Genomic DNA, 56,898 nt, shown 5'->3' on the forward strand with positions numbered 1-56,898 from the left:
CCCCGCCCCGGCCCCCGCCCCGGCACCGGCCCCGGCACCGACGGACGGCCGCACCTTCGTCGACGAGTTCAACGACGGGTCGCTCGACCTGACCAAGTGGGTCCGGGAGGACTTCGGCTACGGCTACGGGTCGCTCGAGAAGTTCGAGGGCGACGCCGACCTGACCACCCAGTCCGGCGGCCAGCTCCGCGTGTCGGCCATCAAGGACCAGGTCGGCCCTCGGCCGTGGCGTGCGGGCTACCTCTCGACCCGCGGCAAGTTCACCATGCGGACCGGCACCGTCGAGGTGCGCGCCAAGCTGCCCACCGAGCAGGGTGCCTGGCCCGCCATCTGGCTGCACAACCGGATCGGCGCCTCGGGTGAGCCCGGTTCGGCCCTGGCCGAGATCGACATCATGGAGCTGTTCCCCGGTGGCGGCGTGCAGGGTGCGGGCGCGTACTTCACGGTCCACGACTGGAAGAACGGCAACAAGGGCACCGAGCTCAAGCCCCACGTCGGCACCATGGACGGTGGCTGGCACACCTGGAAGGTCACCTGGGACGCCAAGCAGATGCAGCTGTGGATCGACGGTGTCTCGCAGGGGATCATCACCCCCGAGTCCTTCGCGGCAGCCTCCAAGGGCGGCGACTACCGGGTCTTCGTCGACACCCCGCAGTACCTGATCTTCGACATGGCCGTCGGGACCTCGTGGGGTGGCCTGGAGCCGCTGCTCCAGACCAAGCGGATGGACATGGACATCGACTGGATCCGCGTGACCAAGACGAGCTGAACGCCCCGCGTCACAGGACCGTCCGTCGACCTGAGGGTCGGCGGACGGTCCTGTCGTGGGTCCGTCCTCGAGGTCGGAGCCCCGCCGCGGCGGGGCGTCGGTCATACTGGGGCCTCCTGTCGTGGACACAGAGGGTCGGTATGGCTGCCAAGCGCGCATTCGTCACGGGGATCACGGGCCAGGACGGGTCCTATCTCGCGGAGCTCCTGCTCAACAAGGGATACGAGGTGCACGGGCTCATCCGTCGAGCCTCCACCTTCAACACCTCCCGCATCGACCACATCTACCAGGACCCTCACGAGTCCGACAGCCGACTCGTCCTGCACTACGGCGACCTGTCCGACGGTGCCCGTCTCACCACGCTCGTGGCCCAGATCGACCCCGACGAGGTCTACAACCTCGCGGCCCAGTCCCACGTCCGGGTCAGCTTCGACGAGCCCGAGCACACCGGAGACACCACCGGGATCGGCGCGATGCGGCTGCTCGAGGCCGTGCGCGTGGCCGGCGTGCGCTGCCGCTACTACCAGGCCTCGACCTCCGAGATGTTCGGCGCCTCCCCGCCCCCCCAGAACGAGGACACCCCGTTCTACCCCCGCTCCCCCTACGGTGCGGCCAAGGTCTACGCCTACTGGGCGACGAAGAACTACCGGGAGGCCTACGGCCTCCATGCCGTCAACGGCATCCTGTTCAACCACGAGTCGCCGCGCCGTGGCGAGACGTTCGTGACCCGCAAGATCACCCGCGCCGTCGCCCGCATCCAGGCAGGTCTGCAGGAGCACGTCTACCTGGGCAACCTGGACTCGATCCGCGACTGGGGCTACGCCCCGGAGTACGTCGAGGGCATGTGGCGGATGCTGCAGACCGACGAGCCCGACGACTTCGTGCTCGCCACCGGGGGCAACTTCACGGTCAAGGACTTCGTCATCGCCTCCTTCGAGCGGGCCGGGCTCGACTGGGAGAAGCACGTGCGCTTCGACGAGCGCTACCTGCGTCCCACCGAGGTCGACGCCCTCATCGGAGACGCGACCAAGGCCCACGACAAGCTCGGGTGGAAGACGCAGGTGGACACCGAGGAGCTGGCCAGGATCATGGTCGACGCCGACATCGCGTCCCTGGCCCACGAGGGCGGCCACTGGATCGACCGGCCCGACCTCGATGGTTGGCGCGACCCGGCCGGCGCCGCGTGAGCTCCGCCGACGCGGGCTCCTGGTCGGCCTCACCGCTCGACCGGGACGCCCCCACCTACGTCGCAGGGCACCGCGGCCTCGTCGGCTCGGCGGTCTGGCGGCGCCTGGAGGGGGAGGGGTTCCAGCAGCTGCTCGGCCGCACGTCGGCTGAGCTGGACCTGACCGACCGCACCGCCACCTTCGACTTCTTCGCGGAGACCCGGCCGCGCTACGTCGTGCTGGCAGCAGCCAAGGTCGGCGGCATCTGGGCCAACAACACCTACCCGGCCGACTTCTTGTCGGTGAACCTGCAGATCCAGGTCAACGTCATGGATGCCGCGCTCGAGGCGGGGGTGGAACGGCTGCTCTTCCTCGGGTCGTCGTGCATCTACCCCAAGTTCGCCGACCAGCCCATCCACGAGGACTCGCTGCTCACCGGGCACCTCGAGGAGACCAACGACGCCTATGCGATCGCCAAGATCGCCGGCATCATGCAGGTCCAGGCGACGCGTCGGCAGCACGGCAAGCCGTGGATCTCGGCGATGCCGACCAACCTGTACGGACCGGGAGACAACTTCTCCAGCGACACCTCGCACGTGCTCCCGGCGCTGATCCGGCGCTACGACGCCGCCGCAGCGGCCGGCGACGAGTCGGTCGTCAACTGGGGGAGCGGGACGCCCCGCCGCGAGTTCCTCCACGTCGACGACATGGCGGCCGCCTGTCTGCACCTGATGGAGCACTACGACGGGCCCCAGCAGGTCAACGTCGGCACCGGCTCGGACCTCCAGATCAAGGAAGTGGCGCAGATCGTCGCCGACGTCGTCGGGTTCGAGGGTCGGACCGACTGGGACACCAGCAAGCCCGACGGCACGCCGCGCAAGCTGCTCGACGTCTCGCGGCTCGCCGCGGCCGGTTGGACCGCGGGCATCGGCCTCCGGGAGGGGCTGGAGCAGACCGTCGCGTGGTACCGCGAGCACGCTCGCGACGCCTGAGTCGATCACCGCCGACCCGACGAGCAGGCTCCGGAGCCGCGGTCAGTAGGCGCCGTCGGAACCCAGGACGGCGCGGAAGGTCCGGGCGAGGATGCTGAGGTCCTGCATCATCGACCAGTTGTCCACGTAGTAGAGGTCGAGCCGGATGGCCTCCTCCACCGTGAGGTCGGACCGGCCCGAGACCTGCCACAGACCCGTCATCCCGGGACGCACCCGCAGCCGGCGGGCGGTGGTGTCGTCGTACTGGGCCACCTCGTGCGCGACCTGCGGCCGCGGGCCGATCAGGCTCATGTCGCCCTTGAAGACGTTGAACAGCTGGGGCAGCTCGTCGACGGAGTAGCGGCGCATCCACGTGCCGGGCCGAGTGATGCGCGGGTCGTCCTTCAGCTTGGCGAAGAGCCCGTGGTCAGCGTTCTGCTCGCGCAGCAGAGCCCCGAGCTTGGCCTCGGCGTCGACCACCATCGTGCGGAACTTGAAGCATCCGAACGGCTCGCCGCCCACACCGATCCGCTCCTGGCGGAACAGGATGGGGCCGCCGTCGAAGCGGCGCACCTTGATGGCGGCGAAGAGCAGGACGGGGCTGAACGCGAGGATCAGCAGGCTCGACCCGATGATGTCGGAGGTGCGCTTCATCCGGGCCAGCGCGGCGGCGGACCGGGGCTTGCCGACGTGGATGAGCGGCAGGCCGCCGACCGGGCGGACCTTGATGCGTTCACCGGAGATGTCGGTGATGCTCGGGGCCAGCACGACGTGGACGCCGGCACCCTCCAGCTCGGCGGCGGTGTGACGCAGCGCAGAGGCAGACTCGACGGAGCCGCCGGCGAAGAAGACGACGTCGGACTGCGAGGCGGTCGCCAGCTCGACCACGTCCCGGGCGTCGCCCAGCACGTGGAGGCCGCGCCGCGTGCGAGCGGCACCGCTCGCGCCGGGGACCACCGCTCCCACGGTCTTGTAGCCGAGACGTCGCTCTCGGGTCAGCACGCCGTTGATCTCGTCGACGTGCGACGGGGTGCCGACGATGAGCACCCGCTGCTGCAGCCGACCACTCACGCGGGCGCGGGTCACGACGATGCGCAGGGTCGCCCGGCCGAGCAGCAGGAAGAGCGCGCCGAGGAGCAGCGTCAGGAACGACCACCCGCGGGAGAGCTCGAAGCGCAGCAGGTAGCAGCCGACGCCGACGACGGTCGCAGCCACGACCGAGGACGTCAGGACACGCTTGAACTCCTCCATGCCGACGCCGAAGACGGACCGTGAGTAGGCGCCGGACAGCGCCAGGATCAGGATCCAGCCCACCGCGACGACGGGGCCTGCGGCCAGCAGGTGCGGGACGTAGTCGGTGGAGTCCGCCGGCATGGCAGGGAGGAGCAGTCGCACCGCCGCGGCCGACACCTCGGCCGCGGAGATGGCCACCAGGTCGACCACGCAGGCGAGGACGGGCAGGAACCGCAGGTAGCGCGACGCGGAGTGGCGAGGCAGCGAGGCGCGGGGATCGTCGAGGCTCGGGCCCCGGCGCTGGCCGGGGATGTGCAGCTGGTGGGTGTCGTGGTTCTCGGAGGTGGAGGTGCTCATGTCCACGGAGTGGTCCTCACGTAGCGGGACGAGAAGTGGAGGGGGGCGCGGAAGCGGCTCGGGGTCATCGCAGGTGCAGCTGCGCGCCCAGGAGCACGGCCCTCACGGTGCGCCAGAGGATGTTGAGGTCCGTCAGGACCGACCAGTGCTCGGCGTAGTGGACGTCGAGGAGGACGGTCTCGGACCATGCCAGGTCGGAGCGGCGGAAGTCGCGCCAGACGCCGGTGAGCCCGGGTCTGACCCGGAGCCGCGGGAGGTTGCCCGACGCGTCCGCGTCGTGAGCCATGGGGCCACGGGGGCCGACCAGGCTCATGTCGCCGCGGAGCACGCTGAGCAGGAGGGGCAGCTCGTCGAGGGAGTAGCGGCGCAGCCACGCACCGGACCGGACCAGGCGGTTGTCGAGCGAGTCGGGGAAGACGCGGTCCGTCGGCTCGACGGCGTCGTGCTGCTCGGTGCGCACGATCCACGCGGTGAAGGCGCGGCCGCCGCGGCCGTAGCGGGTCTGGCGCACCAGCACGGGGACGCCGTCCTGGCGGCGTACCTGCCACACGGCCCAGGCCAGCAGCGGCGCGGTCAGGACGAGCAGCAGCAGGCTGCCGAAAATGTCGAACCCGCGCTTGGCGAACCTGACGGCGACCTGCGACCGCGGCTGCTCGAGGTGGATGAGCGGCAGGCCCCCGACCGGCCGGACGCTGATCCGGTCGCTGACGACGTCGGTCACCGAGGGGGCGATGACGACCTGGACGTCCTCGTGCTCCAGGGCCCAGGCGAGCTGGCGGACGTGCTCGGCAGACTCGAACGCGCCGCCGGCGAGGAAGATGACGTCGGCCTCGACGTCCATCGCGACCTCGGCCACGTCCTGGGGTGCGCCGAGCAGCGGGATGCCCGAGTGGGTGGCGTAGCGACCGCCGGCTTGCGGGGTGAGGGCCCCGACCACCTGGTATCCGAGCCAGGTCTCACGGCCCAGCACGCTCGCGATCTCGTCGACGTGCCCCTCGGAGCCGGCGATGACGACGCGGTGCAGCAGGGTGCCGGCACGCCGGGCGCGGTGCACGGCCGTGCGCAGCAGCAGCCGGGTGAGCACGAGGGCCGGGATGCCGACCAGGAAGGTCAGCACGAAGAACCCGCGTGCGAGGTCGAAGCGCAGGGCGTAGCAGCCGATGCCCACCAGGGCGGCGGTGGCGAGGGAGGCGTTGACGGTGCGCTTGAACTCGTCGAGGCCGGCGCCGAGGACGTCGGAGCGGTAGCCCCCGAACGCCAGGATCAGAGCGATCCAACCGAGCAGGATGACCGGACCGGCGACCGTGAGCCGGTCGCCCATGGCCACGTCCTGCAGCCCGAAGGGCATGTTGGCCTGTCCGAGGATGCCGACGAGCACGCTCAGGGTCACGACGACCAGGTCGAGACCCAACGCGACGACGGGCAGGTAGCTCAGGGCGTGCCGGCCCCGGGTGGTGGCGAGCGGTGCTCGGGCCAGTTGGACGGTCATCTTTACAAATCCCCCGATTTGTTGTGTTGCTCAGTGAAGAGGCAACGAGTGACTACCCTAGGAGTGACGTCCAGAACGCACCACACGGTGTAACGCCTGACACTCGAGCGGTCTAGTCCTTCGCGCCGGAGCGTCGAACCGACGTGGCGGCGCCCCGACCGGGGGAACAGGGGCCGTCGCGGGATCGTTGGCCCCTGGGCGCGATCCCTAGCGCCACCCCTTCCCCGAAATGAGCCGGTCCCCTCGTGAACGAGCACCCGACGATCGCCGCGGTCATCGCCAACTACAACTACGGGCGTTACCTGGGGCGAGCCATCGAGAGCGTCCTGGAGCAGGACGACGCGTTCAGCCAGGTGGTGGTCGTCGACGACGGCTCCACCGATGACTCGCTGGAGGTCGCGCGGGCGTTCGAGGGCCGGGTCGAGGTCATCGCGAACCACAACAGCGGTCAGCTGGCGGCGTGCCTGGCCGGTGTCGCCGCGGTCGACTCCGACTACGTCTACCTGATGGACGCCGACGACGCCGCCCACCCCGAGCTGGTGAGCGCCGTGCGTGAGGAGCTCCCCGGGCGACCGGTGATGGTGCAGTTCCAGCTCCGGGCCGTGGACGGTGCGGGCCTCCCGACGGGGTCGGTCTTCCCCACCTACCCCGAGGGGTACGACACGGCGAGCATGCGCCACGACACCGAGGTCATGGGGACCCACCAGTTCGCCCCGACCTCGGGCAACGTGTTCCGGCGCGACCTGCTCGCGGGGCTCGACACCGCCGGGCTGGACCTGCGGGACGCACCCGACGGGCCGGTCGCCTTCGCGATGCCCTACCTGGGGTCCATCGCGGTCATCGACCGGCCGCTCGCGTCGTACCGCGTGCACGGGTCGAACCGCAGCCAGTGGTTCGCCCCGACGCCCGACCTGCTCCGTCACGAGCTGGACTGGTTCCGCGACCGGTGGCGCCAGACGTGCCTGCTGCTCGGACGCGCCGAGCCCCCCTTCGCGGGGACCTCGCCGGTCTACGAGCTGGAGCTGGAGCTGCTGGTCGCCGCGCTCGAGGGTCGGTGGTGGGTCGGCGGCAGGGCGTGGCGCTACGCGCGCGGTCTGCGGCGGAGCCGTACGCCGCGCGCGAGCGTGCTCGCCCTGCAGGTGTGGGCGATGGCGCTGGTCGTCCCCTCGACCCGCCTGCGTCGACGGCTGGTCATGCAGCGCCGCGCCCCCGCGGAGCGTCCCCGCCTGGTCCGGGCCCTGGTCTCGCTGGTGCGCCGGTCGCGTCGCTGACGGCAGCTCGGTGCCGGACCCGGGTCAGGACCAGGTGGTGCCGGGGCCGCCGTCGTCGGGCGTCGAGCGCACCCGCCACGCGGTCGAGTCGTTGTCGAACGCCGTCAGGCCGTGCCGGGTGCGGACGAACCCCCAGGCCAGCGGGCCGAGCAGCAGCATCCCGGCGCCGACGATGCCGACCCACTCCGGCGGGGTGCCCAGCATCTTCAGGCCGGTGAGCGAGAGCACGATGACGATGCCGCGGCGGATGACCGACTGCGTCACCCAGGCGGCCATCCGCGCCCCGAGGAAGGTGCCGGGGGTGCCGCCGAGGACGAGCGGGACCAGCACGGCCCAGGTGACGCCCTCGGTGACCACGTGGCCGATGGCGGCGGCCAGCACCAGCGGGACCGCCTGCACCAGGTCGGTGCCGACCAGGCGCACGGCCGAGAGCGTGGGGTAGATCAGCAGCAGTGCCACCATGATCAGCGAGCCCGAGCCCACCGAGGTGATGCCGACCAGCAGGCCTCCGACCGCGCCCACGAGCAGGGTGGGCACGGCACGCACCCGCGGTTGGTCCTCGCTGAGCGTGTTGCCGCCGGTGACGTGGCGGAGCTGGAGATACATCCGCAGGGCGTACGTCGCCGCCGTGAACAGCAACGCACAGCCGATCGCGGTCGTCAGGAACGCCTGCTGGTCCTCCGCCGCGCCGATGCCCTTGACGATGAACCCGCCGGCGAACGCGAACGGCACCGACCCGACCATGAGCAGGCCCGCCAGCCGCAGGTCGGGGGAGCCGCGGCGCCAGTGCACCGAGGCGCCGACCGACTTGTTGATGCTCGCGGCGACGAGGTCGTTGGCCACCGCGGCCGTGGGGTTGACGCCCAGGAAGATCAGGGCCGGCGTCATCAGCGCGCCACCGCCCATGCCGGTCAGCCCGACCACGATGCCGACGCCGAAGCTGACGAGCAGGATCGAGAGCGCGGAGTAGGTGAGGAGGTCGGCCATCAGCGGGTCTCGACGGGCTCGACCGACGGGGCCGGCTCGACCGACGGGGCCGGCCCGACCGACGAGGGCAGCTCGAAGGGGAGCGCGGCGACGACCTCGGCGAGGCAGTCCTCGATGGTGCGGCCGGTGGTGTCGACGACGACGTCGGCGTCCTGCGGCTCCTCGTAGGGGCTGGAGATGCCGGTGAAGTCGGGGATCTCGCCGCGACGGGCCCGGGCGTAGAGGCCCTTGCGGTCGCGCCGCTCGCACTCCTCCAGCGGTGTCGCGACGTGGACGAGCACGAGCTCGCCGCCGGCGTCCTCGACCATGGCACGCACCTGCTGGCGGGTGGCGTCGAACGGCGCGATGGGGGAGGCCAGCGCGACGCCCCGGTGGCGGGCGATCTCGGCGGCCACCCAGCCGATCCGGGCGATGTTGGTCTCGCGGTCCTCGCGGGAGAAGCCGAGGCCCTTGCTCAGGTGGCGGCGTACGACGTCGCCGTCGAGGCTCGTGACGGTGCGCCGACCGTCCTCGAGCAGCAGGTCGTGCAGCGCCCGGGCGATCGTCGACTTGCCGCTGCCCGAGAGGCCGGTGAAGAGCACCACGACACCGACGTGCTCGTCGTCGGGCTGGTCCTGCTCGACCACGGCCGCGACCTCGGCGGGCCAGTCGTCCTCGGTGTCCTCACCGGGCAGCCCGAGCACCTCGCCGGCGGCGTACGCGCTCACGACGTCGTGCCCGAGCCGGTGGTCGAGGTCGGCGTCGCCGCGCGCGGCTAGGGGCACGACGACCACCTGCGCCGTCGTGCCGGACGCCTCGAGCACGCGGGCGGCCGCGAGCGTGGCCCGCACCAGCCCGACCGGGCTCACGCCCTGCGGGGTGCCGGTGCCCGACAGCGTCAGCAGCACCACCTCGCGGGCACCCGCACGCTCGGCGACCAGGCGCAGCGCCCCCTCGCCCAGCGGCGCGGTGACGGGGACGACGAGCGCGTCGGGGTGCTCCTCGCGGATCCGGGCGGGGGTGGCCTGGAGCCGACGGAAGGGGCCGTACGCCGCCCGCGCCAGCGGCAGCAGGTGCTCGCGCGAGTACAGCGCCAGCGGCAGCCCCTCGGGGTCGACGAGCTCGACCTCGCCGCCCGCCCCGACCTGTGCGGCGAGGTCGTCGGGCAGCTCGAGCCGCACCTCGTCGTCGAAGCTGGTGCGGGGGGCCAGGGCGCCGCTCAGCAGGACCTCGAGGTCGTCCAGCTCGCGCGGGGAGGGGCAGTGCTGGGGGGCGGGCACCGGGCCATCGTGCCAGAGCCGACCCTTCAGTAGCGTCGCGTCCATGTCGGACTCACCAGCCTCTTCCACCGCCCCCGTCGTCATCGCCGAGATCGTCCGCTCCGGGTTCACCGAGGGCCACCACCGCGGGTCGTGGGTGGTGCTCGACGCGGCCGGCGAGGTGGTCGCCTCCGCGGGCGACGCGGCCGGCCCGATGCTGCCCCGCAGCTGCAACAAGCCGGTGCAGGCGCTGGGCATGCTCGAGGCGGGCCTCGACCTCCACGACGAGCTGCTCGCGCTGGCCTGCGCCTCCCACTCCGGCGAGCCCTTCCACCTCGACGGCGTGCGTCGCATCCTCGCCGGCGCCGGGCTCACCGAGGACGACCTGCGCACGCCGGAGGACTGGCCGCTCGACGACGCGGCCCGCGAGCAGCTCCTTCGCGAGGGCGGTGCGCGGGCGCGGGTGCAGATGAACTGCTCCGGCAAGCACGCCGCCATGCTCGCCACCTGCGTCGCCAACGGCTGGTCGACGCACGACTACCTCGAGGTCGACCACCCGCTGCAGCAGCAGCTGACCCGCACCTTCGCCGCCACCACCGGCGAGGACGTCGCCGTCACCGCGGTCGACGGCTGCGGCGCCCCGCTGCTCTCGACCTCGTTGACCGGCCTGGCGCGCGCCTTCGCCCGGATCGCGACCGCCGAGGTGGGCACGCCGGCCGGTCGCATCGCCGCCGCGATCCGCGCCCACCCGGCGTACGTCTCGGGCAGCACGCGCGACGAGCGGACCCTCCTCGAGGCGGTCCCGGGCGCGATCGGCAAGGCCGGGGCCGAGTCCTGCTACGTCGTGGCCCTGCCCGACGGACGGGCGTTCGCGACCAAGACCGACGACGGCGGCGCCCGGGCGCGGCCGGTGCTGATGGCCGCGCTGCTGGAGCGCCACGGGGTGCTCGACGAGCCCGGGGTGGACGCCGACGCGGTGCGGCGTACGGGACGGGTGGAGCTGCTCGGCGGCGGCCGGGTCGTGGGCGAGGTGCGGGCGGTGCTCGACCCCCGTTCCTGAGAGCTGCTAGCACTGCTAGCACGAGGAATCCCTCGCGATACAGGGCGAATGTGACCGCGTTCACCCGCTGTGGAGTTGATTCTGCTAGCAGGAGCAAGCATGGTGGAGGCATGTCCAAGAGCAAGGTCGGCAAGACCGTTGAGTCGCTGGGGGACTACCTCCGCGAGCAGCGCGTCGCCGCGCAGCTGTCGCTGCGCCAGCTGGCCGAGCAGGCGGGGGTCTCCAACCCCTACCTGAGCCAGATCGAGCGAGGTCTGCGCCGTCCGTCGGCCGAGGTGCTCCAGCAGCTCGCCAAGGCGCTGCGGATCTCCGCCGAGCAGCTCTACGTCCAGGCCGGCATCGTCAGCCCGGACGCGACGGAGGCCAGGTCGGTCGAGCTCGCCATCCTCGGCGACCCGGCCCTCAGCGAGCGGCACAAGCAGTCGCTGCTCGACGTCTACCAGGCGTTCCGGTCCTCGTCGCCGACGACGACCTCGCTCGTGGACCCCCCTGCTGCCGTGGTCGTGCCCGACCAGGGTCACCAGCCAACCGAAGGAGAAGCACATGGCTAAGAAGAACCCGATCAACGCTCTCGCCACCGAGGCCGTCAAGCCGCTGTACGCCGTCGCCGGCGCCACCGAGGTCGCCTACGAGATCGCCCGCGGCGTCGCTGCCGACGCCCAGAAGGGTGCGCAGGACCGCCTCGCCGACGTGCAGAGCCGGGTCGCCAAGGTCGAGCGCGACCCCAAGGCGCTGCAGGACCAGGCCGTCGGCATCGTCAACGACCGCGTGGAGGAGCTCACCGAGGACGCCAAGGACGCACAGCGCAAGTTCGAGTCGCGCGTGGCCGAGCTGCAGCGCGACGTCAAGGCCCTGCCCGGCAAGGTGCAGGCCCAGATCGACGAGGCCATCGCCGAGCTGACCAAGACCTACACCGAGCTCGTCGAGCGCGGCGAGAAGCTCGTCGCCGCCGTGCGCAAGGACGGCTACAAGGCCGTCACCGCGCTGCGTGACGCCCCCAACTCCTCGACCGTGGTGCGCCGCGAGCGGGCCAAGACCGCCCAGGCCAAGCAGACCCCGGGCAAGAAGGCCCCCGCCACCAAGACCGCGAAGAAGGCCGGCGCCAACGCCCCGACCACGAAGTCGGCCGCCAAGAAGGCCAGCGACACCGCCTCCTCGGCCAAGAAGACCGCGGCCAAGAAGACGAGCACCGCCAAGACCGCGGCGAAGAAGGCCCCGGCCAAGGCTGCCGCCAAGACCACGCAGAAGACCGCGCAGGCCGCCGAGAAGACCGCCGCGACCACGCAGAAGGCCGCTGCCTCGACGCAGAAGACCGCTGCCTCCGCCCAGAGCAGCGCTGCGAAGACCGCGGACTCCGCTTCTTCGTGAACTGAACCCCCGTCGTCGACGGACGACGGGCAGCTCGCCCTCTGGTGATCCCTCCCTTCGCCAGACGCGCGGGCCGGCAGGCCCCCGGGATCTCTCCCGGGGGCCTGTTGCCGTCCGCCCTCTATCCTGGGGGCGTGGCCAGCATCTTCGAGTTCCAGAACGCGGTCGCGTCCATCTCCTTCCTCGTGCTGCTCGCACTGAAGATCTGGGCGCTGGTCGACGCGCTGCTGCGTCCCGCCGAGGCCTACGAGGCGACCGGCAAGCTCACCAAGCCGGCGTGGCTGCTGATCCTGGGCCTGGCCGTCGGGGCCGCCCTGGTCTTCCCGTCGGTCTTCGGGCTGCTCGGCATCCTGGGGATCGTCGCGGCGCTGGTCTACGTGCTCGACGTACGCCCGGCGCTGGTCTCGGTCACCCGGCGCCGCTGATCGGGACCGCCCCGGCGGTCCCGGGCTGGGGACGCCCGGCACACTGAGGCCCATGCCCGTCGACCCCCAGCTGGCCGGCCTGCTCTCGCTCATCGAGGGCGGCACGCCGATGCACCAGACCGACCCCGTGACCGCCCGCGCCGCCTTCCGCACGCTGGCCGTGGAGTTCCGCAAGCCCGAGGATGTCGTCCCCGTGGCGTCGGTGATCGAGACCGAGGTCGCCGGCGGGGACGGCCCCCGCGCCGCGCGCGTCTACCGGCCCGAGGGCGAGGGCCCCTGGCCGGTCGTCGCGCTCTTCCACGGCGGCGGCTTCGTGATCGGCGACCTCGACACCCACGACAACCTCGCCCGCCGGATCTGCCGCGACGCCCGTGCCGTGGTGGTCTCCGTCGACTACCGGCTCGCGCCCGAGCACCCGTTCCCGGCCGGCGTCGAGGACGCCCTCGCCGCCACCCGCGACCTGCAGCAGCGCACCGAGGAGCTCGGCGGCGACGGCCGGCTCGCGGTCGCCGGCGACAGCGCCGGCGGCAACCTCGCCGCCGTGGTCAGCCAGCAGGTCCCCGGCCTCGCCGCGCAGCTGCTGATCTACCCCGCCACCGACGGCGGCGGCGACTACCCCTCGCGCACCGAGAACGGCGAGGGCTACTTCCTCGACCTGCCCACGATGCTGTGGTTCATGGAGCACTACGCCCCGCAAGACCCCGCCGACCCGCGGTTCTCCCCGATCCACGGTCCGCTCGACGGGCTCCCGCCCGCCGTCGTGGTCACCGCCGAGCTGGATCCGCTGCGCGACGAGGGCGAGGCGTACGCCGCCGCGCTGACCGCCGCCGGCGTGAGCGTGGACGTGCAGCGCTACGACGGCATGATCCACGGCTTCGTCGACATGGGCCCCTTCTCGACCGCGGCCGAGCAGGCCACCGCCGACACGGTCGCGCGGTTCGCCGCGGTGCTGGGGTCGACGGCCGGCTGAGGCCCGAGCGCCCTTGTGTCGGCGCCCGACATGGGTGACCTTGGACGGATGCGCTGCCACTTCATCCCTGCCTACCTGCTCGACCGGCTCGCGGACGGGGTCGACGACGACCACGTCGCCGGCCTGGTGCGTCGTACCCGCGAGATCGACCGGTCGCTCCGCGGCCGCCGCGTCGAGGACCACCCCGCCATGGCCGGGGCGGTCTCGACGGCGCAGTCGCAGGACGACGACTGGGAGGTCTACGACGCCCAGAACGGCACCGAGCTCCCCGGCACCCTCGTCCGCGCCTCGGGCCAGCCGGAGGCGGGTGACGCGGCCGTCGACGAGGCAGCGCTCGGCCTGACCGAGACGCTGCGGCTCTTCGCCGACTACGGCCGCGACTCCTACGACGGCAGGGGCGCGACCGTGGTCGCGACGGTGCACTACGAGCGCGACTACGACAACGCGTTCTGGGACGGCAACCAGCTGGTCTTCGGCGACGGCGACGGGACGGTCTTCGAGCGGTTCACCAAGCCGATCGACGTGCTGGGCCACGAGCTGGCCCACGCGGTCACGCAGTACACCGCCAACCTGGTCTACCAGGACCAGTCCGGCGCGCTGAACGAGTCGATGTCCGACGTCTTCGGCGCCTGCATGAAGCAGCGGTTCCTCGGCCAGGACGCCGCGTCGGCCGACTGGCTGATCGGCGAGGGCATCTTCAAGCCGGACGTGCAGGGGCGGGCGCTGCGCTCGATGCTCGAGCCCGGCACGGCGTACGACGACCCCCGCATCGGCAAGGACCCGCAGGTCGGCTCGATGGCCGACTACGTCGACACCCGGGACGACAACGGGGGCGTCCACCTCAACAGCGGCATCCCCAACCGCGCCTTCGTGCTCGCCGCACGGGCGATCGGGGGCGAGTCGTGGGAGGGAGCCGGCCGGATCTGGTACGCCGCCCTCACCTCCGGCGTGCCCGCCGACTCCGACTTCGGCACCTTCGCCGCCGCCACGGTCGCGGCCGCCGGCGAGCAGGCCTCGGTCGTGGAGGAGGCCTGGCGCACGGTGGGGGTGGTCCCGGGCCAGGCGACCGGCACGGGGACCACGCCGACCGCCCCGGCGGAGACGGTGGCGGTGCGGCGTACGGGCGGGTTCGGGGGGTTGGTGCGCGAGGGCACCGTCGACCTCGCCTCCGACGACCCCCGTGCGCCCGAGGTGCGGCAGCTGGTCGAGCGGATCGACTTCCGGGCCGTCACCAGCCCGCCGCCGCAGCCCGACCGCTTCGTCTACGACTTCCGCTGCGGCCCCGACGGCTGCCAGGTCCCGGAGACCCACCTCACCCACGAGCTGCGTCAGCTCGCCACGATCGTCCTGGGGGAGTAGCCCCGGGGGCCTGTGGACGGCCTGTGGACGGCCGGTTGCGGCGCCGACGCCCCCGACGTGGGGTGGCGGCGTGGACGTGGTCGAGGCGCTGGTGCGGTGCGGCGGGGTGGCCGACGCCGCGGCGCTGACCGCCATGACCTCGCGTCGGCGGCTGCGGACCGCGGTAGCGGCCGGCTCGGTCGTGCGCTTGGCGTCCGGTCGCTACGCGGTGCCCGAGGTGGACGAGGGGCGCCGCGCGGCGGCGCGGGTCCACGGCTACGCGTCGCACCTCAGCGCGGCGCTGCTGCACGGGTGGGAGGTCAAGCAGCGACCGATACGGCCGATGGTGATCGTGCCGCGCGGTCGCAGGGTCGGGGCCTCGCGCTCGCGGGGGATCGACCTGGTGGTGCGCACCATCGAGGCCGACGAGGTCTGGCAGGACCGCACCCGCGCGGGTCGCACGGTGATCGACTGTGCGCGCGACCTGGCGTTCGACGCGGCCCTCGCCGTCGCCGACTCGGCGCTCCGCCACGGTCACGTCGGTGCCGAGGAGCTGCACCACCTGGCGGTCGTGTCCCCGCGGACCGGTCGCGGCCGCTGCCTGCGGGTCGCCGAGCTGGCATCACCGCTGGCGGCCAACCCGTTCGAGTCGGTGCTGCGCGCCATCGCCGCAGATGTCCCCGGGTTGGACCTGGAGCCCCAGGTCGTCATCGACGAGGACGGCTTCACGGCCCGGCCGGACCTGGTCGACCGCGAGCGGCGGATCGTCGTCGAGGCTGACTCGTTCGCCTTCCACGGCACGCGCGCGGCACTGGTCCGCGACTGCGTGCGCTACAACGCCCTGGTGCTGCGCGGCTGGCTGGTGCTCCGCTTCAGCTGGGAGCACGTGATGCACGACCCGGACTACGTGCGGCGGTGCCTCGAGGAGGCCGTGCTGGGGCGACCGCACCGACCTACAGTTCGACGCTCCCAGGCGCAGAAGTCGGCCTGGGGCGCCGAACTGTAGGTCCGGATGGTCGCTGCGTCAGCCGCGGCGGGCGCGGGCGGCGGTGCGGCCGCGGGTGTTGGCGTCGAGGTCGACCTTGCGGATCCGGACGGCGTCGGGGGTGACCTCGACGCACTCGTCCTCGCGGCAGAACTCCAGCGACTGCTCGAGGGAGAGCCGCTTGGCGGGGACCAGCTTCTCGAAGTTGTCCGAGGAGGAGGCGCGGACGTTGGTCTGCTTCTTCTCCTTGGTGATGTTGACGTCCATGTCGTCGGAGCGGGAGTTCTCGCCGACGATCATGCCCTCGTAGACCTCGGTGGCCGGCTCGAGGAACATCACGCCGCGCTCCTGCAGGTTGGTCATGGCGTACGCCGTGGCGGCGCCCGACCGGTCGGCCACCAACGAGCCGTTGGAGCGCGAGCGGATGTCGCCGGCCCAGGGCTCGTAGCCCTCGAAGACCTGGTGGGCGATGCCGGTGCCGCGGGTCTCGGTGAGGAACTCGGTGCGGAAGCCGATCAGGCCGCGGGCGGGGACCAGGAACTCCATGCGGACCCAGCCGGTGCCGTGGTTGGTCATCTGCTCCATGCGGCCCTTGCGGACGGCGAGCAGCTGGGTGATCGCGCCGAGGTACTCCTCCGGCGCGTCGATGGTGAGGCGCTCGACCGGCTCGTGGAGCTTGCCGTTGACCTCGCGCGTGACCACCTGCGGCTTGCCGACGGTCAGCTCGAAGCCCTCGCGACGCATCTGCTCGACCAGGATGGCCAGGGCGAGCTCGCCACGGCCCTGGACCTCCCAGGCGTCGGGACGCTCGGTGGGCAGGACGCGGAGCGAGACGTTGCCGACCAGCTCGGCGTCGAGCCGGTCCTTGACCAGGCGGGCGGTGACCTTGGTGTTCTTGGTCGGGCCGCGGCCGGCCAGCGGCGAGGTGTTGGTGCCGATGGTCATCGAGATCGCGGGCTCGTCGACCTTGATCAGCGGCAGCGCGACGGGGTTCTCGGCGTCGGCGAGGGTCTCGCCGATCATGATGTCGGGGATGCCGGCGATGGCGACGATGTCGCCGGGGCCGGCGGACTCGCCGGGCTTGCGCTCGAGCGCCTCGGTGACGAGGAGCTCGGTGATCTTGACGTTCTTGGTGGTGCCGTCGGTGCGCATCCAGGCCACGGTCTGGTTCTTCTTCAGCGTGCCCTCGTGGACCCGGACCAGCGCGAGCCGGCCGAGGAAGGGGCTGGCGTCGAGGTTGGTGACGTGGGCCTGGAGCGGCGCGCCCTCGGTGTACGTCGGGGCGGGGATCGTCTCCAGGATGGTGCGGAACAGCGGCTCGAGGTCCTCGGAGTCGGGCACGGCGCCGTTCTCGGGCGCCTCCAGCGAGGCCTTGCCGGCGCGGGCCGAGGCGTAGACGACCGGGAAGTCGAGCGCGTCCTGGCTGTGCGACTCGTCGAGCAGGTCCATGAAGAGCTCGTAGGTCTCGTCGACGACCTCGGCGATGCGGGCGTCGCCGCGGTCGGTCTTGTTGACCACGAGCACGACCGGCATGTCGGCGTTGAGCGCCTTGCGCAGCACGAAGCGGGTCTGCGGCAGCGGGCCCTCGGAGGCGTCGACCAGGAGGACGATGCCGTCGACCATGGACAGGCCGCGCTCGACCTCGCCACCGAAGTCGGCGTGGCCCGGGGTGTCGATGATGTTGATGGTCATCGGCTTGCCGTCGGCCGAGGGGCCGGCGTAGTGGATCGCGGTGTTCTTGGCGAGGATCGTGATGCCCTTCTCGCGCTCGAGGTCACCGGAGTCCATGGCCCGCTCGTCGACGTGCTGGTGGGCACCGAACGCACCGCCCTGCCACAGCATCTTGTCCACGAGCGTGGTCTTGCCGTGGTCGACGTGCGCGACGATCGCGACGTTGCGGAGATCGGTGCGGGAGCTCGCACCGGCCGAGCTGGGGGAGGGCGTGGACATGCGGAAGACCTTCGGTTCGAGGAGGTCGCTCGACTCAGGGGTGAGGAGGCGACGGGTCAGTCTATCGGCCGGGCGGTCGTGCCCCGCACGGTGCCGTGGCCGGGCGGTGACCGGCCGGTGACGAGGCGGTGCCGCGCGTCACTAGGGTGGGCGCGTGGCGGCGTACCGGATCCTGGTCGTGTGCGTGGGCAACGTGTGCCGCTCGCCCCTCGGTGAGCGGCTGCTGGCCGCCCGGCTGGGCGAGGACTTCGCGGTCTCCAGCGCCGGCGTCGGTGCCCTGGTGGGCCAGCCGATGGACCCCGAGGCGGCCGCGCACCTGGAGCGTCTCGGTGGCTCGGCCGACGGGTTCGCCGCCCGTCAGCTGACCGAGTCGGTCGTGCGGGACGCCGACCTGGTGCTCACCGCGACCAGGGAGATCCGGGCGCGGGTGCTGCAGGAGTCGCCGGTCGCGCTGCGCCGCACCTTCACGCTGCGCGAGCTCGCCGCGCTCGTCGACGTCGTGGGCCCGCAGGCCGACCCGGCCGCGCTGGTCGCGGCGGCGGGGCGGGAGCGTTCGCGCGCCGCCCTGGAGGAGTACGACGTGGCCGACCCCTACCGTCGCGGCGAGGAGGCCCACGCGCTGGCCGCCGGCCAGGTCGACGAGGCCGTCACGCGGATCGCGGCCGCCCTGGGTGCCCCCACCGGCTGACGGCGTTTCGGCCCGCGCTGGTGGGTCGTGCGACATTGGTGGGCATGCCCGCAGCACCCCGACCCGTCCGTAGGCCCACCCGTGGGCCCGCCCGCACCCTGCTCGCCGTGCTCCTCCCGGCCCTCGTGCTGACCGCCTGCTCCGGCGGCAGCGACCCCGGTGGCGACCCCGGCGCCGACGCGTCCGGCACCCCCTCGGGGTCCCCGTCGGCGCAGCTCCCGGCCGCTGCGCTCGAGGCCGGCACCTGCTGGGGCGACCAGCAGCTGCCCGCGGTGCTGGGCGACGACGGCTTCGCCGACTGGGTCGAGGAGCACGCCGACGGCGACGCCGCCCTCGGGGAGTCGATGCGCGACGACGCGGCCTTCTCGGAGCAGGTCGACTGCGCCGAGCCGCACGCGCTCGAGCTCTACGCCACCGTCGCTCTGCCGCGGGGCCTCGACGAGCAGGTCACCTCCTACGCGACGCTGCTCGACCAGGACTCCCCGCTGCAGGCCAAGGTGCGCGACCAGGTCAACCAGCGCTGCCTGGCCGGGACGGCGTACGGCCGGGCGCAGCAGCGCGCCGGCGGTCTGCCGGTGCAGCTCGGTCCCGCGCTCGCCGAGCGCAGCAACCTGCACGTCGCGTGGGACCCGTTCCCGGCCAACCTGTGGGAGGAGGGCCAGCGCCGCTTCGTGTGCACCTTCGAGCAGGACGAGCCCGGCACGCTGCGGATGTCCGACCTGACCACCACCGAGGTGCCGGTCGCCGAGCGCGTCTGCGTCGACGTGCCCGGCAAGCGGGTGCCCTGCACCACGCCCCACGAGGGCGAGGAGATCGCCGAGATGGTGCTCAACGCCGCCGTCGCCCGCGGCGACGTCAACGGCCGCCGGGCCGTGCGCGAGGGGACGGACGGCAAGTTCGTGGCGCTGAGTGACGCGGAGTACGCCAAGCTCGACCGGGTCTGCCAGACGCTCTTCCGCCGCGTCTCCACCGGCCCCGACGGCGTCGTCGCCAAGGCCTACCCCGGTGCGGTCGACCAGTGGCCGACCAAGCAGGGCGCCTACGTCGCCAGCTGCTTCGCCGTCGACGAGGACGACGCCACCGCCACCCGGCGCGGCACGGTGTTCGACAAGGGCTGAGGGCCCCGGGTCTCAGCCCTCGCGGTGCACCTTGTGCTGGGCGGCCTGCGCCCGGGGACGTACGACGACCTCGTCGATGTCGACGTGGGCGGGCAGCGAGGCGACCCAGCGGACGACCTCGGCGACGTCCTCGGCCACCAGGGGCTCGGCCACGCCCTCGTAGGTCTTGTCGCGCTTGTCCTGGTCGCCGCCGAAGCGGACCAGCCCGAACTCCTCGGTCGCGACCATGCCGGGGGCGACCTCGGTGAAGCGCAGCGGCTCGGCGACGTGCTCGAGCCGCAGCGTCTGGGTGACGACCTTGAGCCCGTGCTTGGCCGCGGTGTAGCCGCCGCCGCCCTCGTAGGCGACCCGGCCCGCGGTGGAGCCGATGTTGACGACCAGTCCGCCGCCGTCGGCGCGCAGCGCGGGCAGCAGGGCCTGGGTCACCCGCAGCACGCCGAGCACGTTGACGTCGTACATCCGGGCCCAGGTCTCGGGGTCGGCGGTCTCCACGGACGCCGCGTCGAAGGCACCACCGGCGTTGTTGACCAGCACGTCGAGCGACTCCAGGCCCTCGGCCAGGGCCTGCACGGAGGCGGCGTCGGTGACGTCGCAGACCACGGCCGTGCCGCCGATCTCCTGCGCCAGGGCCTCGATCCGGTCGGAGCGTCGGGCGGCGCACACGACGGAGAAGCCGTCGGCGGCCAGGGCCCGGGCGGTGGCGGCACCGATGCCGCTGCTGGCGCCGGTCACGAGGGCGGTGCGGGTCGAGCGGCGGGTCACGGGTCCTCCGAGGGGTCACGTCGACCTCACCGCGGACCGGTGGGTCTCGCGAGTCATGATAGGCAGCACCCACCCCACCGGAGGCCGAGCATGACGCAGCCCGCGTCCGCCCACGACGACGCCCTGCGCCGCGTCGCGATGGTCAGCCTGCACACCTCGCCGCTCGACCAGCCCGGCACCGGCGACGCCGGTGGGATGAACGTCTACGTGCTGGAGCTGTCCAAGCGGCTGGCCGCCCGGGGCGTCGAGGTCGACGTCTTCACCCGCGCCACGTCGAGCACCTCGGCGCCGGTGGTCGAGGTGCAGGACGGCATCCGCGTCCACCACGTCTCGGCCGGTCCCTACGAGGGACTGACCAAGCACGAGCTGCCCGCCCAGCTGTGCGTCTTCGCCCGCGAGGTGCTGCGGGCCGAGGCCTACCACCCGGTCGGCTACTACGACCTCGTGCACAGCCACTACTGGCTCAGCGGCCAGGTCGGCGCGCTGGCGCGCGACCGGTGGGGCGTGCCGCTCGTGCACACGATGCACACCATGGCCAAGGTCAAGAACGCCGCTCTCGCCGAGGGCGACACCCCCGAGCCGATGGCGCGGCTGATCGGCGAGGAGCAGGTGGTCGCGGCCGCCGACATGCTCGTGGCCAACACCGACGACGAGGCCTCGCAGCTGATCGACCTCTACGACGCCGACCCCGGTCGCGTCGAGGTCGTCCATCCCGGCGTCGACCTCGACACCTTCCGCGGCGGCGACGTCGCCGGTGCCCGCGAGCGGCTGGGGCTGCCGGCGCAGGGCCACGTCGTCACCTTCGTGGGGCGCATCCAGCCGCTCAAGGCGCCCGACGTGATGCTGCGGGCGGTCGCGGTCCTGCTCGAGCGGCGGCCCGAGCTGCGGCGCAGCCTCACCGTCGCGATCGTCGGCGGCCCGTCCGGGTCGGGGCTGGAGCAGCCCGACGGCCTCGTCCGGCTGGCCGAGCAGCTCGGCATCAGCGACCAGGTGCGGTTCGTGAAGCCGGTCGAGCAGGCCCGCCTGGTCGACTGGTACGCCGCGTCGAGCGTGGTGTGCGTCCCGTCGTACAACGAGAGCTTCGGGCTGGTCGCCGTCGAGGCCCAGGCGACCGGCACCCCCGTCGTCGCGGCCGCCGTCGGCGGGCTGACCACCGCGGTGCGTGACGAGGGTTCGGGGCTGCTGGTCGAGGGCCACGAGCCCGAGGCGTACGCCGCCGCGCTCGGGCGGGTGCTGCTCGAGCCCGGGCTGCGCGAGCGGCTGGCGCGCGGCGCCCGCACCCACGCCGAGCAGTTCGGCTGGGACCGGACCGCCGAGCGGATGCTCGCGGTCTACCGCGGCGCCCAGGAGAAGATGCGCGCCGACATCAGCGGCGTCGCGCTCTAGCCCTGCTCGCCCGCGACCCTGGGCGGGCTCTGCCACCCTGGGAGGCGTGACCTCTCCCGACGCCGCTCCCGAGTCCGCCGCCGACGACGCCGTGTCCGACGAGCCCCTGGCCCCGGAGCGGCAGCGCGCGCTGGACTCCGTGCTCGCGGTGCTGCGCGAGGCGGGCCTGGACTGGACGCCGCTGTCGCGGACCTCGCTGAGCGTCGACCTGCCGGGGGAGAAGAAGCTGCAGACGCCGTGCCGCTTCGACGTCGGACCGCACGCGCTGGGCGTCCACGCCTTCGTGTGCCGCCAGCCCGACGAGAACCACACCGGGGTCTACCGCTGGATGCTGGAGCGCAACATGAAGATGTTCGCCTTCGGGTTCGCGCTCGACGGGGTGGGCGACATCTACCTCGACGCCCGGCTGCCGCTCGAGGCGGCGACGGCCGACGGCGTCGACCGGCTGCTCGGCTCGGTCCTGGAGTACGCCGACGGCTCGTTCAACACGCTGCTCGAGCTCGGGTTCGCCTCCTCGATCCGCAAGGAGTGGGAGTGGCGGATCTCGCGCGGCGAGTCGGTGCGCAACCTCGCGGCGTTCCGCGGGCCGCTGCGGCTCGACGACCTGGGGTCGCCGGCCGACGAGCCGGCCTGACCCCCCTCAGCCCCGGCTGCCGACCGGGGCCGGCTCGCCCGGGGTGGGCGTGCGCGGCCGCGGGCGTCGTCGGGCGACGGCGACGCCGAGGAGCGCGAGCACGCCGCCGGCGTAGGCCATCGTCGGCGGGGCCTCGCCAAGGAAGACCAGCCCGAGCACGACGGTGATCGGCGGCACGAGGTAGGTCGTGACGCCCAGGCTGGAGGCGCTCATGTGGCGCAGCGCGAAGGCGTAGGTCGTGAAGGCGATCGCGGTCGGGAACACCCCGAGGAAGACCAGCCACCAGATCGAGGAGGCGGGCGCCTCGCGCAGCTCGCCCACCAGCTGTCCGCCGAACGGCAGGCACGCCACGGCCCCGACGGTGCAGGCGATCCAGGTGACGTGGACGGCCGAGAGGGTGCCCATCAGCGGCTTCTGCAGGACCACGCTCACGGCGTACGCCACGGCGCTGACCAGCACGAGCAGCACCCCGGTCACGTCGCTGCCGGCACCCGCGGACGACGTCGAGACCGAGATCAGCGCGACGCCGCCGAACGCCAGCGCCAGGCCGAGGCCGAGGCCGGTGGTGAACCGCTCGCCGAGGAACAGCGCCGCCAGCAGCGCGATCAGCACCGGCGCGACCTGCACCAGCATCGAGGCGGTGCCGGCGTCGACCAGCAGCTCGCCGGCGTTGAGGGTGAGGTTGTAGAGCCCGAACCACAGCAGCCCGATCGCCACCAGTCGCACCCACTGCGACCGCGTCGGGCGCGGCCGGCCCTGGGGCAGCGCCACCGCGGCCAGCGCCAGCGCCCCGACCAGCAGCCGGCCGAGCGAGAGCGCGCCGGGGGAGAAGTCGTCACCGAGGTGGCGGATCGCGACGAACGCCGAGGCCCAGAGGACCAGGGTCGTGGCGACGGCGGCCAGCGGGAGCCAGCGCGGCACGGTGGGGGTGGGGGTCACCGGACCAGCGTAGGGACGACCACCGACACGCTGTCACGCGGAGATCGGACGTCGTGCGCCGAGATCGCGCCAGCGCTCGGGAGGGGCTACCCCGCCTGCCAGGACGCCTCGGTCCGCTCCCGCACGTCGGCCACGACCGCCTCGAGCGAGCCGGTGCGCTCGAACACCGCGCGCTGCCGGGTGGCGCCACCGCCGCGGGCCAGCAGCGCCTCGAGGCCGTCCTCGACCCGCGCGACGTCGCCGGCCTCCTCGAGCGCGGGCCGGACGTGCGCGACGAGGGAGGCCAGGACCTCGCGGGCCGGGGCCAGGACCTGCGCCGCCGGGTCGACCAGCCGCTCGGCCAGGCCGTGCCGGGCCGCGCGCCAGGAGGCGGCGCGGAGCAGGTCGCCGCGCCACGCGGCGGGGGCGTCGGCCGCCGCGGCCGTGGTGACCAGCGCCCGGGCGAGCGCGGTGACGACGACGGCGTCCTCGACCTCGGTGCAGACGTCGGCCACGCGCACCTCGACGGTGGGCAGGTCGGCGGCCAGACGGGCGTCGAAGTAGGCCATCGCCGGGTCGAGGGCGGCGCCCCACCCGACCAGCTGCTCCACCACCCGGTGGTAGGTCGCGACGTCGCCGAACGGCTCGCCGCTGCCGTGCGAGGGCCAGCGACCCCAGATCTGCGAGCGCCAGCTGGCGTGGCCGGTGTCGCGGCCCTCGAGGTACGGCGAGTTGGCGCTCGCCGCCAGCAGCACGGGCAGCCACGGGGCGATCCCGTCGAGCACGCGGACGCCCTCCTCGGGGCTCTCGATGTCGACGTGGACGTGCATCGCGCAGGCCAGCGCCGAGTGGGCGAGCTCGGCGTACTCCTGGCGGATCCGGAGGTAGCGCGGCTGCGGGGTGATGGTGACCTGGCCGTCGACCAGCACGGGCGTGCCGATCGCGACGGCCGCCGCACCGGCCTCGGCCGCGGCCTCGCCGACGGCGCGGCGGCTGCGGCGCAGCGCGACGTCGAGCTCGTCGAGGTCGGCGGTGGGCGGCGTCTGGGTCTCGATCTGCTGGAGGAACAGCTCGGCCTCGACCGGCGCGTCGGGGGCGGGCGCGGCCTCGTGGGCGCGCACCGCCTGCCGCGAGACCGCCGTCAGCCGCCCCGTCGCGGGGTCGACCAGCAGCAGCTCCTCCTCGACCCCGACCTGGCGCACCGTCACCGCGCCAGTCTGCCGTGCGCCGGGACCGCGCCGGGCTACAGGTCGAGCTTGTAGCCGAGCCCGCGGACCGTGGTGAGCAGCGTCGGCTCCGCCGGGTTGTCCTCGAGCTTGGCGCGCAGCCGCTTGACGTGGACGTCGAGGGTCTTGGTGTCGCCGACGTAGTCCGAGCCCCACACGCGGTCGATCAGTTGGCCGCGCGTCAGCACCCGGCCCGGGTTGCGCAGGAACATCTCGAGCAGCTCGAACTCCTTGAGCGGCAGCCGCACCTCGTGCCCGCCGACGGTGACGATGTGGCGCTCGACGTCCATGCGGACCGCGCCCACCTCGAGCGTCGAGGGCGCCAGGTCGGGCTCGGCGCCGCGGCGCAGCACGGCGCGGATGCGGGCGACCAGCTCGCGGGGGGAGTAGGGCTTGGTGACGTAGTCGTCGGCGCCGAGCTCGAGCCCGACCACCTTGTCGACCTCGTCGTCCTTGGCGCTGACCATGATCACCGGCACGTTGGAGGTCTGCCGGATCTGCCGGCACACCTCGGTGCCGGGGAGGCCGGGGAGCATCAGGTCGAGCAGCACGATGTCGGCCCCCGCCCGGTCGAACTCGGTCAGCGCGTCGGGCCCGGTCGCGGCGATGGCGACCTCGAACCCCTCCTTGCGGAGCATGTAGGCGAGGGCGTCGCTGTAGCTCTCCTCGTCCTCGACGACCAGCACGCGGGTCATGCGTTCTCCTTGAGCGGTTCGGGGGCGTCCTGGGCGGACGCACGGGGTACGCCGGGCTTGCGCGGCAGCGTGAGCGTGAAGGTCGACCCCTGGCCCTCGACCGACCAGACCCGCACCTCGCCACCGTGGGAGGCGGCGACGTGCTTGACGATCGACAGGCCGAGCCCGGTGCCGCCGGTGGACCGGTGGCGAGCCGGGTCGACGCGGTAGAAGCGCTCGAAGATGCGGTCGATCTCGCCCGAGGGGATGCCGATGCCCTGGTCGGTCACGGCGAGGTCGACGGTGGTCTCGTGCGCGCTGGCGGAGACCACGACGGTGGAGCCCTCGGGGGAGTACGCCACCGCGTTGGCCACCAGGTTGCCGAGCGCGACGGCCACCTGCTCGCGGTTGCCGAGCAGCGCCAGGCCGCGCTGCCCCTGCTGGGTGACCGTGATCGAGCGGGCCTGGGCGTCGGTGGAGGACTCGTCGATCGCGCGGGCCACGATGCCGTCGACGTCGACCGCTACGGGCTCGACGAGCGGGTCGTCGCCCTGCAGCCGCGACAGCTCGATGATCTGCTGCACCAGCCGGGCCAGCCGGTCGCTCTCGGTGTGCATCCGGCCGGCGAAGCGCTGCACCGCCTCCGGGTCGTCGGCGGCGTCGATCACGGCGTCGCTGAGCAGCTTGATCGCGCCGACCGGCGTCTTGAGCTCGTGGCTGACGTTGGCCACGAAGTCGCGCCGGATCGACTCCACCCGCCGTTCGCGGGTGCGGTCCTCGACCAGGGCCAGGACCAGCTGGGAGCTCAGCGGGGCCACGCGGGCGGTCACGTGGCGCGGGGGCAGCCCCGAGCGGTGCATGAGCAGCTCGGTCTCGCGGATCTGGCCGTCCCGGCGTACCTGGCGGACCAGGTCGGCCAGCTCGCGCTCGGTGATCTCGTGGCCCCGCACGATGCCCATCGCCACCGCGGGCGCGGAGGCCTTGAGCACGCTGTCGCTGCCGTCGACGACCAGCGCGCTGCTGCGCAGCACCGACAGCACGGCGGCCACGCCCGGCGGCAGCGGCGGCTCGGGCGGCTCGGGCGCGCGGCGCTGGCGCTCGGAGATGCGGAACGCGAGCACCGTGCCCCCACCCAGCACTGCCCCGAGCAGCGCGAAGAGGAGGGCCTGGACCGTCGGGCTCACGTCAGCGATCGTACGCAGGTCTTCACCTGCGGTTGGCCCGCCCGATCGCCCTTTCGGCACCCTTTCGGGGGCTGTTCACCGCCAGTTCACGCAACGACGCCCACTCTTCACCGGCACTGCTTAGGTTGAGTCCCATGCGCGACGCCTACTCCGACCAGCTCGACTCGATCCGCGACGACCTCATCGCCATGGCCCGCCTGGTCCGCGAGGCCGTCACCTCGGGGACCACCGCGCTGCTCGAGGGCGACGCCCAGCGCGCCGAGCAGGTGATCAGCAACGACGCCGACATCGACGCGCTCCGCGAGAAGCTCGAGGAGCGGTCCTTCGAGCTGCTCTCGCTGCAGAACCCCGTGGCCGGCGACCTGCGGATGCTGGTGGCCTCGCTGCGGATGGTCAGCGAGTTCGAGCGGATGGGCGACCTCGCGGTCCACGTCGCCAAGATCGCCCGGCTGCGCGTCCCCGAGATCGCCGTCCCGCCGGCCGTCGTACCGATGATCGAGCGGATGGCCGCCGTCGCCGAGGTGATGATCGCCAAGGTCGAGCACATCATCGCCGAGTCCGACGTCGCCGCCGCCGAGGAGCTCGAGGCGGTCGACCAGGAGATGGACAAGCTGCGCCGCAACTCCTTCCGCGAGCTGCTCGGCTCCGACTGGACCTACGGCGTCGAGCCGGCCGTCGACATCGCCCTGCTCGGCCGCTACTACGAGCGCATCGCCGACCACGCCGTCTCGATCGCCCGTCGCGTCGTCTTCCTCGTCACCGGCGAGCACCCGCAGTACGCCTGACGCTGGTCCGGGGTCTGTCCCGCCGGGTCTCTCGGCGCCGGGTGGCGGAGCGTCATACGACCTCGTCGCTCTGGCGACCGATCCGCATGACGTCCCGGGGTGCGTCGTACGTGCGGGGCGTCGGGACGACCACCTCGTACGACGCTGCGCCCGCCGGTCGCACCCCCGCTGACCGGGACGTCATCGAGATGGTGGGCTCCAGGCCACGATCCTGATGACGTCCGGGGGGCGTCGGGGGCGTCGGGGGCGTCGGGGGGCCGGAGCGTCATACGAGGTCGTCGCTCCCGCGACCGATGCGCATGACGTCCCGGGGCGCGTCATGCGAACGGGTGGTCGGGACGACCACCTCGTATGACGCTGCGCCCGCCCGCAAGCCCACCCGCAGCCCCCGCCCAGCGCCCCCCGCCCGCCCGAGCGCGTGCCGCAGCAGCCGACCAGCCAGCCGTTCGGGCCAGCGGCACGAGGACCGCCTCAGCGACCCTGGTTGGCGACGGCCTCGGCGGCGGCGCGGGCGGCCTCGGGGTCGAGGTAGCGGCCGCCCTTCTCGAGCGGCTGGTGCTGGTCGTCGAGCTCGTAGACCAGGGGCTGGCCGGTGGGGATGTTGAGGCCGGCGATGTCCTCGTCGCTGATGCCGTCGAGGTGCTTGACGACCGCGCGGAGGCTGTTGCCGTGGGCGGCGAGCAGCACGGTGCGGCCGGCGTCGAGGTCGGGCAGCACGTCGGACTCCCAGTAGGGCAGCATCCGGGCGATGACGTCCTCCAGGCACTCGGTGCGCGGCAGGTCGGCACCGAGGTCGGCGTAGCGGGGGTCGCCCGCCTGCGACCACCGGTCGTCGTCCTCGATCGGCGGGGGCGGGGTGTCGAAGGAGCGGCGCCAGGTCATGAACTGCTCCTCGCCGTACTCCTCCAGCGTCTGCTTCTTGTCCTTGCCCTGGAGCGCGCCGTAGTGCCGCTCGTTGAGCCGCCAGGAGCGGCGCACCGGGATCCAGTGGCGGTCGGCGGCGTCGAGGGCGAGGTGCGCGGTGGTGATCGCGCGTCGCAGCAGCGAGGTGTGCACGACGTCGGGCAGCAGGCCGGCCTCGACGAGCTGCTCGCCGCCGGCGACGGCCTCGGCGCGGCCCTTCTCGGTCAGGGCGACGTCCACCCAGCCGGTGAACAGGTTCTTGGCGTTCCAGTCGCTCTCGCCGTGGCGGAGCAGGATCAGCGTCTGGCTCATGGCCCGAGCCTAGTGGCCGCCGCGGGCGCGCCGCCGACGTGCGTACGCCGCGCCGCCGACCCCTCAGGGGACGGCGACGCGGCGCCGGGTGCTGCACCCGATCGGGGACCCGAGCGGTCCCCGAGGAGGATCAGCGGTTGAGGATGCCCAGGATCTGGTTGAGCAGGGTGGAGAGCTGGCCGAGCAGCCCGGCCAGCGGCCCGCCGTCGAGCAGGCCGGCGACGGCGCACAGCAGGTTGCCGAGCAGGTTGCCGGCGCCCGACTGGGCCACGATGTCGAGCACCACGCGCTGCAGGTTGACCTGCAGGCCCAGGATGTCGAGGTTCAGCGGACCCAGGTCCAGGTTGAGGATGTCGCAGGCGCCGGGGGCGGCAGCCGTGGGCGCGGCGGCCGCGAGCGGGGCCGACTGGCCCCGGGTGGCCGGCGCCTGGAGGGCCGAGCCGTTGACGGACTGGACGGGCGTGGTGACCTCCTGGCTGAACGGCTTCGGCTTCCCCTTGCCGACGACGCGGCCCTGGAGGGTGCCGGTGACGGTGAGGACGCCGTCGACGACCTCGAACTTCGTGGGCGTGAACGAGCCGCGGACCTTGCGACCGTCCTCGGCGACGCCCTTGATCGGCGCCTTCATCGAGCCGAGCTGCTTCTCGCCGGCGACCTTCGACACCGCGGCCGACGACGAGGCCGACGGGGCGGTGGCGGCCGAGGCGGCGCCGGTGCCGGTGAGGCCCACGCTGAGCGCCATGGTGGCGGCCAGGATGCCGGTCGAGGCGGTCTTCATGAACGGGCTGATCGTGCGGTGGTGCGTCATGTCAGTGGTTCCTTCCCTCCCCGGAGTCCCTCCCCGGGCTGCACTGACCGTCCCCGACGTCCGACAGGTGAAAACCCCCTCAGAACGGAAGAAAAAGGTGCACCCGAACCGCGTCAGGAACCGTGTCGTACGCCGTCCGCGCGCGCCCCGGGGGATGCCCGACGACCCCGCTCAGGGGGTGGGAAAAAACTTCGGTGAGAGCTCGCGTCCCGAGGGTCGGGACGCGCCCCGGACTACGGGGAGGGGCTCTCCGAGGGGCTGGCCGACCCACTGGCCGACTCCCCGGCCGACGGGCTCGCGGACTCGCTCGGCGAGGCACTGGGGGACGAGCCCGGGGACGAGCTGGTGGACGAGGAGGGCTCGGCCGGCGTGACGTCGGCGAACTCCTCCTCGGGGGCCACGACCGGCACGTTGATCTCGGTCTGCTGGCCGCTGCCGAACTCCAGCGTCAGACGGGTGTAGGAACCGGCGCGGATGCCCTCGCCCTCGACCGCCGCCGCGCCGCTGTCGGCGAGGTTGAGGAGGTCGTCGGCACGCAGCTCGACCGGCGCGGTCAGCTGGACCTGCACGTCCTCGCCGGTGATGCCGGTGAGCTCGTCGTCCTGGTCGAGCGAGGTGTTGACGAGGGAGGCCACGAAGGTCCCGGAGCCCTCGTCCTCGGAGACCACGACGGCCCCGAGCACGTCGACGGACGCGCCGCGGGCGTTGGCCCCGACCGCGGGCTGGTAGACCTTGTTGGTCTGCGCGCCGAAGCCGCAGGCGCCCAGGGTCGGCAGCAGCAGCACCAGGGATGCGGCGGCCAGGCGTCGTCGGACGTTCTTCGGCATGGGGGGCGGGTCCTCTCGCGATCCGGCAGGCGCGGTGAGCCTATCGCTCAGCGCGCGATGCCTGCGGTCAGGGCCGTCCAGACCATCGCGGCCAGCACCCCGACGGTCAGCACGACGGTCGCGACGAAGAGCTTCGGGGCGCCGGTGCGCAGCGCGATCCGCAGTGGCAGGTGGCGGACCGTGCCCCGGTTGTCGGTCACCAGGTCGGGCAGCGCGACCAGGAAGTGCACCAGCACGCCGAGCACGGCGGCGAGCACGGCGAACTGGGTGACGGGCGCGCTGCCCTCGGCCTCGCGTCCCCACCCGCCGTAGCTGACGAAGGCCGTCAGCAGCGCGAAGGTCACAGCCCACCCGACGAAGGACAGGGGGGTGCGGTGCAGCCAGCGGTCGTGGACCACCCCGACGACGAAGGTCGCGAGCAGCACCAGGCCGGCGACGATGCCGTTCTGGAGCGACAGCGGGACCGCGAGGAGCAGCAGCACGGCCAGGGCGTACGTCGCGTCCCCGCGGACCACCGCCCCGGAGGCGAGCGGCTTGCCCGACGCCTGGGTCTGGGTGTCCTCGGCCACGTCGAGGAGGTCGTCGACCAGGCCCAGCGCGAGCTGGACGACGAGCACGGCGGCCGCGCTGACCAGCCACTCCCGCGGCGGCCGGCCCATCAGCGCCACCAGCAGGCCCACCACCAGGGCGATCGCCAGCGCCTGGCGGGGATGGGTGGCGCGGAGCAGCGCGCGGAGCTGGCCGCGGCGCGAGGTGGAGGGGCTGGTGGCGTCGGGAGTCGCGACCGAGGTGCTCATGCTGGGCAGTATCGACCACCGGGCCCGCGCGCGTCACGGATCACCGCAACCGGGCGCCCGCCGAGCGCCCCCGGCCGTCGCACTGCTCGACCCCCGCGCGCGCAGGACATACGAAATGCGGATCTGTCAAGCCCTGAAAGCGGCCCTGACCTGCACAAACGCAGGAAAGGGGACCCCGGCAACCGTGTTAGACTGGTCACCTCGAAAGGGGAACACAACATATGACTTTCACTGTCGGCGAAACGGTCGTCTACCCCAACCACGGGGCGGCTGTCATCGAGAACATCGAGATGCGCACCATCAAGGGCGAGGAGAAGCAGTACCTCGTGCTGCGCATCGTGGCCCAGCAGGACCTGGTCGTCCGCGTCCCCGCCTGCAACCTCGACCTGGTCGGCGTGCGCGACGTGGTCGACAAGGCCGGTCTCGACCGCGTGTTCGAGGTGCTCCGGGCCGTGGTGCCCGACGAGCCGACCAACTGGTCGCGTCGCTACAAGGCCAATCTGGAGAAGCTCCACTCCGGCGACGTCATGAAGGTGGCCGAGGTCGTCCGCGACCTGTGGCGCCGCGAGCGCGACCGGGGCCTGTCGGCCGGCGAGAAGCGGATGCTCGCCAAGGCCCGCCAGATCCTCGTGTCCGAGCTGGCGCTCGCCGAGCACACCAACGAGGACAAGGCCGAGACGATCCTCGACGAGGTGCTGGCCTCCTAGGCCCAGCCCCACCGTCACCACGACGAGCCCCCAGGACCCCCGGTCCCGGGGGCTCGTCGCGTCCCGGCCCCGGCGGCCTAGGCTCGCGGCCATGACCGACTGGCCGTACGACGACGAGCCGGACCCGCCGCTGGGGCTGGTCCCCGTCGAGGGGCGCGGCTCGCTGCCGTTCGCGCTGGTGCACGGCGAGTCCCTGCTGGCCGCGGCGTCCTGGGCGCTGACCACCGCAGGTGCGACGCTCTACGACCTGGCGGTGCCGTTCGAGCAGGTCCGCGAGCGGGGCCTCGACCTCGTCGTCCACGACCCGCTGTGCCCGCTGACCCCGGTCGAGTTCCTCCTCGAGGCCATCGCGCTGGCCCGCTCCACCGGCGCGGTGGTGGTCGGCGTGCGTCCGGTCACCGACACCGTCAAGCAGTACGACGCGCCGCCGGACGGTCGGCTCCGGCTCGGCGCGACCGTCGACCGCGACGGTCTCGTCGCCCTCGCCTCGCCCGTGGTGCTCCCGGCGGCCGTGCTGGCCGCGCTGGACGACCTCGACACCGACGACCTGGCCGGCCTCGTGGCGGGGCTGTCCCGCCGCTTCCCGGTGCGTCACCTCCCGGCGCCGGCCCTGGCCCGTCGGGTCGCCGACGAGGCCGACCTCGAGGTGCTGGCGGCCCTCAGCGCCACCCGCGGCGCGTAGGTCGCTCAGTCGCCACGGCCGGCGGCGACCAGCTCGGCGGCCAGCGCCAGGTCCTCGGGCCAGGTCACCTTGAGGTTGCCGGTGTCGCTGGGCACGCCGACGACCGTGAGCTCGGTGTAGCGCTCGAGGCAGGCGGCGGTGTCGGTGCCGACGAAGCCGTCGGCCCGCGCCTGCCGGTGGGCGGCGAGCAGGTCGGGGGCGCGGAAGGCCTGCGGCGTCTGCACGGCCACGACGTCGGGGGCGGGGCGGCCGTCACGCCCCAGGAGCGCGGGCACCCGGGTGACGGGCAGCGCGCCGCCGTGCTCCACCGCCGCCTCGACGACCGCGCGCCACAGCGCGGGCGTGGCCAGCGGCCGGGCGGCGTCGTGGATGGCGACGACGTCGAGCTCGCCGGCCTCGACGTCGGGGGCGAGCACCTGCAGCGCCCGCCACTCCGAGTCGTGGCGCGCCTCGCCGCCGTCGACGACCCAGAGGTCGTGGGGGCCCAGGTGGGGGGCGACCGCCTCGCGGACGGCCTCGGTGTCCTCGGGGCGGACGACGAGCACCACCCGGTGGACGCCCTCGACGGCCAGCACGGTGCGCACCGACCACACCAGGACGGGCACGCCGACCAGGTCGAGCAGCACCTTGTTGCGGTCGGCGCCGACGCGCGTGCCGGACCCGGCGGCCAGCAGCACGGCGGCGGTGCGCGGCGGCGGGGCGGTCACGAGGCGACGTCGCGGCTCGGGGCCGACGCGGCGGCCGCGGCGTCGCCGGGCAGCGCGTGCCCGGCGTACGGGCGGAGCAGCCCGACCAGGGTCGCGGAGACCAGCGCGTCGCGTTCCAGCGGCAGCATGTGGCCGGCGCCCGGGGCGACGGTGAGCGTCGCGCCGGGGATCCCCTCGGCCAGCACCCGGGCGTGGGCGGGCGGCGTGAGGACGTCGCGGCTGCCGACCAGCACGTGGGTGGGGATGCCGGCGAACCGCTGCAGCGCGGTGGCGCGGTCGTGGCGCAGGCAGTCCTCGTAGTAGCCGACCACGGTCGCGCCGGGGCAGCTGATCAGGCCCTCGACCGCCAGCGCGATGTCGCCGAGCCGGACCGGGGTGCCGAAGAGCAGGGTGCGCATCACCAGCCGCTCGGTGATCGGCGCCCGGCGGCGGGCGCGGCGCGAGAGCGTCATCGAGCGCAGCGCGAGCATGCGGGGGATCTGGGAGCGGACCAGCGGGCCGACGTCGGGCAGGCCGAGGGTGACGGTGTCGAGGTCGCCCGAGGAGGTGGAGACCAGCGCCACCCCGACGACGCGCTCGAGGAGGTCGGGCCGCTGCTCGGCCAGCTCGAGCAGCGCCATGCCGCCGATGGAGTGGCCGGCCAGCACGAGCGGTCCGGTGGGGGCGAGGTGGTCGACGAGGTCGCCCCAGTCGCGGGCCAGCAGCTCGATCCGGGCGCCGGCACGGGTCACGTCGGAGGAGCCGCCGTGGCCGCGGTGGTCCCAGGTGACGATCCGGATGCCGTGGCCGTGCTCGGCCAGCAGGTCGCGCACCTGGTACTGCCAGTCCTGCTGGTTGAGCGTCCAGCAGTGGGCGAGGAACACGGTCACGGGGGCGTCGTCGGGGCCGTACGTCGTGACGTCGAGCCACAGGCTGTCGCGGGTGCGCATGGTCGTCTCGGGTGTCCTCTCCGGGCCCTAGTTGAGGCTGGCGTCCTCGGGCATGGTGGCCAGCATGGCGACCGCGCCGGGCTGACGTCGCAGCACCTGCCGCCACAGCGTGTCGGGGCTGGTGCTGAACAGGTCGTGCTCCTCGGCGGGCGCCAGGTGCCAGCTGCCCTCCTCGATCTCGCGGTCGAGCTGGCCGGCGCCCCAGCCGGCGTACCCGGCGTACACGCGGACCGCCGAGACGAGGCCGACGTAGTCCTCCGCGGGGCGGTCGAGGTCGACCACCCCGATCGTGGGGGTGAGCGGCTGCCAGGCGTCGGGGCGGCGCGACCCGGAGAGCCGCGCGAGCGCCAGCGCCGCGTTGCCCTCGACGGGGCCGCCGGAGAACAGCACCTGCGGGGCGGTGGTGACGTCGGACCACGCGCTCAGCACCTCACCCACCGGGGTGGCCGAGGGGCGGTTGAGGATCACGCCCAGCGAGCCGTCGTCGTCGGAGTCGACGACCAGGACCAGCGACCGGGCGAAGCTGGGGTCCTGCAGGGTCGCCGAGGAGATCAGGAGCGATCCACGGGCGGGCTGCATGGTCCATCGTTGCACCTGCGGGCGGCCGAGGTCAGGGGGAGCGGACCAGCAGAGCGGTGGCGAACGCGGCGAGGCCCTCGCCGCGGCCGGTGAGACCGAGGCCGTCCGTGGTGGTGGCGGTCAGCGAGACGTCGAGGTCGTGGCGCTCGCGCAGCCCCTGCTCGGCCTCGGCGCGACGCGCGGAGAAGCGCGGTCGGTTGCCGACGAGCTGGCAGGCGACGTTGACGACCTCCCAGCCGGCGGCGTGGACGCGACGCAGCGCCTCGGCGAGCAGGTCGTCGCCGGGGGCACCGGACCAGCGGGGCTCGGAGGTGCCGAAGTTGCTGCCCAGGTCGCCCAGCCCGGAGGCCGAGAACAGCGCGTCGCAGATCGCGTGCAGCACCACGTCGCCGTCGGAGTGGCCCTCCGGCCCGACCTCCTCCTCGGGCCAGTGCAACCCGGCGAGGTGCATGGGGCGACCGGCGACGAGCCGGTGGACGTCGGTGCCGAGACCGGTGCGCAGGCCTGAGGGGTGGGTCACGGGGACATTGTGCTCGCGACGTGCGCCCGCCGGGGTGCGACCATGGCGGGGTGAGCACCACGACGGGCACGACGGGCACGACGGGCGCGACCACCGCGGTCGGCGCCCCGCCGCAGCCGCCGGTCTCGCGCGCCTGGCTGGCCGCGGCCGGCGCCATCGCGGGCGCCTGTGCGATCGGGCTCTCCGAGGCCACGGCCTGGGCGCTGCGGGCCGACACCTCGCCGGTCGCCGCCGTGGCCGCGGTGGTGCGTGACGCGACGCCCGGCGCGGTGGCCGAGGCCCTGATCGGCCTGGTCGGCTCGGCCGACAAGCCGCTGCTGCTCGGCGGGACCGTGGTGCTGTTCCTGGGCGTGTGCGCCTACGCCGCGAGCTGGGTACGCCGTGCCCCGTTGGTGCCCGACCTCGTCTTCCTCGCCCTGGCCGCGATCGGCCTGGCCGCGGTGATGAGCCAGCCCACCCCGGGCACCGCCGCCGCGCTGGCCCTCGTGGTCGGCGTGATGACGTGGGTGGTGACGCTGCGGCTGCTCACCGGTCCGGTGCTCGACGACCGTCCCGGCAGCGAGCGCGAGGGACGGCGGCGCTTCCTCAAGCGCGCCGGCCTGGTGCTCGGGGTCACCGCCGCGCTGACGGTGGCCGGCCGCGTCGCGGGCGGGGCCCGGCGCAGCGTCGAGCAGTCGCGCCGGCTGCTGCGGCTGCCGGTCACGCCCGGCGAGGTGCCGTCGTCGGCCGACCTGCGGGTCGACGGCGTCGCGCCATGGCGTACGCCGGACGAGGAGTTCTACCTGATCCACACCGCGCTCGCCTCGCCGGCGATCCGGCCCGAGGACTGGGCGCTGCGCATCCACGGCATGGTCGACCGCGAGGTGCGGCTGACCTACCAGGACCTCATCGACCGACGGCTGACCGAGGCGTGGGTGACGCTGTGCTGCGTCTCCAACCCGGTCGGCGGCGACCTGGTCGGCAACGCCTTCTGGTCGGGGGTGCCGATCCGCGAGGTCCTGGCCGCGGCGGGCGTGCGCGACGGCGCCGACGCGGTGCTGCAGACCTCCCAGGACGGCTGGACCTGCAGCACCCCGCTGGAGGCGCTGACCGACGACCGCAACGCCCTGCTGGCGGTGGCGATGAACGGCCGGCCGCTGCCGGTCGACCACGGCTTCCCGGTGCGGATGGTCGTGCCCGGGCTCTACGGGTATGTCTCGGCCACCAAGTGGCTGGTCGACCTCGAGGTCACCCGGTTCGACGACGTCACGGCGTTCTGGACCGAGCGCGGCTGGGGCGAGCGCGGCCCGGTCAAGACGATGTCGCGGGTGGACGTGCCCGAGGACGGTGCCGACGTCCCGGCCGGCGAGGTGGTGCTCGGCGGCGTCGCCTGGGCGCAGCACACCGGCATCGAACGGGTGCAGGTGCAGCTCGACGGCGGCCCCTGGCGCGAGGCCGACCTCGGCGGCTCGGCCAACGCCGACACCTGGGTGCAGTGGCGGCTGCGGGTCGAGGTGGACCCGGGCGAGCACCAGGTCGTCGTGCGCGCCACGGACCGCTCGGGCTACACCCAGACCGCCGCCCGCGCCGACGTCGTGCCCGACGGCGCGACCGGGTGGGACGGCCACTCCTTCACCGCGCGGTAGGGCCTACCAGGCGGGGAGCGGGTGGGCGGCGTCGTGGACGACGTAGACGGTGCCGCGGGAGCCGCCCTGCCAGACCCGCTCGAACTGCGCCCGGTCGTAGACCCGGCGGACACCTGCGTTGCTGGCCGCGGCCGGGTCGTGGACGACCACGTCACCGCGGGCCGTGAAGCCGGTGATGACGACGAGGTGGCCGTTGGTGGAGCTGATCGGGGCGCCGGTGAGCTGGCCGCGGGAGAACGAGACCGACGCGGCGAGCGGGACCCCGGAGGCGATGAAGCGCTCGGCGTCGCGCAGCGAGGAGAGCCGGGTGACGAAGGCGCTGCCGGTGCGCTGGGCGGCGTACGCCGTGTTGAAGGCCCAGTTGCCGGCCCCGCGGTAGCCGTGGTCGTAGACGGCGCGGGCGACGTGGTCGACGACGCGGTCGCGGTAGGAGGGCGAGACCCAGGCGTAGGTCTGCGCGGGCGGCAGCGCGCCGTAGTAGCCGAGGATCATCGACAGCGAGGTGGGGGAGCACCAGGCCTGTCCGCCGCCGCCGTACTGGGGGTACTCCCCGCGGTGGATCATCTGGGAGTAGCGCGGCACCGCCAGCGAGCGGGCCCCGAGCAGCGGTCGGCTGGTGGGCTGCAGGGCGCCCCGGCTGCTCGCGACGGCCTGCACCGACCGGACGGCCGGAACCGCCCGGGACCCGACGAGGCGCAGCACGACGACGCGCAGCTGGTAGCGCTGCAGGCTCACGCCCGAGGCCGCGCGAACGGTGTCGGTCGCCACCCGGGCCACGGCGTCGGACTGGGTGCCGGAGCTGGTGCGCAGGAAGGCCGCGTCGCGGGTGGAGTAGGCGCCGAGCAGCTTCCACCCGCTGGTGCGCCCGGTCGTGGAGAGCACCCGGGCCGAGACCTGCACGTGGGTGTCCGGGGGCGTGGTGGCGTCCCAGGAGGGGACCAGCTCGTCGAAGGAGTGGGCCGGGCGCGACCAGGCTGAGGTCCAGCGGCCCAGCTCCCAGCGCTTCCCGGCGTACGTCGTGCGCCCGACCGGCGAGGCGAGGCTGACCGCGCCCCCGGCGACGCGCACGCCCTCGCCGACGCCGGTCCGGAAGCCGGCGTCGGTGGTGACCTGGCGGAAGGTGTGCTGCGCCGCGGGGGCCGCCGCCAGCCGGGCCTGCGCCGCCGGCGGGGACGCGGCGGTGCCGCCCTCGGTCAGCGCGACGCCGACCAGGGCCAGTGCCAGCAAGCCCACGCCGAGGGCGCGCGCCCGCAGCGGGAGGCGACCCGGGGGTCGGCGCAGCAGCGTCGGAGCGGGGCGCGAGCGGGGGCGGGTCCGAGACGACATGCGCGGCAGCCTAGTTCCCAGGCGCCACTTGGGTGTCGTTTCGTCACATTCGTGTCGCGGGGTGGTAATGGCGCGGGGCTCCGGGCCGTGTCGGGGCGGGGGCGCCGCGGCCACTAGGATCAGCGGGTGGCACTCCGGCTCTACGACACCGCCTCCCGGGCGGTCCGCGACTTCGTCCCCCTCGTCGAGGGGCGCGTCGGCGTCTACGTGTGCGGCCTCACCGTGCAGTCCGAGCCCCACGTCGGCCACGTCCGCTCGGCGGTCAACTTCGACGTGCTGCGCCGCTGGCTCACCCGGCAGGGGTACGCCGTGAGCTTCATCCGCAACGTCACCGACATCGACGACAAGATCCTCACCAAGGCCGCCGAGCAGGACCGGCCGTGGTTCAACCTCGCCTACGACATGAAGCGCGAGCTCGACCGGGCCTACGACGCGCTGCACGTGCTGCCCCCGACCTACGAGCCGGCCGCGACGGGTCACGTCCCGGAGATGCTCGAGCTGATCGCGCTGCTGGTCGACCGCGGCCACGCCTACGCCGCCGAGGACGGGTCGGGCGACGTCTACTTCGACGTGCGGTCGTGGCCGTCGTACGGCGAGCTCACCCGCCAGTCGGTCGAGGACATGGAGGCCGCCGGCGACGCCGACCCCCGTGGCAAGCGCGACCCCCGCGACTTCGCGCTCTGGAAGGGCCGCAAGGACTCCGAGCCGCTGACCGCCTCGTGGCCCAGCCCCTGGGGTCGCGGCCGCCCGGGCTGGCACGTCGAGTGCTCGGCGATGGCCGGGAAGTACCTCGGCGAGGCCTTCGACATCCACGGCGGCGGCGTCGACCTGCGCTTCCCCCACCACGAGAACGAGCAGGCCCAGTCCCGGGCGGCCGGCCACGGGTTCGCGTCGTACTGGATGCACAACGCCTGGATCACGACCAGCGGCGAGAAGATGAGCAAGTCGCTCGGCAACTCGCTGCTCGTGCCGGCGGTGCTGGAGCGGGTCCGCGGCATCGAGCTGCGCTACTACATGGTCGCGGCGCACTACCGCTCCACCGTCGAGTTCAGCTTCGAGGCGCTGGAGGAGGCCGCCTCGGCGTTCCGCCGGGTCGAGGGCTTCCTCGACCGCGTCGACGCCGAGCCCGGGGAGCTGCCGGCGGCCTTCGTCGAGGCGATGGACGACGACCTCGGCACCCCCGCGGCGGTCGCCGTGCTGCACGACGCGGTCCGCGAGGGCAACCGGCTGCACGACGCGGGGGACGCCGACGGCGCCCGCGAGGCCGCCGGGCGGGTGCTGGCCATGCTCGACGTGCTCGGCCTCTCGCCGCGCGACCCCCACTGGGCCACCGGCTCCGGCGACGAGGGCCTGCGCGACGTCGTCGACGCCCTCGTGCGCGGGCTGCTCGACCAGCGGGCGCACGCCCGGGCCGACAAGGACTTCGCGGCGGCGGACGCCATCCGCGACCAGATCAAGGCGGCGGGCGTCGAGATCGAGGACACGGCACAGGGCCCGCGTTGGAGCGTGGGCTGATGGCTGGCAACTCGTCGCGTCGAGGCGCGATCAAGAAGACCGGCAAGGGCAACCCGACCGCCGGGTCGGGCGGCCGGGTCCGCCGGGGTCTCGAGGGCAAGGGCCCGACCCCGAAGGCCGAGGACCGGCCCTACCACAAGGCCCACAAGCAGGCCAAGCGTGCGGAGAAGTCACTCGCCGGGCGCCCGCGCAAGTCCAAGCCCGGCTCGGACCAGGAGTGGATCGCCGGTCGCAACTCGGTCGTCGAGGCGCTGCGGGCCGGCCTGCCGGTCACCGCGATCTACGTCGCCGAGGGCGCCGAGCGCGACGGTCGGCTCCGCGAGGTGTTCGGCGAGGCGGCCGAGAAGGGCCTCTCGCTGCTCGAGGTGCCCCGGGTCGAGCTCGACCGGATGACCCACGGCGCGGTCCACCAGGGCCTCGCCGCCCGCGTGCCCCCCTACGAGTACGCCGACCCGATGGACCTGCTCGACCTGGCCGCCGCCAACCGCGAGCCCGCGCTCGTGGTGGCACTCGACTCGGTGACCGACCCCCGCAACCTCGGCGCCGTGGTGCGCTCGGCGGCGGGCTTCGGCGCCCACGGCGTGGTCGTGCCCGAGCGGCGCGCCGCCGGCATGACCGCCAGCGCCTGGAAGACCTCGGCCGGGGCCGCGGCCCGTGTGCCGGTCGCCCAGGTCGTCAACCTGACCCGGCAGCTCAAGGCCTACCAGGACGCCGGCTGCACGGTCGTCGGCCTGGCCGCCGACGGCGACGTCGCGCTGCCCGACCTCGAGGTCGACGGCCCGCTGGTGATCGTGGTCGGCTCCGAGGGCAAGGGCCTCTCGCGGCTGGTCGCGGAGACCTGCGACCAGCTCGTGTCGATCCCGATGGCCAGCTCGCTGGAGTCGCTCAACGCGGGCGTCGCGGCCAGCGTCGCGCTGTACGCCGTGGCGCAGCGCCGGGCGGCCCCCGGCGCCTAGCGGTGGCGCGCAGGCTGGTCGGGGCGCTGCTCGCGCTCCTGGCCTGGGCGGCGGTGGCGGTCCCGGTCGCGGCGTGGTCGTTCACCCACGGCTCGACCGAGACCGTGGTGGCCAGCCACGACGCGCAGGTCCGTCCCACCCTCGACGGGCGGGTGCACCTCGACCTCGGCCCCTACCTGCCCGACCTGCGGTTCCCGGCGGCCGGCACCGTCGGCGTCGACGTCGAGGTCGGCAAGACCACGGCCTCGACCACGACCGAGCTGGCGCAGCGGTACGCCGCGATCGCCGCCCGGCCGGAGGCCGAGCAGCGCCGGGTCACCGAGGTGCTGACCGCCCTCGCCCGGCGGGCCGCCGTGACCGGTGCGCTGGCCGGGCTGGTGCTGCCGCTGCTGTGGTGGCTGGTCGGGTCCACCCGTCGGGGCGAGCTGGTGCGGCGGGTCCGCGGGGCCGCTCGGAGGCGGCGGGGGCTGCTGGTCATCGGGGTGGCGCTGGCCGTGCTCGTGGGCGGGGTGCTGGCCGTCGTACGGCCGGGGGAGCGGGAGCCCGACCGGGTCCAGGACCCGACCTGGCTGCCGCTGCAGGCGGCGTACCCCGACGTCCCGGTGCCGCCGGAGCTCTCCGAGTGGCAGGTGCAGGGCGGGCTGTTCACGAGCGGCACCCGCCGGCTCCTGGCCAGCGCGCTCGACACCTACGACAAGAGCACGGTCTTCTACGACGACCTCGTCGACCGCGTGCCGGAGGTGGCCGACCAGCTGCGCACCCCGGCCGAGGACGAGACCGTCGCGGTGCTGGTCAGCGACCGCCACGACAACATCGGCATGGACCAGGTGGTGCGGGCGGTCGGCGACGCCGCCGGCGCCACCGTCGTGCTCGACGCCGGCGACGACACCTCGACCGGCCAGACCTGGGAGGCGTTCAGCCTCGACTCGCTCGACGCCGCCTTCGAGGGGTACGACGCCCGGGTCGCCATCGCCGGCAACCACGACAACGGCAGCTTCGTGGGCCGCTACCTCGCCGACCTCGGCTGGACGCGGCTGGAGGGCGAGCCGGTCGAGGAGTTCGGTGGCGTCCGGATCACCGGTGTGGACGACCCGCGCTCGAGCGGGCTCGGCAGCTGGCGCGACGAGACCGGCCTCAGCTTCCGCGAGGTCGAGCAGACCATCGCCGACGACGTCTGCGCGCTGGACGCCGAGGACCAGCGGATCGCCACGCTGCTCGTCCACGACGCCAACCTGGGCCGCACCGCGCTGGCCCGTGGGTGCACCGACCTGGTGCTCGCCGGGCACCTGCACGTGCAGGTCGGTCCCGACCGGGTGACCGGCGAGAACGGTCGGGTCGGCTACAGCTACACCAACGGCACGACCGGCGGGGCGGCGTACGCCCTGGCCATCGGGAGCAAGCTGCGGCGCGACGCGCAGCTCACGCTCGTCACCTACCGCGACGGCCGTCCCGTCGGCCTCCAGCCGGTGGGGGTGCGCACCGACGGGCGGATGCAGGCCGAGGAGTACGTCGAGCTCGACCTCGGCTGAGGTCTGCTTGGGGGACCGTGCCTACCGTGGAGAGGTGGGCAGGACTCGCGCGCTCCTCGGGACCGGCATCGGCTCGGTCCTGCTGGCGGCCTGCACGACCGACCCGCCGCCCGGCGCCGTCGAGGCCCCGGAGCCCGGCGAGCCCACCCGGACCGTCACCACCGACGACACCGGCGAGGTCACCGGCTCCGCGCCGCCGCCCTGGGTGACCCGGTCCGGCCCGTCGGCGCCGCCGACCCCCGCGGCGCCCGCCGCCGAGCCGCGGACGTCCTACGTCTCGATCCCGGCGCTGGGGCTGCGCGAGGTGCCGGTGCAGCGCTACCGCGGCCGCCCCGACGACGCCCCGGGCACCGCGATCCAGGACACGGGGGTGATGGCCTCGCCGCGCGGCCCCGGTGGCGGGGTGGGTCCGGGCGAGGTCGGCAACTTCCTCGTCACCGGCCACCGCACCTCCCACGGCGCCCCGCTCGCGCAGCTTCCCGCGCTGGCCGACGGGGCGCGCGTCGAGGTGCGCTCGGGGGACCGGGTGCTGGTCTACCGCGTCACGGCCACCCGCGAGACGTCGTTCCGCTCGCCCGCCTCGTTGCGGGCCCAGGCGGCGCCGGTGCCCGGCCGTCCCGGCGTACGCCCCACGGAGGCGATGCTGACGCTGTCGACCTGCGCGACGCCGGAGGACCACGCCGCGGGCAACTACTGGTCCGACGAGTTCGGCAACCCCGAGCACCGGATCGACAAGATCGCGGTGCTGGTGCGCGAGCGTCCGGCCTGAGCCCGCGGCCCCCTACGATGGCGTCCGCGGCGCCGTACCCCGGTCCGCGCGCCGGTGTAGCTCAGTAGGTAGAGCGCCTCACTTGTAATGAGGATGTCGCGGGTTCGACTCCTGTCACCGGCTCGGGTGGTGGTCGTGTCTGGGTCCGGTTTCCCAGGTGATGAAGGGAAACCGCCTCTCTGCACACCGCGCGTCGTGTGTGAAGAGGCGGACTGGGTTCATCACCTGGGAAACCGGACCGCGGCGACTCAGGTGGGCGGCTCAGGTGCCGCAGAAGGTCTGGTAGTCGACGTCGTCGGGTCCGGGCTCGGCGTAGCGCTCCCGGCCGGGGACGACGTCGTACGGCGCGGTGACCGCGGCCAGCAGGTCGGCCAGCGGGTCGAGGTCGCCGGCGGTGGCGGCCGCCAGCGCCTCCTCGACGAGGTGGTTGCGCGGGACCACGACCGGGTTGGTGCGGTCCATGACGTCGGCGTCGGGGCCCAGCGCCCGCCAACGCGCCAGCCACGCGTCGAGGGCGGGCAGGTCGAGCACCAGCCCGCGCAGTGGCTCGGCGTCGCCGCGGGCAGCGGCCGAGAGCAGCCGCCAGCCCGAGGTGTGGTCGACCCGGCCGGCGTGGAACAGCACGAGCAGCTCGTCGCCGAGACCGGTGACGAGGTCGTCGGGCAGGCCGTCGGGCAGGCCGAGCTTGCGGCGCAGGCCGCCGGCGCGCGCGGCGGCGTACGCCGGGGTGAACCGCTCCAGCGACGCCACGGCCAGTGCGACGCCCTGCTCCTGGTCGTCGTGCAGGAGCGGGAGCAGCGCCTCGGCGAAGCGGGCGAGGTTCCACTGCGCGAGCACCGGCTGGTTGCCGTAGGCGTAGCGACCGCCGTGGTCGATCGAGCTGTAGACGGTGGCCGGGTCGTAGGCGTCGAGGAACGCGCACGGCCCGTAGTCGATCGTCTCGCCCGAGATGGTGACGTTGTCGGTGTTCATCACGCCGTGCACGAAGCCGACGACCATCCACTGCGCGACCAGCGAGGCCTGCGCCCCGACGACCGCGTCGAACAGCGCCAGGTAGGGCTGCGGGGCGTCGGCCGCGGCGGGGTGGTGCCGCGCGATCGCGTGGTCGGCCAGCCGGCGCAGCAGGTCGAGGTCGTCGGTGGCGCGGGCGAACTGGAAGCTGCCGACCCGCAGGTGGCTGCTGGCGACCCGGGTCAGCACGGCGCCGGGCAGCACGGTCTCCCTCTGCACGGCACGCCCGGTCGCGACGACGGCCAGCGCGCGGGTGGTGGGGATGCCGAGGGCGTGCATCGCCTCGCTGACGACGTACTCCCGCAGCATCGGGCCCACGGCCGCGAGCCCGTCGCCGCCGCGGGAGAACGGGGTGCGGCCCGAGCCCTTGAGGTGCAGGTCGCGGGTGCGGCCCTCGCGGTCGGTCAGCTCGCCGAGCAGCAGCGCGCGCCCGTCGCCGAGCCGCGGGCTGTAGCCGCCGAACTGGTGGCCGGCGTAGGCCTGCGCCACCGGGTGGGCGTCGGCGGGCAGGTCGGTGCCGAGCAGCAGGCCGAGCCCCTCGGGCGTGCGCAGCGCGTCGGGGTCGAGGCCGAGGTCGGCGGCCAGCGGCTCGTTGAGCACCAGCAGCCGGGGGTCGGGCGCCGTGAGCGCCTTCCAGGTCAGCGCCAGCTCGGGCAGCTCGCGGGCGAACCGGTCGTCGAGCCGGACCGTGGCGGCGGGCGCGACACTCATGCCCCGAGCGTACGTCGGGGGCTCGACCGGCTCCCGCGATCCCTCAGACAGCGTTCAGGTGGGTCCGTCACACTGGTCGACCACCCGGGGACCACGCCCGGAACCACGAGGAGAACCGCCGCACCCGATGGAGACCGACAGTCCCCACCCCCGTGCCCCTGAAGGACCCGCCCACCGCGAGGTGGTGCGCTGATGTGGGTCCTCTCGCTCCTCCTCGGCGTCCTCGTCGTGCTGGCGATCACCGCCGCGACGGGGTGGTTCGTGGCCCAGGAGTTCGCCTACATGTCGGTGGACCGCTCCCGGCTCAAGGCGCGCGCCCAGGCCGGTGACGCGGCCGCCGAGCGCGCGCTGGCGGTGACCCGGCGCACCTCCTTCATGCTCTCGGGCGCCCAGCTCGGCATCACCGTCACCGCGCTGCTCGTCGGCTACGTCGCGGAGCCGCTGATCGGCGAGTCGCTGGGCGAGGCGCTGGGCGGGATCGGCGTACCGACCGCGGTGGGCGTCGGCGTCGGCACCGTGCTGGCGCTGCTGCTCTCGACGTTCGTGCAGATGATCTTCGGCGAGCTGTTCCCCAAGAACCTCGCCATCGCCCGCCCGGAGGCCCTCGCGGTCGGGCTGGCCACCTCCACGACGCTCTACCTGCGGCTCTTCGGCTGGCTCATCACGTTCTTCGACAAGGCCTCCAACCGGCTGCTCCGGCTGGCCGGCATGGAGCCGGTCCACGACGTCGAGCACGCCGCCACCCCGCGCGACCTCGAGCACATCGTGGCCGACTCGCGCGAGAGCGGCGACCTGCCGGCCGAGCTGTCGGTGCTGCTCGACCGGGTCCTGGACTTCCCCGACGACGACGTCGAGCACGCGATGGTGCCCCGCGCCCGCGTCGACGTGGTCCGCCCCGACGACGGCGTCGAGGTGCTGTGGGGCCTGATGAGCAGCGGCCACTCGCGCTACCCCGTGCTCGACGAGCACGACGAGGTGGTCGGGGTGGTGCACCTGCAGGACGTGCTCGGTGCCGGCCGCGACGCGAGCGGCACCGCGGCGACCCTGATGCGCTCGGCGGTGCGGGTGCCGACCCTGATGCGACTGCCCGACGCGCTGCGCACCATGGTCACCGAGCGTGCCCAGCTGCTGTGCGTGCTCGACGAGTACGGCGGCTTCGCGGGCGTCGTCACCGGCGAGGACCTCGCCGAGGAGATCGTCGGCGAGATCGAGGACGAGCACGATCCGGCGCCCCCGCCCGCCGCCGAGGAGGGTGAGCCCGGCAGCTGGACGGTGCCCGGCGACCTCCACGTCGACGAGGTGGAGCGACTGCTCGACCGCGAGCTCGCCGACAGCGAGGCCGAGACGGTCGGCGGTCTGCTGATCGAGGCCCACGGCGCCCTGCCCGAGGTCGGCACCACGGTCACCGTCGAGCTGCCGCCCGACCCGGCGGCGGTCCTCGACGACGAGGAGCCCCCCGTGGAGCAGGTGCGGCTGGAGGTCCTCGAGGTCGAGCGTCACGTGCCGTCCGTCGTACGCCTGACGCTGGAGGTGCGTCCCGAACCGGCCCCCGACGACCGGCCCGACGACCTCCCCGACGACCGGCCCGACGACCTCCCCGACGACCGGCCCGACGACCGGCCCGACACCGATGACCGGACGAGCACCCTCGTCGAGCAGGAGGACCACCGATGAGCCCGATCGTCGTCGTCGCCGTCACGGTCCTGCTGATCGTGCTGAGCGCGCTGTTCGTGGCCGCGGAGTTCGCGCTGCTCGCGGTCAAGCGCCACCGGCTGCAGGACAACGCCGCCGACAGCCGCTCGGCCCGCGCCGCGCTGCGCAGCTTCGACGAGCTGACGGTGCTGCTGGCCGGTTGTCAGCTCGGCATCACCGCTGCGGCCCTGGGGCTGGGTGCGGTCACCAAGCCGGCGCTGGACTACACCCTGACGCCGGTCTTCGCGTCCTGGGGGCTGCCGAGCTGGGTCGCCGGCACGCTCGGCTTCGTGCTGGCCCTGCTGATCGTCACCTTCCTCCACCTCGTGGTCGGCGAGATGGCGCCCAAGTCGTGGGCGATCGCCCACCCCGAGGCGGCGGCCACCGCGCTCGCGCTGCCGATGCGGGGCTTCATGTTCCTCACCCGGCCGCTGCTGGTGGCGCTCAACGAGGCCGCCAACTGGTGCCTGCGTCGCGTCGGGGTCGAGCCGCAGGACAGTCCCCACAGCGGTCAGAGCGCCGAGGACCTGCGCCAGCTGGTCGAGCATTCGGCCGGGGCCGGCACCCTCGACGCCGGCCGGTCGGCGCAGCTGACCTCGGCCCTGGAGCTGGAGACGCTGACCGTGGGCGACCTGGTGCGCCCCGGCGACCGGGCCACCGCCGTCACCGACGACCAGGACGTGGCCGCGGTGCGCGCCGCGACCGTGGCCTCGGGCCACCTGCGGGTGCTGGTGCGGGCGGGTGCCCACGTCGTGGGCGTGGTGCACGTGCGCGACACCATGCTCGAGCCCGACGACCGACCGGCCCGCGAGGTGATGCGGGCGGTGCTGCACCTGGACGCCGGCCGCCCGCTCCACGAGTCGCTCACGACGATGCGCGACACGCGGGCGCACCTGGCCGTGGTCGAGGACGACGGCGTGCCGGTGGGGGTGGTGACGCTGACCGACATCGTGCAGCGGCTCTTCCCGATCGACCGCGCCGCCTGAGGTCTCCCTCACGTAACGATCGCCTGCACCCCCTTCCCCGCCTCGCGGGGAGGGGGGTTCGCTGGTCCGGGCGTCGCACTCGGGCGGCGTCCGACCGCGTGCTCGCGCGCGGTCCGCTCGAAGGGAAGCATCGTGAACCACAGGTTTTCTCGGGGCCTGGTGGGACTGGCGGTGGCGTCGCTGACGACCACCGGCCTGGCCCTCACCTCCACCGCGGCCACGGCCGCACCACCGGACGCCCCGCCCGGCGCCGGCGCCGGGCTCGACAAGCAGGACCGCGCGCTGCTCGGCGAGGCTCGCGCCCAGGGCGAGAAGCGGGTCACCCTGCTCGTCGCCGCGAAGCAGGGCAGCACGAGCGCCGTCGCCGACCGGCTGGAGGCCCTCGGCGGCCGCGTCGAGGCGAGCGAGGCCGAGGTGGGCTACCTCCGCGTCTCGGTCCCGACCTCGCAGGCCAAGGCCGCGGCCAAGGCCAGCGGCGTCCAGGCCGTCGACCTCGACCAGGTGATCCCGCTCGAGGACCCGCGTCCCGCGGGCACCCAGGACCCCACGCCGTACGCCGCGCCCGGCAAGCGCACGCCCAAGGTCAACCCCTACATGCCGATCGGTGAGACCGGTGCCGCCCAGCTCACCGCATCGAAGAAGAAGTGGGACGGCCGCGGCACCACCATCGGCATCGTCGACAGCGGCGTCGACCTCGACCACCCGTCGCTGCAGGAGACCTCGACCGGGGACCGCAAGATCCTCGACTGGAAGACCTACACCGACCCCGTGGGCGACGACGACCCGACCTGGCTGGACATGTCCGACAGCGTCAGCGGCCGCACCTTCGTCTACGACGGCACCACCTACAAGGCGCCGCGCAACCGGGCGTACACCGTCGACGTGCTCGACGAGCGCGACCCGCGCCTGGCCGGCGAGGTCGGCAACGACCTCGACCGCGACGGCAACCCCGCCGGCAGCACCGGCGAGTTCGCGGTGCTGCGCGACACCAGGACCGACGAGGTCTGGGTCGATACCGACCGCGACGCCGACTTCCGCGACGAGCAGGCGATGACGGAGTACGCCGACGAGTACGACGTCGGCCACTTCGGCACCGACGACCCCGCCACCCCGGTCAAGGAGACGATGCCCTTCGTCGTCCAGGTCGAGGGCGACTACGTCAACATCGGCATCGTCTCGGGGGCCCACGGCTCCCACGTCGCCGGCATCACCGCCGCCAACGCCATGTTCGACGGCAAGATGAGCGGCGCCGCCCCCGGCGCGAACCTGAAGTCGGTGCGGGTCTGCCTGTTCGTCAGCGGCTGCACCGCGCACGCCCTGATCGAGGGCATGGCCTGGCTGGCCCAGGCCGACGTCGACGTCATCAACATGTCGATCGGCGGCCTCCCGGCCCTCAACGACGGCAACAACGCCCGGGCGGTCCTCTACGACCGGCTGGTCGACACCTACGGCGTGGAGATCTTCATCTCGGCCGGCAACAGCGGCTCGGGCATGAACACCGTCGGCGACCCCTCGGTGGCCACCAAGACGGTCAGCGTCGGCTCCTCGGTGAGCGACGACACCTGGCGCTCGAACTACGGGTCGGACTCCGCCTTCGCCGACAACCTGCACGGCTTCTCCTCCCGCGGTCCCCGCGAGGACGGCGGCTTCAAGCCGCAGGTCGTGGCCCCGGGGTCGGCCATCTCCACGGTGCCGCAGTGGCAGGACCCGAAGAACGCCTGCATCGCGCAGACCTGCCCGCCGGGCTACGCCATGTTCAACGGCACCTCGATGGCCTCGCCGCAGGCTGCTGGTGCAGCGGCGCTGCTCCTCGGCGCGGCCAAGGACAGCAAGCTCTCGGCCACCCCGGCGCAGCTGCGCCAGGCGATGACCTCGACGGCGCGGTTCTTCGACCGCTACGGCGCCTACGAGCAGGGCAACGGCCTCATCGACACGGTCAAGGCCTGGCAGGTCCTCGAGGCGCAGCCCCAGACCGTCGAGATCGGCTCCTCGGTCGAGGTCAACACGGCGCTCTCGGACTTCCTGGCGGTGCCGGGCAAGGGCACGGGCATCAACGACCGCGAGGGCGTGGCCGCGGGTGACTCCTACACCCGGACCTACACCTTCACCCGCTACTCGGGACGGGGCGGCAACGTCCGCTACGACCTGAGGTGGGTCGGCAACGACGGCACCTTCAGCGCGCCGGCGTCGGTGAGCCTGCCGCTCGCGACCCCGACCACGGTGGCCGTCAAGGTCAACCCCAGGACGACCGGGGCCCACTCGGCGGTGCTCAACCTCGACGACGCCGCAACTCCGGGCACCGACGCCCAGACCCTCAACACGGTGGTGGCCTCGGAGAAGTTCACGGCCGCCAACGACTACACCGTGGCCAAGACCGGCTCGATCGGGCGCAACCAGACCACGTCGTACTTCTTCGACGTGCCGGAGGACACGCCGGCATTCAAGGTGGACCTCAAGGGCGGCGGCACCGCACCCGGCGCCGGCCAGATCCGGTTCCTGCGGTTCCACCCCTACGGCGTCGGCGTGGAGGCCAACTCGACGACCTCCTGCTACAACCCCAACGCCGGGGCCGGCTGCGCCGCGGGCTCGCCCACGAGCCGCACGGTGACCGACCCGCAGGCCGGTGTCTGGGAGGTGACGGTCGAGGCCCGACGGACCTCGGACGCCGCCAGCGCGCCGTACACCCTCACCGGCTCGGTGCTGGGTGCCGAGGTCGCGCCCGACCCCACCGAGATCGCCACGGCCACGGCCGGGACCCCGGTGCAGCGCGACTGGACCATCACCAACACCTTCGGTGAGTTCACCGGGCGGGCGGTCGGCACGACCCTGGGCAGCGCCAAGCGGGGCGAGCAGACCATCAAGGCCGGCGAGGCCCAGCAGTTCCAGGTGCCGGTGACCGCGGGGACCACGTCGCTGCGGGCCACCATCGGCAGCACCTCCGACGCCGGTGCCGACCTCGACCTCGTGGTCTACGACTGCACCACCGGCACCTGCAAGGTCGCCGGCCAGTCCGCCGACGGCGACTCCGAGGAGTCGGTGACGATCACCAAGCCGGCCGCGGGCACCTGGCTGGTGCTGGTGGACGGGTACGCCGTGCCGTCGGGCTCGACGACCTACGACTACGTCGACGTCTTCACCAACCCCACGCTCGGCGCGGTCGCGGTGACCGACACCGACCAGGTCCGACCCGCCAAGGCCAGCTGGACCGTCCCGGGCACGGTGACGGCGCTGCAGGCCCCCGCCACCGGGCGTCAGCTGCTCGGTGCGGTCGAGGTGCGGACCTCGGAGAACGTGCTCGTCGGGTCCGGCGACGTGGTCGTCGGGTCGGTGACCGCTCCGTAGCAAAGTAGCCGGCCCGGGGCGTGCCCCGGGCCGGTGGACCAGTCGACGGCGGTGTTCGGGTTCTGCTCCCGACCACCGCCGTCGGCGCCTACGCTCCCCGCGGGACCCGCCTGACCAGGCCCGTAGTCAACTATGCTGATCGACATTGTGTAGTTTGACCCTGGTCCCGTCTCGGAGGTGGTCCTGTGATCCGTCGTACGACCGTGGTGCTCGTGGCCCTGGCCCTGGTGGGCGGAGCGTGCGCCGCTCCGCCACGGGTCGCCGAGCCTGCCGTGGCCGCCCTGTTCTCCGCCCACGAGCCGACCACCGCCGTCGTCGGTGCAGCGGCCGCTCCGGCGCCGCGACCCAACGTCACGGTCATCGAGACCGACGACATGCGCACCGACGACCTGCGGTTCATGCCACGCACCCGCGCGCTGATCGGCGAGCGCGGCCTGAGCTTCGAGAACTCCTTCGCGCCCAACCCGCTGTGCTGCCCCTCACGGGCCAGCTTCCTGACCGGTCGCTTCTCCCACAACCACGGGGTCCTGACCCACGAGGAGCCCTACGCCTTCGCCTCGTTCGACGACCGCTCGACGCTCGCCACCGCCCTGCGAGCCGCCGGCTACCGCACCGCGATGCTCGGCAAGTACCTCAACGGCTACGGGCAGCAACGGCTGCGGCGGCCGGCGGCCCTGGCCGGGACGTCCTCGCTGCGCTACGTGCCGCCCGGGTGGACCCACTGGGCCGCGGGCTCCACGGGCACCTACAACTACTTCCAGATGTCCCAGAACGTGAACGGCCGGATCGTCAGGTCACCGGGCCGCTACTCCACCGACCTGCTGGGCGAGCAGACCCGCGCGCTGACGGACCGGTGGCGCACGGGGAAGCCGTGGTTCGTGTGGTGGAACCCCGTGGCGCCCCACCACGGTGCCCCGGGCGAGCCCGACGACCCCCGCCCCACGCGCCGCGCGGACGGCTCGACCTACCGGTGGGTGACCCCGGCTCGCCCGGGCTGGGTCAAGGGCCGCTTCGACGCGGTGATCCGCAGCGGTGCCGGGGTGCCGTCGTCCGGCTCGCCCGAGGCCGACATGCGCGACAAGCCCGGTTACCTGCAGACGTCCGACCTCACCTCGGCCGACCGGGCCGCGCTGACCGAGGTGACCCGCCAGCGCGCCGAGGCGCTCTACGTGCTCGACGTGCAGGTCGGCCGCACCCTCGACCGGTTGCGCACGACCGGGCAGCTCGCCCGGACCATCGTGGTGTTCACCTCCGACAACGGCTACTACCTCGGCGAGCACCGGAGGCGACAGGGCAAGATCAACGCCCACGAGCCGTCGCTGCGGGTCCCGCTGCTCATCGCCGGGCCCGGGGTCCCCCGGGGACGGCGCTACGACCCGGCCAGCACCGTCGACCTCGCGCCGACCATCGCGTCGTACGCCGGCGCCCGGCTCTCGCGCCCCGACGGCGTCGACCTGCGGGGCACCATCGTCGGCGGTGACCGGGGGTGGGACCGTCCGGTGCTCACCGAGGGCCGCACCGAGATCCCGGCCCACCTGCGGGGCCGGTGGGAGGGGGATCCCCCCGAGGTGCAGCGAGGCGGGCTCAACAGCCGCGGCCTCCGGCTGGGGCGCTGGAAGCTGACCCGCTACTCCACCGGTGAGCGCGAGCTCTACGACCTCGCTGCCGATCCCCTCGAGCTGGTCAACCTCGCCGGCGACCCGGCCAGCGCCGAGGTGCTCGACCAGCTGACCGCCCTGCACCGCAGCTACCAGAGCTGCGCCGCGGACGCGTGCCGGGTGCCGCTGCCCGAGGCGTTCGTCGTCAGCCCCGAGCGCAACCGGCAGGTCACGCAGGCCCAGGCGGCGGCGGTGGGGGAGTACTTCCGCTGAGTCAGGTCACGGCCGCGAGGGCGGGTCCGGGCCGACCGGTCTCCCCGTCGCACGCCGCCCGGCGGGACTACGCCCGGTCCGCCTGCCAGCGCTCCAGGGTCGCCCGGGCGCCGTGCTCGTGGAGCGAGGACAGCGCCTCGAGGTAGGGCTCGGTGAAGCGCGGCTGGTCGGCGAGGTCGTCGAAGAGGTCGCGGTCCTCGAGGAACGCCAGCGGCTCCTCGCCCTGGCGGGAGGCCCGCTCCATGACGGCGTCCTTGCGGCGGTCGACGACCTCGATCGCCTCGCCCTGCTCGTCGACGCCCTCGGCGTAGCGGGCCCAGGCGGCCACGACCAGGGCGGAGCGACGCACCTCCCCGTCGTGGGCGAGGTTGTGGCTGATCACCGGCACCAACCAGGTCGGGATCCGGTCGGAGCTCTCGGCGGCGAGCCGGGCCAGGGTGTCGCGGATCTCGGGGTTGGCGAACCGCTCCACGAGCTGGTGGCGGTAGGCGTCGAGGTCGACGCCGGGGACCGGCTCGAGCGTGGGGGAGCCCTCGCGCTCCATGTAGTCGAGCAGGAACCCGGCGAACAGCTCGTCCTGGCAGACCTCGTGGGCGTAGCGGTAGCCGCTGAGGTAGCCGAGGTAGCACAGCGCCTGGTGGCTGGCGTTGAGCAGCCGCAGCTTCATCAGCTCGTAGGGGTGCACGTCGTCGACGACCTGCACGCCCACCTCCTCGAAGGCGGGGCGCCCGTCGGTGAAGCGGTCCTCCAGCGCCCACTGGGTGAAGTCCTCGCACACCACCGGCCAGCCGTCGACCAGCCCGGTGTCGCGCTGCAGCTCCTCGCGGTCCGCGTCGGTGGTGACCGGGGTGATCCGGTCGACCATCGAGTTGGGGAAGGCGACGTTCTCGTCGATCCACGCGCCGAGCTCGGCGTCGCGGCGGGTGGCGAAGGCGGTCACCATCTTGTGCGCGACGTGGCCGTTGCCCTGGATGTTGTCGCACGACATCACCGTGAACGGCGCCGTCCCGGCCGTACGCCGCCGCGCCAGCGCCTCGGTGAGGAACCCGAACGTCGTGACCGGCGCCGCGTCGCCGCGCAGGTCGGCCTGGATGCCCTCGTCGCGGTCGTCGAAGTCTCCGGTCACCGGGTTGACGTGGTAGCCGCCCTCGGTGACGGTCAGCGACACGATGCGCACCGCCGGGTCGGTCATCCGCTCCAGCACCGCCTCGGGGTCGGCCGGGGCGTGGAGGTAGTCGAGCATCGAGCCGACCACCCTCCGGTCGCGGCTGCCGTCGGCGTGCTTGAGCACCAGCGTGTAGAGGCCCTGCTGCTCGCGGAGCACCTCGGCCATCCGGGCGTCCTGGGGGAGCACCCCGACGCCGGTGATGCCCCACTCCTCGGAGCCGGGGACGCCCTGCTCGAGCAGCCGGTCGACGTACATCGCCTGGTGGGCGCGGTGGAAGCCGCCCACCCCGAGGTGGACGATGCCGGTCCGCACGCGGGACCGGTCGTAGCCGGGCACCGAGATCGACGGGTCGAGCCCGCCGAGGCTGTCGGGGTGCAGCCGCGTGGCCCGGTGCGCCGTCGTGCTCACTTGACCGCCCCCAGGGAGAGGCCGCGCACCAGCTTGTCCTGGGCCGCGAAGCCGGCGATGAGCACCGGCAGCGAGACCAGGGTGGCGGCGGCGCACAGCTTGGCCAGGAACAGGCCCTGGCTGGAGATGAAACCGACCAGGAAGATCGGCGCCGTGGCCGCGGTGGTGGAGGTCAGGTTGACCGCGAACATGAACTCGTTCCAGCTGAAGATGAAGCAGATCAGGCTGGTCGCGGCCAGGCCCGGCGCCGCGATGGGCGCCACGACCGAGACCATCGTGCGCAGGAATCCCGCGCCGTCCATCCTGGCCGCCTCGAGGATCTCGACCGGCACCTCGGCCAGGAACGAGCGCATCATCCACACCGCGATCGGCAGGTTCATCGAGGTGTAGAGCACGACCAGCGTGATGACGTTGTCGAGCATCCCGGTGTTCTGCACGATCAGGTAGATCGGCAGCAGCGCCGCGATGGGGGGGAGGAACTTGGTGGAGAGGAAGAAGAACATGACGTCCGTCCACTTCTCCACCGGCCGGATGCTCAGGGCGTACGCCGCGGGCACGGCCAGCAGCAGCACCAGCAGCGTCGAGACGATGCTCGCCGTGGCCGAGTTGATGAGGTACGGCGTGACGTTGCGGTCGAACAGCGCCGCGTAGTTCTCCAGGGTGAGCGGCGCCAGGATCGAGGGCGGGTTGGTCGCCGCGTCGGCCTCGATGTGCAGCGAGGTCAGCACCATCCACGCGACGGGCGCGAAGAACAGCAGCGTCACCACCCAGGCGCTGATCGTCCAGCCGATGCCGGCCGGGGCCGAGGTGTCGTCCTTGGCCTTGCGTCGGCGGCGTCGCTGCGCCGCGGGCAGCGCCCGGTCGTCCTCGCCCGGGGCCTCGTCGGCGTCCTGCGGGTTCTCCAGGGTCTGGCTCATCGGCTCATCTCCTCCTCGCTGAACAGCGACGAGATGGTCCGCAGCGCGAAGGTGGCGACGACGATCGTGCCGACCACCACCACGACGCCGGCCGCAGCGGCCTCGCCGTACTCGAACTTGCGGAACATCGTCAGGTAGATCTCGTAGGGCAGGTTGGTCGTCGCCGACCCGGGTCCGCCCTGGGTGATGGTGTAGATCGCGTCGAAGGTCTGCACGACGTAGACCGAGCCGAGCAGCACCGACAGCTCGATGTAGCGGCGCAGGTGCGGCAGCGTGATGTGGCGGAAGATCTGCCAGCTGCTGGCGCGGTCGATGCGGGCCGCCTCGAGGACGTCACCGGGCTGCGACTGCAGCCCCGCCAGCAGGATCAGCATCATGAACGGCGTCCACTGCCACACCAGGGCCGCGACCACGGCGGGCATCGGCGTGGTGGAGATGTAGTCGACGATCGGCCCCTCCTCGGCCCCGAACAGCTGCCAGATCGCGTTGAGGGTGCCGTTGAACAGGCCGTAGTCGGGGTTGTAGAGCGCGTGCTTCCACAGCAGCGCCGAGGCCACCGGCATCACCAGGAACGGCGCGATCAGCAGGGTGCGGCACACGCCCCGGCCGGGGAACTTCTTGTCGAGCAGCACCGCGATGCCCAGCCCGATCAGCAGGCTGACGACGACCACCGAGGCGGTCAGCACGACGGTGTTGAGGACCGCGTTGCGCAGCCGGGAGTCGGTGAAGACGGTGGCGAAGTTGGAGAGCCCGGCGAAGGACTCGTAGACCCCGAGGCCCAGGAAGCTCTTGGTGCCCGGTCGCTGGATGTTCCAGTTGAGGAACGAGACCGCGATCGTGATCAGGAACGGGATCTGCGTGACGATGATCGTGAAGACCAGCGCCGGCAGCAGCGGACCGCGTCGGGACCACCGCTCCTTGGAGGAGCGCTTGGAGGGGGGCGGCCCCCCCGCCGCGGCGTCGGACGCCGCGGNGGGCGGTCGGTGGTGGTCGTGCTCACTGGTAGTCCTTGGCCACGTCCTCGGCCAGCTTCTGGCCGTTGGCGAGGGCCTCCTCGACGGTCCCGCGACCGGCGATGGCGGCGGCGATGTCCTGGGACACCTTGGTGCCGAGGTCCTGGAACTCCGGGATGGCGACGAACTGGACGCCGACGGTGGGTCGGGCCTGGACGCCGGGGTCGGTCGGGTTGGCGTTCTCGATGGACTCCAGGGTCTGGGGACCGAACGCGGCGGCGGCCTTCTTGTACTCCGGGATCTCGTAGGTCGACTCACGCTTGCCCGCCGGGACCCGGGCCCAGCCCAGCTCCTTGCCGACCAGCTGCTCGTAGTCCTTCGAGGACGCCCAGCTCATGAACTGCGCGGCCGCGTCGGCCTTCTGGGTGGTCTCGGGCATCGCCCAGGCCCACGCCCACAGCCAGCCGGCGGACTCGGTCTCCTTGACCGGCGCCGCGGCGTAGCCGACCTTGCCGGCGACCTTGCTCACGGCGGGGTCCTCGAGCGAGCCGGCGGCCGACGTGGCGTCGTACCACATCGCGACCTTGCCCTGGCTCATCGCGTTGAGGCACTCGGTGAAGCCGGCCTGGGCCGCTCCGGGCTCGCCGTGGGCCTTGATCAGGTCGACGTAGAAGTCGACCGCCTCGGTGAACTCCGGGCTGTCGACCTCGGGCTGCCAGTCCTCGGTGAACCAGGTGCCGCCGAAGGTGTTGACCACGGTGGTCAGCGGGGCGAACATCTCGCCCCAGCCGGGGAGGCCGCGCAGGCAGATGCCCTTCATGCCGGGCTCGGCGCCGTCGACCTCGGCCGCGGCCTTGGCGACCTGGTCCCAGGTGGGCTTGGCGGGCATGTCGATGCCCTCGCGCTCGAAGATGTCCTTGCGGTACATCAGGAACGACGACTCGCCGTAGAACGGCATCGCGTAGAGCTTGTCGTCGGTGCCGCTCAGCGACTCCACGATCGGGTCGATCAGGTCGTCCTTGTCGTAGTCGCCGGCGTCGGCGTACTCGTCGAGGGGCTTGAGCCAGCCGTTCTCGCTCCAGATCGGCACCTCGTAGGCGCCGATGGTGGCGACGTCGTACTGCCCGGACTTGGTGGCGATGTCCTGGGTCACCTTGTCGCGCAGCTCGTTCTCGGGGAGAATCGTGTAGTTGACCTCGATGCCGGTGTCCTTGGTGAAGCTGTCCTTGGTCAGCTTCTCGATGTCGACCATCTGCGGGTTGCCGACCATCAGGACGTTGATGGACTTCTCGTCGCCGCTGCTGCTGCCACCGCCCGCGCCGGCACCGCAGCCGGCGAGGACGAGGCTCAGCGCGGCCGTGGCGGCGACGGCGAGGCTGCGGGTGCTGGACCGTGT

The 56,898-nt window shown here is 73.3% G+C and carries 51 protein-coding genes and 1 tRNA gene (1 of these 52 only partly in view); 28 read left to right on the forward strand and 24 right to left on the reverse strand.

Going from position 1 to position 56,898, the window contains the following annotated elements; all coding sequences use genetic code 11:
* From ASG49_RS10100 to ASG49_RS10110, 3 genes are all read left to right on the forward strand, one after another.
* The coding region (locus tag ASG49_RS10100) for a family 16 glycosylhydrolase (RefSeq protein WP_156384276.1) at positions 1 to 769 on the forward strand (769 nt) is incomplete at its 5' end.
* Positions 770 to 909: 140 nt separating this feature from the next.
* Complete coding sequence (gene gmd / locus ASG49_RS10105; protein ID WP_056541018.1) at positions 910 to 1,956, forward strand: GDP-mannose 4,6-dehydratase; 1,047 nt, start codon at positions 910 to 912, stop codon at positions 1,954 to 1,956.
* Positions 1,953 to 2,927: a GDP-L-fucose synthase gene (locus ASG49_RS10110; protein ID WP_056541303.1), complete on the forward strand. Its 975-nt coding sequence runs from the start codon at positions 1,953 to 1,955 to the stop codon at positions 2,925 to 2,927. The genes gmd and ASG49_RS10110 overlap by 4 nt, the downstream gene beginning before the upstream one ends.
* A gap of 42 nt (positions 2,928 to 2,969) precedes the next feature.
* On the opposite strand, the gene ASG49_RS10115 is transcribed toward ASG49_RS10110, so the two are convergent.
* Together ASG49_RS10115 and ASG49_RS10120 are read right to left on the reverse strand one after the other, a co-directional pair.
* Positions 2,970 to 4,496 carry a sugar transferase gene (locus ASG49_RS10115; protein ID WP_156384277.1) on the reverse strand — a complete coding sequence of 509 codons (1,527 nt, stop codon included), beginning with the start codon at positions 4,494 to 4,496 and terminating at the stop codon, positions 2,970 to 2,972.
* 64 nt (positions 4,497 to 4,560) lie between these two features.
* Complete coding sequence (locus ASG49_RS10120) at positions 4,561 to 5,985, reverse strand: exopolysaccharide biosynthesis polyprenyl glycosylphosphotransferase (RefSeq protein ID WP_056541025.1); 1,425 nt, start codon at positions 5,983 to 5,985, stop codon at positions 4,561 to 4,563.
* Between the two features lie 245 nt (positions 5,986 to 6,230).
* Between ASG49_RS10120 and ASG49_RS10125 the strand changes: the two genes are divergently transcribed.
* Positions 6,231 to 7,256 carry a glycosyltransferase family A protein gene (locus tag ASG49_RS10125; protein WP_056541028.1) on the forward strand — a complete coding sequence of 342 codons (1,026 nt, stop codon included), beginning with the start codon at positions 6,231 to 6,233 and terminating at the stop codon, positions 7,254 to 7,256.
* Positions 7,257 to 7,280: 24 nt separating this feature from the next.
* Here the strand turns inward: ASG49_RS10125 and ASG49_RS10130 are convergent, their stop codons facing one another.
* Together ASG49_RS10130 and cysC are read right to left on the reverse strand one after the other, a co-directional pair.
* Positions 7,281 to 8,243, reverse strand: coding sequence for a sulfite exporter TauE/SafE family protein (locus ASG49_RS10130; RefSeq protein WP_056541030.1), 963 nt, complete (start codon positions 8,241 to 8,243; stop codon positions 7,281 to 7,283).
* Positions 8,243 to 9,502, reverse strand: coding sequence for an adenylyl-sulfate kinase (gene cysC / locus ASG49_RS10135; RefSeq protein ID WP_235562012.1), 1,260 nt, complete (start codon positions 9,500 to 9,502; stop codon positions 8,243 to 8,245). Before cysC ends, ASG49_RS10130 begins: the two co-directional genes overlap by 1 nt.
* A gap of 43 nt (positions 9,503 to 9,545) precedes the next feature.
* Between cysC and ASG49_RS10140 the strand changes: the two genes are divergently transcribed.
* The 7 genes from ASG49_RS10140 to ASG49_RS10170 all read left to right on the forward strand — a co-directional run bounded on the left by ASG49_RS10140 (position 9,546) and on the right by ASG49_RS10170 (position 15,648).
* Positions 9,546 to 10,541, forward strand: a complete 996-nt coding sequence (locus ASG49_RS10140; RefSeq protein WP_056541033.1) for an asparaginase — start codon at positions 9,546 to 9,548, stop codon at positions 10,539 to 10,541.
* A gap of 110 nt (positions 10,542 to 10,651) precedes the next feature.
* Positions 10,652 to 11,092 carry a helix-turn-helix domain-containing protein gene (locus tag ASG49_RS10145; protein ID WP_056541036.1) on the forward strand — a complete coding sequence of 147 codons (441 nt, stop codon included), beginning with the start codon at positions 10,652 to 10,654 and terminating at the stop codon, positions 11,090 to 11,092.
* Positions 11,085 to 11,909 carry a hypothetical protein gene (locus ASG49_RS10150; protein WP_056541038.1) on the forward strand — a complete coding sequence of 275 codons (825 nt, stop codon included), beginning with the start codon at positions 11,085 to 11,087 and terminating at the stop codon, positions 11,907 to 11,909. Before ASG49_RS10145 ends, ASG49_RS10150 begins: the two co-directional genes overlap by 8 nt.
* Before the next feature lie 134 nt (positions 11,910 to 12,043).
* Positions 12,044 to 12,334: a DUF2516 family protein gene (locus tag ASG49_RS10155; RefSeq protein WP_200936269.1), complete on the forward strand. Its 291-nt coding sequence runs from the start codon at positions 12,044 to 12,046 to the stop codon at positions 12,332 to 12,334.
* 52 nt (positions 12,335 to 12,386) lie between these two features.
* Positions 12,387 to 13,304 (forward strand): alpha/beta hydrolase, encoded by a 918-nt coding sequence (locus tag ASG49_RS10160; RefSeq protein ID WP_056541042.1) that lies wholly within the window; start codon positions 12,387 to 12,389, stop codon positions 13,302 to 13,304.
* 30 nt (positions 13,305 to 13,334) lie between these two features.
* Positions 13,335 to 14,663, forward strand: a complete 1,329-nt coding sequence (locus tag ASG49_RS10165; protein ID WP_056541309.1) for a protealysin inhibitor emfourin — start codon at positions 13,335 to 13,337, stop codon at positions 14,661 to 14,663.
* 70 nt (positions 14,664 to 14,733) lie between these two features.
* Positions 14,734 to 15,648 (forward strand): DUF559 domain-containing protein, encoded by a 915-nt coding sequence (locus tag ASG49_RS10170; RefSeq protein WP_056541045.1) that lies wholly within the window; start codon positions 14,734 to 14,736, stop codon positions 15,646 to 15,648.
* A gap of 18 nt (positions 15,649 to 15,666) precedes the next feature.
* Here ASG49_RS10170 and typA read toward each other — a convergent pair whose 3' ends face one another.
* Positions 15,667 to 17,577: a translational GTPase TypA gene (gene typA, locus ASG49_RS10175; protein ID WP_056541049.1), complete on the reverse strand. Its 1,911-nt coding sequence runs from the start codon at positions 17,575 to 17,577 to the stop codon at positions 15,667 to 15,669.
* Between the two features lie 154 nt (positions 17,578 to 17,731).
* On the opposite strand from typA, the gene ASG49_RS10180 reads away from it, so the two are divergent.
* Together ASG49_RS10180 and ASG49_RS10185 are read left to right on the forward strand one after the other, a co-directional pair.
* Complete coding sequence (locus ASG49_RS10180) at positions 17,732 to 18,265, forward strand: low molecular weight phosphatase family protein (protein ID WP_056541051.1); 534 nt, start codon at positions 17,732 to 17,734, stop codon at positions 18,263 to 18,265.
* A gap of 107 nt (positions 18,266 to 18,372) precedes the next feature.
* Positions 18,373 to 19,383: a hypothetical protein gene (locus ASG49_RS10185; RefSeq protein ID WP_056541054.1), complete on the forward strand. Its 1,011-nt coding sequence runs from the start codon at positions 18,373 to 18,375 to the stop codon at positions 19,381 to 19,383.
* Positions 19,384 to 19,395: 12 nt separating this feature from the next.
* On the opposite strand, the gene ASG49_RS10190 is transcribed toward ASG49_RS10185, so the two are convergent.
* On the reverse strand, positions 19,396 to 20,145 hold the full coding sequence (locus tag ASG49_RS10190) for an SDR family oxidoreductase (protein ID WP_056541057.1): 750 nt from the start codon (positions 20,143 to 20,145) through the stop codon (positions 19,396 to 19,398).
* Positions 20,146 to 20,235: 90 nt separating this feature from the next.
* Here ASG49_RS10190 and mshA point away from each other — a divergent pair, with 90 nt between their 5' ends.
* The gene (gene mshA / locus ASG49_RS10195; RefSeq protein WP_056541059.1) at positions 20,236 to 21,531 is read left to right on the forward strand and encodes a D-inositol-3-phosphate glycosyltransferase; all 1,296 of its coding nucleotides are present in this window, start codon (positions 20,236 to 20,238) and stop codon (positions 21,529 to 21,531) included.
* Positions 21,532 to 21,670: 139 nt separating this feature from the next.
* Positions 21,671 to 22,165: a YbjN domain-containing protein gene (locus ASG49_RS10200; protein WP_304437956.1), complete on the forward strand. Its 495-nt coding sequence runs from the start codon at positions 21,671 to 21,673 to the stop codon at positions 22,163 to 22,165.
* Between the two features lie 6 nt (positions 22,166 to 22,171).
* On the opposite strand, the gene ASG49_RS10205 is transcribed toward ASG49_RS10200, so the two are convergent.
* The 4 genes from ASG49_RS10205 to ASG49_RS10220 form a co-directional block, all read right to left on the reverse strand.
* Positions 22,172 to 23,104: a DMT family transporter gene (locus ASG49_RS10205; protein WP_235562014.1), complete on the reverse strand. Its 933-nt coding sequence runs from the start codon at positions 23,102 to 23,104 to the stop codon at positions 22,172 to 22,174.
* Positions 23,105 to 23,190: 86 nt separating this feature from the next.
* On the reverse strand, positions 23,191 to 24,291 hold the full coding sequence (locus ASG49_RS10210) for a glutamate--cysteine ligase (protein WP_056541063.1): 1,101 nt from the start codon (positions 24,289 to 24,291) through the stop codon (positions 23,191 to 23,193).
* A gap of 35 nt (positions 24,292 to 24,326) precedes the next feature.
* Positions 24,327 to 25,004 (reverse strand): response regulator transcription factor, encoded by a 678-nt coding sequence (locus ASG49_RS10215; protein ID WP_056541066.1) that lies wholly within the window; start codon positions 25,002 to 25,004, stop codon positions 24,327 to 24,329.
* Positions 25,001 to 26,167: a cell wall metabolism sensor histidine kinase WalK gene (locus tag ASG49_RS10220; protein WP_056541068.1), complete on the reverse strand. Its 1,167-nt coding sequence runs from the start codon at positions 26,165 to 26,167 to the stop codon at positions 25,001 to 25,003. Before ASG49_RS10220 ends, ASG49_RS10215 begins: the two co-directional genes overlap by 4 nt.
* 134 nt (positions 26,168 to 26,301) lie before the next feature.
* On the opposite strand from ASG49_RS10220, the gene phoU reads away from it, so the two are divergent.
* Complete coding sequence (phoU, locus tag ASG49_RS10225) at positions 26,302 to 26,952, forward strand: phosphate signaling complex protein PhoU (protein ID WP_056541071.1); 651 nt, start codon at positions 26,302 to 26,304, stop codon at positions 26,950 to 26,952.
* 471 nt (positions 26,953 to 27,423) lie between these two features.
* Here phoU and ASG49_RS10230 read toward each other — a convergent pair whose 3' ends face one another.
* The 4 genes from ASG49_RS10230 to ASG49_RS10245 all read right to left on the reverse strand — a co-directional run bounded on the left by ASG49_RS10230 (position 27,424) and on the right by ASG49_RS10245 (position 30,599).
* The gene (locus tag ASG49_RS10230; protein WP_056541074.1) at positions 27,424 to 28,167 is read right to left on the reverse strand and encodes a phosphoglyceromutase; all 744 of its coding nucleotides are present in this window, start codon (positions 28,165 to 28,167) and stop codon (positions 27,424 to 27,426) included.
* 130 nt (positions 28,168 to 28,297) lie between these two features.
* Positions 28,298 to 28,975, reverse strand: coding sequence for a hypothetical protein (locus tag ASG49_RS10235; RefSeq protein WP_056541077.1), 678 nt, complete (start codon positions 28,973 to 28,975; stop codon positions 28,298 to 28,300).
* Positions 28,976 to 29,208: 233 nt separating this feature from the next.
* Positions 29,209 to 29,802, reverse strand: a complete 594-nt coding sequence (locus ASG49_RS10240) for a hypothetical protein (RefSeq protein ID WP_056541079.1) — start codon at positions 29,800 to 29,802, stop codon at positions 29,209 to 29,211.
* 47 nt (positions 29,803 to 29,849) lie between these two features.
* Positions 29,850 to 30,599, reverse strand: a complete 750-nt coding sequence (locus ASG49_RS10245; protein WP_056541084.1) for a UbiA family prenyltransferase — start codon at positions 30,597 to 30,599, stop codon at positions 29,850 to 29,852.
* A gap of 221 nt (positions 30,600 to 30,820) precedes the next feature.
* On the opposite strand from ASG49_RS10245, the gene ASG49_RS10250 reads away from it, so the two are divergent.
* Positions 30,821 to 31,306, forward strand: coding sequence for a CarD family transcriptional regulator (locus tag ASG49_RS10250; protein ID WP_056541086.1), 486 nt, complete (start codon positions 30,821 to 30,823; stop codon positions 31,304 to 31,306).
* Positions 31,307 to 31,397: 91 nt separating this feature from the next.
* On the forward strand, positions 31,398 to 31,988 hold the full coding sequence (locus tag ASG49_RS10255; protein ID WP_056541089.1) for a 2-C-methyl-D-erythritol 4-phosphate cytidylyltransferase: 591 nt from the start codon (positions 31,398 to 31,400) through the stop codon (positions 31,986 to 31,988).
* A 5-nt stretch (positions 31,989 to 31,993) separates the two neighbouring features.
* On the opposite strand, the gene ASG49_RS10260 is transcribed toward ASG49_RS10255, so the two are convergent.
* From ASG49_RS10260 to ispF, 4 genes are read right to left on the reverse strand one after another with little or no spacing between them, the layout of a single operon-like run.
* The gene (locus ASG49_RS10260; RefSeq protein WP_056541093.1) at positions 31,994 to 32,695 is read right to left on the reverse strand and encodes a 2-C-methyl-D-erythritol 4-phosphate cytidylyltransferase; all 702 of its coding nucleotides are present in this window, start codon (positions 32,693 to 32,695) and stop codon (positions 31,994 to 31,996) included.
* On the reverse strand, positions 32,692 to 33,624 hold the full coding sequence (locus ASG49_RS10265) for an alpha/beta fold hydrolase (RefSeq protein WP_056541096.1): 933 nt from the start codon (positions 33,622 to 33,624) through the stop codon (positions 32,692 to 32,694). Before ASG49_RS10265 ends, ASG49_RS10260 begins: the two co-directional genes overlap by 4 nt.
* A gap of 27 nt (positions 33,625 to 33,651) precedes the next feature.
* Entirely contained in the window at positions 33,652 to 34,203 is a 552-nt protein-coding gene (locus tag ASG49_RS10270) for a YqgE/AlgH family protein (RefSeq protein WP_056541099.1), read from the reverse strand.
* Between the two features lie 31 nt (positions 34,204 to 34,234).
* Positions 34,235 to 34,723: a 2-C-methyl-D-erythritol 2,4-cyclodiphosphate synthase gene (gene ispF, locus ASG49_RS10275; protein WP_255355121.1), complete on the reverse strand. Its 489-nt coding sequence runs from the start codon at positions 34,721 to 34,723 to the stop codon at positions 34,235 to 34,237.
* Between the two features lie 50 nt (positions 34,724 to 34,773).
* On the opposite strand from ispF, the gene ASG49_RS10280 reads away from it, so the two are divergent.
* The gene (locus ASG49_RS10280) at positions 34,774 to 36,348 is read left to right on the forward strand and encodes a molybdopterin-dependent oxidoreductase (RefSeq protein ID WP_082534011.1); all 1,575 of its coding nucleotides are present in this window, start codon (positions 34,774 to 34,776) and stop codon (positions 36,346 to 36,348) included.
* A 3-nt stretch (positions 36,349 to 36,351) separates the two neighbouring features.
* Here ASG49_RS10280 and ASG49_RS10285 read toward each other — a convergent pair whose 3' ends face one another.
* Positions 36,352 to 37,674: a C39 family peptidase gene (locus ASG49_RS10285; RefSeq protein ID WP_056541102.1), complete on the reverse strand. Its 1,323-nt coding sequence runs from the start codon at positions 37,672 to 37,674 to the stop codon at positions 36,352 to 36,354.
* A gap of 126 nt (positions 37,675 to 37,800) precedes the next feature.
* Between ASG49_RS10285 and cysS the strand changes: the two genes are divergently transcribed.
* From cysS to ASG49_RS10310, 5 genes are all read left to right on the forward strand, one after another.
* Complete coding sequence (gene cysS / locus ASG49_RS10290) at positions 37,801 to 39,189, forward strand: cysteine--tRNA ligase (protein WP_056541106.1); 1,389 nt, start codon at positions 37,801 to 37,803, stop codon at positions 39,187 to 39,189.
* The gene (gene rlmB, locus ASG49_RS10295) at positions 39,189 to 40,145 is read left to right on the forward strand and encodes a 23S rRNA (guanosine(2251)-2'-O)-methyltransferase RlmB (RefSeq protein ID WP_056541110.1); all 957 of its coding nucleotides are present in this window, start codon (positions 39,189 to 39,191) and stop codon (positions 40,143 to 40,145) included. The genes cysS and rlmB overlap by 1 nt, the downstream gene beginning before the upstream one ends.
* A 2-nt stretch (positions 40,146 to 40,147) precedes the next feature.
* Positions 40,148 to 41,674: a metallophosphoesterase gene (locus ASG49_RS10300; protein ID WP_235562015.1), complete on the forward strand. Its 1,527-nt coding sequence runs from the start codon at positions 40,148 to 40,150 to the stop codon at positions 41,672 to 41,674.
* 34 nt (positions 41,675 to 41,708) lie between these two features.
* Positions 41,709 to 42,443 carry a class E sortase gene (locus tag ASG49_RS10305; protein WP_235562016.1) on the forward strand — a complete coding sequence of 245 codons (735 nt, stop codon included), beginning with the start codon at positions 41,709 to 41,711 and terminating at the stop codon, positions 42,441 to 42,443.
* A 50-nt stretch (positions 42,444 to 42,493) separates the two neighbouring features.
* A tRNA-Thr gene (locus tag ASG49_RS10310) sits at positions 42,494 to 42,566 on the forward strand.
* 138 nt (positions 42,567 to 42,704) lie between these two features.
* Here the strand turns inward: ASG49_RS10310 and ASG49_RS10315 are convergent.
* Positions 42,705 to 44,165: a YdiU family protein gene (locus ASG49_RS10315; RefSeq protein ID WP_056541113.1), complete on the reverse strand. Its 1,461-nt coding sequence runs from the start codon at positions 44,163 to 44,165 to the stop codon at positions 42,705 to 42,707.
* Positions 44,166 to 44,357: 192 nt separating this feature from the next.
* Between ASG49_RS10315 and ASG49_RS10320 the strand changes: the two genes are divergently transcribed.
* The 4 genes from ASG49_RS10320 (at position 44,358) to ASG49_RS10335 (ending at position 52,056) form a co-directional block, all read left to right on the forward strand.
* Complete coding sequence (locus tag ASG49_RS10320; RefSeq protein WP_082534012.1) at positions 44,358 to 45,839, forward strand: hemolysin family protein; 1,482 nt, start codon at positions 44,358 to 44,360, stop codon at positions 45,837 to 45,839.
* Positions 45,836 to 46,843, forward strand: a complete 1,008-nt coding sequence (locus ASG49_RS10325; protein WP_056541117.1) for a CNNM domain-containing protein — start codon at positions 45,836 to 45,838, stop codon at positions 46,841 to 46,843. The genes ASG49_RS10320 and ASG49_RS10325 overlap by 4 nt, the downstream gene beginning before the upstream one ends.
* Before the next feature lie 171 nt (positions 46,844 to 47,014).
* Entirely contained in the window at positions 47,015 to 50,185 is a 3,171-nt protein-coding gene (locus ASG49_RS10330; RefSeq protein WP_200936270.1) for a S8 family serine peptidase, read from the forward strand.
* Positions 50,186 to 50,370: 185 nt separating this feature from the next.
* Positions 50,371 to 52,056: a sulfatase gene (locus ASG49_RS10335; RefSeq protein WP_056541122.1), complete on the forward strand. Its 1,686-nt coding sequence runs from the start codon at positions 50,371 to 50,373 to the stop codon at positions 52,054 to 52,056.
* Positions 52,057 to 52,123: 67 nt separating this feature from the next.
* On the opposite strand, the gene ASG49_RS10340 is transcribed toward ASG49_RS10335, so the two are convergent.
* From ASG49_RS10340 to ASG49_RS10355, 4 genes are all read right to left on the reverse strand, one after another.
* The gene (locus ASG49_RS10340; RefSeq protein WP_056541123.1) at positions 52,124 to 53,632 is read right to left on the reverse strand and encodes a mannitol dehydrogenase family protein; all 1,509 of its coding nucleotides are present in this window, start codon (positions 53,630 to 53,632) and stop codon (positions 52,124 to 52,126) included.
* Entirely contained in the window at positions 53,629 to 54,549 is a 921-nt protein-coding gene (locus ASG49_RS10345; protein ID WP_082534013.1) for a carbohydrate ABC transporter permease, read from the reverse strand. Before ASG49_RS10345 ends, ASG49_RS10340 begins: the two co-directional genes overlap by 4 nt.
* Positions 54,546 to 55,235 (reverse strand): carbohydrate ABC transporter permease, encoded by a 690-nt coding sequence (locus ASG49_RS19335; RefSeq protein WP_369814220.1) that lies wholly within the window; start codon positions 55,233 to 55,235, stop codon positions 54,546 to 54,548. Before ASG49_RS19335 ends, ASG49_RS10345 begins: the two co-directional genes overlap by 4 nt.
* Before the next feature lie 310 nt (positions 55,236 to 55,545).
* Positions 55,546 to 56,898: the 3' portion of a sugar ABC transporter substrate-binding protein gene (locus ASG49_RS10355; protein ID WP_056541126.1), read on the reverse strand. Its footprint extends 6 nt past the window's final position; 1,353 of the gene's 1,359 nt are visible here — the last part of the coding sequence; its start codon lies off the right edge, out of view — the gene reads right to left on this strand; the stop codon is at positions 55,546 to 55,548.

This window comes from Marmoricola sp. Leaf446 (genome assembly GCF_001424755.1).
Taxonomy (GTDB): Bacteria; Actinomycetota; Actinomycetes; order Propionibacteriales; family Nocardioidaceae; genus Marmoricola.

Coding starts and splice junctions, on each gene's coding strand:
- gmd (WP_056541018.1), top strand. CDS start 910: ATGGCTGCCAAGCGCGCATTCGTCACGGGGATCACGGGCCAGGACGGG.
- ASG49_RS10115 (WP_156384277.1), bottom strand. CDS start 4,496: ATGAGCACCTCCACCTCCGAGAACCACGACACCCACCAGCTGCACATC.
- ASG49_RS10120 (WP_056541025.1), bottom strand. CDS start 5,985: ATGACCGTCCAACTGGCCCGAGCACCGCTCGCCACCACCCGGGGCCGG.
- ASG49_RS10130 (WP_056541030.1), bottom strand. CDS start 8,243: ATGGCCGACCTCCTCACCTACTCCGCGCTCTCGATCCTGCTCGTCAGC.
- ASG49_RS10140 (WP_056541033.1), top strand. CDS start 9,546: ATGTCGGACTCACCAGCCTCTTCCACCGCCCCCGTCGTCATCGCCGAG.
- ASG49_RS10145 (WP_056541036.1), top strand. CDS start 10,652: ATGTCCAAGAGCAAGGTCGGCAAGACCGTTGAGTCGCTGGGGGACTAC.
- ASG49_RS10150 (WP_056541038.1), top strand. CDS start 11,085: ATGGCTAAGAAGAACCCGATCAACGCTCTCGCCACCGAGGCCGTCAAG.
- ASG49_RS10160 (WP_056541042.1), top strand. CDS start 12,387: ATGCCCGTCGACCCCCAGCTGGCCGGCCTGCTCTCGCTCATCGAGGGC.
- ASG49_RS10165 (WP_056541309.1), top strand. CDS start 13,335: ATGGGTGACCTTGGACGGATGCGCTGCCACTTCATCCCTGCCTACCTG.
- typA (WP_056541049.1), bottom strand. CDS start 17,577: ATGTCCACGCCCTCCCCCAGCTCGGCCGGTGCGAGCTCCCGCACCGAT.
- mshA (WP_056541059.1), top strand. CDS start 20,236: ATGACGCAGCCCGCGTCCGCCCACGACGACGCCCTGCGCCGCGTCGCG.
- ASG49_RS10215 (WP_056541066.1), bottom strand. CDS start 25,004: ATGACCCGCGTGCTGGTCGTCGAGGACGAGGAGAGCTACAGCGACGCC.
- phoU (WP_056541071.1), top strand. CDS start 26,302: ATGCGCGACGCCTACTCCGACCAGCTCGACTCGATCCGCGACGACCTC.
- ASG49_RS10230 (WP_056541074.1), bottom strand. CDS start 28,167: ATGAGCCAGACGCTGATCCTGCTCCGCCACGGCGAGAGCGACTGGAAC.
- ASG49_RS10235 (WP_056541077.1), bottom strand. CDS start 28,975: ATGACGCACCACCGCACGATCAGCCCGTTCATGAAGACCGCCTCGACC.
- ASG49_RS10240 (WP_056541079.1), bottom strand. CDS start 29,802: ATGCCGAAGAACGTCCGACGACGCCTGGCCGCCGCATCCCTGGTGCTG.
- ASG49_RS10245 (WP_056541084.1), bottom strand. CDS start 30,599: ATGAGCACCTCGGTCGCGACTCCCGACGCCACCAGCCCCTCCACCTCG.
- ASG49_RS10250 (WP_056541086.1), top strand. CDS start 30,821: ATGACTTTCACTGTCGGCGAAACGGTCGTCTACCCCAACCACGGGGCG.
- ASG49_RS10255 (WP_056541089.1), top strand. CDS start 31,398: ATGACCGACTGGCCGTACGACGACGAGCCGGACCCGCCGCTGGGGCTG.
- ASG49_RS10265 (WP_056541096.1), bottom strand. CDS start 33,624: ATGCGCACCCGCGACAGCCTGTGGCTCGACGTCACGACGTACGGCCCC.
- ASG49_RS10270 (WP_056541099.1), bottom strand. CDS start 34,203: ATGCAGCCCGCCCGTGGATCGCTCCTGATCTCCTCGGCGACCCTGCAG.
- ASG49_RS10285 (WP_056541102.1), bottom strand. CDS start 37,674: ATGTCGTCTCGGACCCGCCCCCGCTCGCGCCCCGCTCCGACGCTGCTG.
- rlmB (WP_056541110.1), top strand. CDS start 39,189: ATGGCTGGCAACTCGTCGCGTCGAGGCGCGATCAAGAAGACCGGCAAG.
- ASG49_RS10315 (WP_056541113.1), bottom strand. CDS start 44,165: ATGAGTGTCGCGCCCGCCGCCACGGTCCGGCTCGACGACCGGTTCGCC.
- ASG49_RS10320 (WP_082534012.1), top strand. CDS start 44,358: ATGTGGGTCCTCTCGCTCCTCCTCGGCGTCCTCGTCGTGCTGGCGATC.
- ASG49_RS10325 (WP_056541117.1), top strand. CDS start 45,836: ATGAGCCCGATCGTCGTCGTCGCCGTCACGGTCCTGCTGATCGTGCTG.
- ASG49_RS10345 (WP_082534013.1), bottom strand. CDS start 54,549: ATGAGCCAGACCCTGGAGAACCCGCAGGACGCCGACGAGGCCCCGGGC.